Below are 57,671 nucleotides of genomic sequence, written 5' to 3' on the forward strand. Positions count from 1 at the left end.
ATAATTATGAAGACTTAGAGATTAGACAAAAAACTATGGAGATGAACAAAGACATAACTTTGGAAAATGATTATGATGTATCAAAAACTTTAACCAATGAATTGGACTTATCAAATGCCATTGATATTAACTATGAGACAATCGAATTAAAAGAGGATAAAGTTTCAATTTTTGATAAAATTTCAGATCCTAAGCTAAAAGAAATCCAAGAGAAACAAAAAGAAATTGATATGGAGAGAAGAGAAGAAGAGTACTCAAAAATTAATTTAGATAAAAGAAATATTATTGATAAAAAAGACTTTACATTTTTTGATAAAAATGAGGTTTTGGACCGCTATGAATTGGGTAACAATTCTAAAAACGCAGAAATGGCTAAACCGTTTCACGAAATTCGTCCCGTGGGAAATTACGGAATCATATATGATGTCTCTAAACAACCTTCAATGCAAAATTTAATTAATGAATACAAAAAAGATAATGAAATTGTTGATGAGATGAATGATAAAATCGAGTTCCTGAGAGATTTACAAAACGAAAGAAAACATCGTGTCAACTTAATGCATGTTGAAAGAAATAACAGTTTTATAGTTGCGCGATCAAATCGCTTGAGAGAAAAACGCGAAGCTAGACGATTAAAAGAACAAGAAGTGATCAATCTAAAAGCTTTAGAACGTCAAGAAAGACTTCGAAGACTTCAAGAGCGTCAAAAACTTATTCAATTAATGAAGGAACGTCAAATGAAACGTTCAGAAGAGAAGAGAGTTTCATCTATATTACAAATGGAACGCGAACGTCGACTTGTTAAAAACAATAAGTATCGTGAAGAAATTGCTGCAATTGATGCTCAAATTAGATTTGAACAAGAATCAATAAAAAATGCAGAGTTGAAATTGAAAACTTATTTCACTAAAAACTCTGATGCTAAACTATTTGACGACTCAATGAAAATTGCGCGTGAATTCTCAAAATATTCTGTCAATGAAGAAAAAATTGCAGCACTACAAAAATTTGAGGATGAAAAACGTCAAAAGAGAATTGAGAGATTAAGCAAAAAATTTGTTAAAAATAAAAAATAAATAAGAGCAAATTTAAACTTGATAAAAATAAATTTATTTTTAGTCTTTATATTAAATTATTGAGAGGTGTTATTTTGAAATCTAAAAAAATTAATGACCTTGAAGATAAAAAGATTGATAATAAAACCATAGCTAGAATTTCGGGAATTAGAGTCGGGGAAAAAGAATATCAAAATCCCAAGAAATTAAAAGTTCCCGAAGTTCATAGCGCCGTGGCGAAAAGACAAATGGTTGAAAACAATAAGGGTAAAAGCTTTATTGAACAGTTTAATAATTCAGAAGTTTATGCTAAAATTTATAACTCTAGATATGGGGGCCGCGAATATAAGATTGTTGTGCCAATTTTTGATAAAAACAAAACCCTTTTAGGGATTGATATATTAAAAAGAAAGCCTCAAATTCAAAAGTTTTCCAAAGATCAATTGGGAGAAACTCGTACAATAGGGATTCCTTCAAGAGTGATTTCCTCAGAACAAAAAATTTTGGCTAGGCATCGCGAAATGTATAATCGTAATACTAATGAATTTATGGTAAATCCACCAAATAGAGCTAGTGTTGATTTAAATCAAGTAGCTTCAAGACTAAACTTAGATCATCAAGAAATTATGAAGCAAAGAGCGATCGAATTTAGTAAAAGAGTTCAATCAAGCCTTGCTAAGCCAATGGAACCAGAAAATAAAGTTATCATTGAACCAGAGAGCGAAGAAAACCTTCGCGCCAAGGTACATGAAAAAATGCTTAATATTAAAAATAAGATAAATTTCACAGAAATAACAGATGAAGACGATATTTTGAGTCGTCGTAAAAGATGAATCGAAGAAGTCTTAGCAGAAGATGACGAAGATGTAGAGACTGATCTGTCAAAAAGACCAAATATTTAGAAAGTATAGGTGAAGAACCAATGACCAATAAAAAAGAAAATGATTTTAAACTTTTGAGCTTAGGAACTAAACTAAGAATAAAAAGCCTGATTGAAAAAAAATTAACAATTCAGACCGTAACTTTATTTGCTCAAGAATATGAATCATTGGATTTCGAAACAAGAAGGCAAATGAATTTATATATAAAATTTTTAATGGATATGGAACTTCATGAATTCTTAATCGAAGTTGAAAAGCTTAAAAAGGAAAATAAAGGTCGAGAAGTTATAAATCGCCAAATTACTTTTGAAGAAAAACAAAAAAATATCAGACAATTGCAAAGCCTCTTGAATAACAGTGAGTCTCTTATCTCAAACTCATATATGAGAAAAGACAAATATTTGATGGGTGGGAAAAGCAAATATAATTTGACAAACAATCTGGCAAATAAAAATAGCGATGAAACTAAAGAGAAAAAAGTAATTGTTAAAAAAATTAAACCAATTTCAAGCAATGAAAAATATAAAGAAGCCCTAAAAAGGGAAAAGGGTTTGAACCAAAACAACGATTACAAAAAAATCTCACTTTCTTTGACAGAGGAAGAAAGAAATAAAAAAGTTCCTTCAAATGGAACAAAAAAGTCTAAAATTAATTTAACAGATGAAGAAAAAAAAGCTCTGGCTAAATTAAGAGAAGAGAAAAAAATATTAAGAAATAAAAATATTGAATTTAAGCAAAATTCTCCCCAAAAAGATGATTCTTCAAAGTCAAATTTCAAGGACTTTTCTCTGGTAAAATCACGAATCATTTCTGATGAGGAATATCAAAGAGAACAAAAAGAAAAAGAACGACTATGAAATCAAATTTATGGTAAATCTAAAAAAGAAGTGGCAGACTACTCGGATAAGAAAAATTTAGAATCTTTAGAGCATAATAAAATGCCAAATATTTCAGCCAATTACTCGGGAAATGATTTTTTTACAGTTGGAAATAAAAAAATCAGTGTCAAGGAATTGGTAGACCCTAAAAATCCAATGTTTTCATTTTGACAAAAAATCAAAGTCAAATCTAAAGCTAACAGTCTTATAACTTATTTTAATTCAATAGCTTCAATGAAACAACAAATGAAAATACTAATGAGTTATGAAAATGCAGTTTTAAAAAATCAGGCAAACAAAAAACCAAAGTCAAAATAAATTAATCTACAAATACAAGGGGAGTAATTATGCAAAATAAATCAAGAAGTTTACAAAACAAAATTTTTGCTGATAACCTTATTAAACAAATTCAATTTAAAGAATCTTATTTTGCATTTAAATTTAACAAATATAAAAAATGAAAAATATCAACTTCTGGTAAAATTGAAAAAATGTGAATTAATGCCAGAATGAAAAAGTTCATAATTAATGAAGTAAATATCCAAGAAGTCTTTAATGTTGGCTTTTCCAATTCTGATTATGTTAATCTGAGTCGTTTTTTAAGAAATAATATGAAGCAGAAATTTGTCGATTTGACTATTGCTAGAATTGAATATTTTGGCTGCTGTATGGCAAATATTTGATTTGAAAAGTATTATAATAAATTTAAGAAGATCAAAGAAAATTTAATGGAAATTGCCAATCAACCAGAACTATTATTTTACCCTTACTATTTAAAGTTTTTAACAACAGTTAGATATAGTATCATTAAAAATATGACTAATTTGGTAATTCCTAGTGTTATTTCTTTTAGTCTTATGGACTATGAAAAACCAGTTAATTTAAGCAATGAAATACGAAGATCTAAAAACACAATTAAAGTAGCCTTCTCTAATGTGAAAAAGGATTCAGAGGAATATTTTGAAAAAATAAATCACCAAATTACAGAGCTGTATTTCAAATTTAATAACGAGAGCTTTGAAGACGATAATGTTAAAAAAACTCTTTTAGCAGAAATAGACGTTAAAGAAGTTTTTCAAAAGGAATTTAGTAAGTTTCAATTTCAAAAATCTTGCAAATTTTTAAAGATTTCTCCAAGAATGACCATGGAAAGAGCTTTTTTAAAGTATCAAGATCGCCTTACAAGAGCTGAAGTGGATGATATTGTTTTAGGAAATACAAATCGTACTGATGATTTCAAAAAAGCATGACAAATATATATTAAATATCGTAATGAAAACTCTATTTAATTGAATAAGTATACTTTTGCAAGTGTAACTTTGCTATTTATAAGAGTTTTTTAAGCCGACCATATTGGTCGGCTTTTATATTTTTATATATTTCACTTTAAATATTACTTTATACAGCACTATTTAGCTTTAATCAGGGTTGTATCCTTGACTACTAAAACGATATTTGTTTTAAACCGAGCTTTTATTGAAATGGAGTTACTCAAAGAATTAAATTCAATATTTAATTGGAGTTTTTTAATGTTTTTGTTATAATAAATTTTAGTGATAAGAATGGAGAATATTTATGAAATTTGAAGCAAAAAAATTACCCGAATCAGGTCAAGGTAAGTGAATTATATCAATCGAAGGGGACGAGTGAAAAACTTTCTGTGATAAAGGAAGAAACAAAGCTCTACAAGAAGTTCAAATACCTGGATTTAGAAAAGGTAAAGTTCCAAAAGAAATGGCTTTGAAAAATTTAAGCGAAGTTAAAGTTATGAATGAAGCATTCAGAATGGCTATGCCAAAAGCTTATGATTTTGCTAGAGAGCAAAAATCGAAAATTGAACCATGAGGAACACCAACACCAACACCAACCAAAATATCGGAAAACGAATTAGTTTTAGAATTTATTTTTGACTTAAAACCAGAAATTAAAATTGAAAAATATAAAGGTTTAACTGGTCCTAAAAAGAACCCTGTTAAAGCCGAAAAAGATGAAATCCAAGCAGAAATCAAAAAATATCAAGAAAGATTTGTTATGGAAAAAATCAAAGAGGGAGACAATATTGCTATTGAAGATGGCGATAATGTTAAATTCGATTTTGAAGGATTTATTGATGGTGAAGCTTTCCAAGGTGGAAAAGGTGAAGATTACCAATTGGTAATAGGAAGTAAAAACTTTATTCCCGGATTCGAAGAAGCTATGATCGGGCTTAAAATTGGATCAGGAAGCGAAATTTCAGTGACATTTCCTAAAGATTATCAAGCTGAAAATTTGGCTGGAAAAGATGCTAAATTTAAATTGAATATTAAGGAAATTAAATCTCGTGAATTCCCGAAAGCTGATGACGAGTTGGTAAAAGACTTGAATATTAAAAATGTTAATACTTATCAAGAATTAGAAAAATATGTTTCAAATCAAATTGAAAAACAAAAACAACTTAATGAGAGAAATATTTTTGTTAACCAAATTATTGATTTAATTAGAGAAGAGTCAACAATTGAACTACCAAAAAGTGCCATTGATAAAGAAGTTCAAACTATGAGAAAAGAGTTTGAACAAAAAGTTATCGCTAATAAAATGACATTAAAAGAGTACAAGAAAGTTACTGGAATGACTGATGAAGACATTAATAAAGAAATATTTGGAGATGCTAAAAAACGTCTTGAAAGTTATTTAATTACTGATGAAGTTAGAAACAAAGAAAAAATCGAAGCCACTCAAGAAGAGGTTGATGCTAAATATGCAGATCTTGCAAGTCAATTTGGAATCGAAGTTGATTTCTTAAAAAAATCAGTTCTTCAAGAAGGACAAGTAAAATCTGAAATAATTAATGAAAAGATCATTGATTTTATCTACGCAAATAATGGTTAGTGTATAAAAACCCAAATTTTAACTTGGGTTTTTTTCATTTTTTAGCACTTAACTATTGTAAGTGCTAAAAAATATGATATTATTATCTTGTGCCAAGAAAGAAGGTCTAATTATGAGCAAAAACAAAAATTTACCATTACTTGTAACAAGGGGAAGCTATATTTTTCCAACCTTTGAACAAGCACTTGAAATAGGAAGAGATAAATCAACTCTTGCTGTTAAGGCTGCTATTAATGAGAATGGCGGCAAAATTCTGTTAGTTTCTCAAAAAAAACCTGTTGACGATAATCCAAAAATTGATGAAATTTATAATTTTGGAATTATTGCTGACATATCAATTAAAAAAGAATGAAAAGATGGAACTTCAACTGTTAATATTTTATCTGTTGACAGAGTTAAACTAGAAAACATTACATTGAATGATTATTATACAGCCGACTATTCTGTTGTAAAACCCGAAGAAGATGCAGATAATCAAAATAAAACTAAAGTTACTAAATATTTAAAAAAAATGATCGAATCTCAAGAAGATTTGCCATCTGAAATTAGTGATGCTGTTTTTGGTAAAAAAGATGCTAACTTGATAGTTGATACAGTTGCATATCATTTGCCTTTTATGCCAATTGAGAAAAAGCAAAATTTATTAGAGGAACTAAATCCTTTTAATCGTTTAAATATAATTAACGATTTCTTAGAAGAGAAGAAAAAATCAGCAGACATCGAAACTAATATTAGTAAAAAAATCAAAACTAGAATTGATGAACAACAACGTGAATATTACCTTCGTGAGAAATTAAAAGCTATTAAAGAAGAGCTTGGTGATATGGATGAAGAAGGAGACGATATTAAAAAATACCGTACCCGTTTAGAAAATGAACCATTTCCACAATCTGTTAAGGAAAGAGTTTTACAAGAGATTGATAGATATGAGGGTATGCCTGCTAGTTCAAGTGAGGCTAATATTGTTAGAACTTATATCGATTGAATGATGCAAATTCCTTGATGAGAAAAATCTGAGGAAAAACAAGATCTTTTATTTGCAAGAGAAGTTTTAGACAAGTATCACTATGGATTGAAAAAAGTTAAGGATCGTATTATTGAGTACTTAGCTGTTAAACAAAAAACCAATTCTGTTAAAGGACAAATTATTACATTAGTAGGTCCTCCAGGAGTTGGAAAAACTTCATTAGCTAAATCAATTGCAGAATCTATGGGAAGAAATTTTGTTAAAGTTTCACTTGGTGGAGTAAAAGATGAGGCTGAAATTCGTGGGCATCGAAAAACTTATATTGGTTCAATGCCTGGAAGAATTATTCAAGCAATGAAAAAGGCTAAAACAAAAAACCCGGTTTTCCTACTAGATGAAATTGATAAAATGTCAAGTGACTATAAAGGTGATCCATCAAGTGCAATGCTTGAAGTGTTGGATCCAGAACAAAACGATGCTTTCTCAGATCACTACATTGAAGAAAGTTATGATTTAAGTGATGTTGTATTTATTGCAACCGCTAACTATCCTGAAAATATTCCCGAAGCTTTATATGATCGTATGGAAATTATTGAGCTTTCAAGTTATACAGAAATAGAAAAATTGCAAATTGCTAAAAATTATTTAATTTCAAAAGTTCTAGAAAATCATGCTGTAAACAGTTCTGAACTAGAATTTACACCAGAATCAATTAGTGAACTAATTAAACACTACACCAGAGAAGCTGGGGTAAGACAATTAGAAAGATTAATTGCATCTATTACTAGAAAATTTGTAGTTAAGTTATTAAATAAAGAAGTAAAAACTATGAAAGTGACCCCAAAAGTTGTTAATGAATTACTTGGTAAAAGAGTCTTTGACTTTACAAGTAAGGAAAAAACATCACAAATTGGAGTGGTTACAGGACTAGCATATACTCAATTTGGAGGAGACATTCTTCCAATTGAAGTTAACCATTTCCCCGGAAAAGGTGGTCTTGTTTTAACAGGAAAACTTGGAGATGTAATGAAAGAATCAGCTACAATCGCGTTGGATTACATTAAATCAAATCATGATAGTTTTGGAATACCAAAAGAAGTTTTTGAAAATAATGACATCCACATTCATGTTCCTGAAGGAGCTGTTCCAAAAGACGGACCAAGTGCTGGAGTTACTTTGACAACAGCTATTATTAGTGCTTTGACAAATCGACCAGTTTCAAAAGAAATTGGAATGACTGGTGAAATAACTCTTCGTGGTCTGGTTTTCCCAATTGGTGGATTGAGAGAAAAATCGATATCTGCTCACAGAAGTGGATTGAAAAAAATTCTAGTACCTATTAAAAACTTAAAAGATTTAGAAGATATCCCAGAAGAAGTTAAATCAGAGCTAGAAATTATTGGTACTGAAAAATATGAAGATGTATTTGAACAAGTATTTCAAGAGAAACCAAAAAAAATTACACACAATTTACCTCTAACTTCTAAACCAGAAAGTTTAGACAAGGTTAATTCAAAAAGTAATTAATTCTAAAAACCCCAAAAGGGTTTTTTTATATTAAATTAGCAAAATTATTAATCACAATTCAAGTATATTTGAAGTGATTTTGATAAGATAATTTTATATTAGGAGAAAAATTATGCAAAAACCTTTAGCGATGCTTTTAAGACCTCAAACAATTTCTATGATAATTGGTCAGTCACATATAATAAACGATAAAAATGGCATTATTTCAAGAATGGTTGATAAACAATTTCCCACTAGTTTGATCTTCTATGGTCCCCCAGGAGTTGGTAAAACCACAATTGGAATTGCTCTTGCAAACGATTTAAATATGAAATATACAATTTTTAATGCTTCCATAGATAAAAAGGAAAAACTTATGAAAGCAATTGAAAAAATAAATACAGATGAGCAACATATTGTAATAGTTGATGAAATTCATAGAATGAATAAAGATAAGCAAGATTTTTTACTAGAATTTTTAGAAACAGGGAAAGTAATACTTTTTGCAGCCACAACCGAAAATCCGTTTTTTGTTATTAATCCCGCAATCAGAAGTAGATGCAATTTGATAAAATTAGAACTAATTACTCCACTAGAAATGTTTGACGGACTTAAAAAAGTAATTAAGGATTTTGAAATTAATCTAAAAATTAATGATGAAGCCCTTAAATATCTAGCGGAGTTAGCTAATGGGGATTTGAGAACCGCTATTAACTGAATTGAAATATTTATGAATTTATACAATGATCAAGAAGTTGGTATTGAACTTGTCTCACAAATTGTTTCAGAGGCAAAGGCTAAAGGTTCGGGATATGGCGATGAGTTTCATGATTTGAAATCAGCCTTGCAAAAATCAATTAGAGGAAGCGATGTTGATGCTGCGTTGCATTACTGATCGCGATTAATGGTGATTGGGGATTATGAAACTTTAATGAGAAGAATGTTGATAATGGCTTATGAGGATATTGGTATGGCTAACCCAGCAATTCCTACAAGAGTTTTCACGGCAATTCAAAGTTTTCGCCAAGTGGGAATGCCCGAGGGGAGAATAATTTTGGGATTGGCAATAGTTGAAATGGCTCTATCAGAAAAATCAAATTCAGCATTTATTGCATCTGAAAGTGCCTTGGAGGATGTTCAAAAGGGGATTTGCCCACCTGTTCCTGATTTCCTAAGAGATAGTCATTACAAATCTTCAAGTAAATTGGGTCATGGAATTGGATATAAATATCCTCACAATTATCCCAATAACTGAGTTGAACAACCATATTTACCCAAAGAAATTAAGGATGTAAAATATTTTACATCTAAAAACAATTCAAAATATGAAAGAAAAATCCTAGAAACTTATTATAAATTCACAAGTAGAAAAGATTAACGGAGAAGACCGATGAAAGATATATTTAAAATTCGCGAAGAATTAGAAGCAAAAGGGTGGATATGATTTCCCAATTATAAAAATATTGAGGTTAAAATTTGACCAAATATTGAAACTTACTTTGATAATGACGAGACAATTCTTTCTGCCCTGTGAGCTAGTTTTAAAAGATATGATCTTGAAATGGTTGGTATGATTTTCATAACAGACAAACGAATATTTACTTTGGAAATTGAGGATAATAATTCTACAAATAACATACGCTATGTTCCAATTGATATGCTAAAAGTTGACAAGGTAGAGTTTAAGAAATCAGTGGAAAGTGACGGATTAAATTCGATTCACTTACAAAATGATACCTACGGAAATGGAATTGAATTTAATACTCCCAACAAAAAAGTCGCTCAGCATTTTTTAAATACCCTAGCAGGAATTTCAGAAATTGAAATTGTGGAAATCAATGATGAACCCTCAGATTTAAAAAGTAGTGCAAAAATCCAAGAATTAAAAGATAATCTTGGGGTTGAAATGAAAATTAATTTTGAAGAACCAAATGAAATTGTCGAAGATAATATGGCTCAGGTAAACCAGATTTCAGATCAGGATGCTCTTTTAAAAATTAATGAAGTTAAACTAAAAAAACCCAAGGTAAAAAGGGAAACAAAAAAAACTGGTAATAAATATTTTCTATTTATAATTCCCGTAATAATGCTGGTATTAATTCTGGCTTTTGTTTTTGCATTTTAAAAAAACTAACACTTATCAATAAGTATTAGTTTTTTGAACCTTAATTATGTCATTCTTTTTAATATTTCAGAACTTGATTGTTCCTTTAGAGAAACATATCACAAAATAACCCTTTTCGTGATGGCTACTTAGTTTTTGGGGAGGGAAATTTGTATAGGTTGAAATTACCTCACCTGATTTGTCGCAAATAACAACATCAATTGAGAATCTTAATCCAATTGAATTAAAACCCCTAGAGTTCTTAAAGACAAAGCTTTCTTCAGGATTTATTCTTTGCTGGCGATACAATGAGTTAAAACGTGTTGAAATATCATTTATAAATCGAGCTTCTAAATTCATATCTTTGTCATTGAACTTTAGCATAAATGAGTCTTCAATATTATCTTTATTTCCAATTTTTAATGGTTTTTTTGAATTATTGGATGAAAGCAATTTTAATAGATTAAATAATTTCATTTTTTCACCCCGACTGACCTAATTATACAAAAAAAACGATATAATTACCACATAAGAAAAGAGGAGATTTATGAAAACGAAAGTAGCGGTTTTTTTAGCCCAAGGATTTGAAGAAATTGAAGCAGTAAGCACAATTGATGTTTTGAGAAGAGCGGATTTTGAGGTAAATGTTATTTCAATAAGTAAAGATTTAGAAGTTAGAGGAAGCCATGACATTATTGTAAAGGCAGATAACTTATTTGAAGGCGCTGATTTTTCTCAATATGATTGTCTAGTGCTTCCGGGAGGACAACCTGGTACTGATAATTTAATGGAATTTAGTCCTTTGAGAGACTTATTGCTCCAACATGCATCTAAAAATAAAGTAATTGCTGCAATTTGTGCTGCACCACAAATATTGGGGATGCTTGGTTTAGCTGATAACAAAGAGATTACCCATTATCCAGGATGTACTAAATTTTTAGATAAAGCTATTTTAAAACCTCACATGGCTTCGATTGAAGATGGTAAAATTATTACTGGTAGTTCTGCAGGTGCAGCCTTGAAATTTGCTCTGCAAATAATTGATCACTTCACAGATACTCAAAACATGTTGAGAATCCACGATATTTTAGTAATGAATTACTAGAAGTTCTAAGTATAAAAACTTAGAACTTTTGCTATTTTAATAAATAATTGCGAACTAACTACGGGGTTTTAATATTTATTCATTCGTTAAACAAGAAGGGGAGAACGATTGCTCCTTAGCAATTATTTCCATGCTCATTGAGCATTATCAATTTAATAAGATTACGCTTGACTTTTTAAAGTTCAAACACAATTTAGATTCCGGTCCAAAAAGCATAAACGATATTCGCGAAATTTTAGAAAATTATGGAGTCAAAATCAGAACTTTTCAAAGTGAAGTAAAAGACTTAATTCAATCTCTGAGTTCTGGTCCGATTATTGCTTTAGTTGATAACAAGGAAAAGGAAAGACACTTTATTTTAATATATAAAATAAGCAAAGACAAATTGCTGGTTGCAGATCCTAATAACATAAAACTAGAATGAATTTCGCTAAATCAGTTTTCAAAATCTTATCTAGGCATTTTTTCAACTACAAAAAAATCATCAAAGTTTAAAATATCTAAAATAAATTTACTTGATAACTTTAAAATTATAAAGGACAACTTATTTTTCGTACTAACTATTACATTTTTTGGATTAGTTTGTGACACCTTAATAATTCTATCAAATACATTTTTGAAAAACTTTTTAGCAATTGTGGAAACCAACTTGAAAAGCGATATTTTGGTTTTCTTTTTTGGGTTTGGACTAATTTTTCTAATTTTTCTAATTTTATCCTACCTTCAAGCAATTTTAATTAAAGCAATTTACAAGAAAGTCTGCATAAAGCAAAAATTAGAAATTACTAATAATTTTTTAGCTGTTGATTTTGAAAAATTTAAAAACATGAGTCCTTCGAGATGATATCAAATTTTTGTTGATATTCATGCAAAAAACGAAATTGTTGTTATAAAATTTTTTAAGTATTTTAATAATTTTATCATAGCCTCTATTTGCATGGTTCTGTTAGCAAAAATTAATATTTATTTTTTCTCTTTTGTTGTAATTGAAAATTTAATAATTTTATTTATAGGTAGAATATTTTATGGATCCAAAAAAGACTTAAATTATAAAATCAAAAATTCTGAAAATACTTATCAAAATAATTTAAGAGAAATTGTTGATGGCTTTTTGGTTACAAAGACTAGGCATGAAAAAAAAGAAATCATCGATAAATTAATGAATAATTACCAAATTAATTTAAACAATAATAGTAAAATGGCATTTCTTTCAGGAAATATCGATTCTTTGGAATACTTAATTCATAATTTTTTCTATCTGTTAGTCTTTTACTTTGCAACCTTCATGATTAATGATAATACCTTAAAAGCCAATGAGTTGATATATTTTTCAGTTCTAGCTTTGCAAATAAAAAAATTCTTCACATCGATTAATTTTTTTCTTGATGATGTCCTGAAGCTTAAAATCATAAACGAAAATATTTCTTTTATGAATATTACTTCAAAGTCGAATAAAAAAACCAAATTTTTAGAAAATGAAATAACCGAAATAAAAGTCCAAAATTATTCTAAATTTTGAAACAGTAAACCAATTTTAAATGATTATGAAGAGATTTTCTCTGGACATAACTTTATAAAGGGTAAAAACGGTTCTGGTAAAAGCACTTTAATGCTATCGATGGCTGGAGTTATCATGGATTTTTTTGGAGAGATTACATACAATGGTTTTTCTCATAGAAAAATAGATAGTAATAATAAAATTTTATATTTAAGCAATGATGATTACATAATGGAAACAACTATCGAACAGTATTTTAAAAAAAATTGAAAGGTTAATCCCGATCATGCCAAATATTATGAAATAGTATTTCAAATTATCAATGATTTAGGAATTAACCTATATAAAGTTTTAAAAAATAATGCTTCAAATCTGAGTGTTGGTCAAAAGCAAATTATTAACTTTGCCGCTATATTGTTTAGCGATTTTGATGTTTACCTTATCGATGAGTCACTTTCGAATGTTTCGTTTGATATAAAAATTAGGCTGATCGAAATAATGTTAGAAGTTCATAAAAACAAGTTAATAATTTTTTGTGATCACGACTCAAAAATTGAAAGTAGATTTAAATTTGTAAAGGTTGTTGAGTAATGAAGAATTATGTTATAGTAATATCGATGTGACTAATATTGGTAATTTTGATATTAACTCTAAACTTTATAAATATTAAGGTTATTTTTAAGGCTTTAGTTTTAGAAGTTCCATCTCAAAATGATGAAAAATTACTAAATTTTACCACTTCAGAAAGTCTAAATGAAAATGCAAAAAGTGTTTTTTATTTTAATCCAAAAGGTCAAAAAATTATTTTTAAGCAATTCGTAGAAATAGCTGATAATAATATTAAGGTCAAAAATGAGAATAATTATGAATTGCCTACCAAAAACTTAGGCTACATTTACCTAAGAGATGAAACATTATTAAACTATATTTTAAAAACAATTTTTTAAATGTATAATAATATAGGTGATAAAAATGCACGAATTGGTATTTAATAATTTAACAGATTTTGAAATTAAAGGTTTCGAAGACTTATATAAATCAATTTTTAAAGCCGCCGTAAAAGTGCTAAAAATAAGCGATAGTTTGTCTTTAAGCATAAATTTCATTGATGAACAAGAAGCTAAGAGAATGAATATATTTTACAGAAAAAGAGATTATGTACCAGATGTCTTGTCATTTAATGTAGATACTTCCTATAATCCTGAATATAGAAATGTCGATGAAGCTGTTGAACTTGGAGATATTTTCATTTGTCAACAAGAAGCCGAAAGAAAAGCTGTCAGGTATAATCACTTGTTAAAAGAAGAAATGGCTTTTTTGTTTGTGCATGGTTTCTTGCATTTGTTTGGTTTAGACCACGAAAAAAGTGCCGAAGAAGAGAAAAGGATGTTTGATTATCAAGACGAGATTTTAAGGGAAGTTGACTTAGAATACAAAATAACTTTTGATGAATTGGACTATTTAAGAGGGTAATTTAATGAAAAATAAAAAAAATAGCAAAAAAGCTAATGCAGGAACGGTTATGCGAAATAAATTCGCAAATGCCGCAAGGGGAATAAAGGTAGTTTTAAAAGAAGAATCTACCCTGATATTCTATCTTATTTCTATTATTATTGTTGTGGGTTTATCGATTTGATTAAAAATTAATACTGTTGAATGGTCGATTTTAGTATTAACTATTGGTGTAGTTTTAGGTTTTGAATTTGTTAATACCTCAATTGAGAACTTGGTTGATTTATTATCTTTTGAATACAATATTAAGGCCAAAAAAATTAAAGATATTGGAGCAGCAGCAAGTATTATCAATGCCATCATTTCTTTTGCAATCGGTTTTTTAATACTATTACCTCCATTTATAGAACAGATAAATAAATATTTATCTTAGAGGAAAAAAATGACTAGAGAACTTACTTTTACAAAATTAAAAAATTTATTAAAATTTTCATACGTGCCATACTCAAAATTTCCAGTTAGTTGTATTGTAACAATGAAAAATGGAGAAGAAATCGCCGGTGTTAATGTAGAAAATGCATCGTTTCCTGCAGGAATTTGTGCTGAAAGATCTGCTTTACCACAAGTGTTTGCTTTGGGTTTTAAAAAAGAGGATATTGTTTCAATTTCAATAATGACATCTTCAAAGGGTTTTGGCTCTCCATGTGGAATTTGTCGACAATTTATTTCAGAAATGGTTGATGATAGTGTTAAAATTGAAATTTTTAATATTAATAAACATTTAGGAGATTATGTAATTGGTGATTTCCTACCATTCAAATTTTCTTCAGAAGAATTAAAATAGAAAAGGGAGGCCTTGAATGGGATTTACAAGTCAAACAGTCATAACTGATCTACTATCTTTGATAGGTTTTCTAATGCTACTTTTGGGTCCGTTATTTTATTCGATCAATTATAAAAAATTTTACAGTCGTCATCTTTTTTTAAGAGAGGACGGAAAGAAAATTTTTGAAAGATTAAAATATGATTTGAGAATAAATGAGATGAAAGATGTGAATAAAAATAAACTGTTTAAGGATTTAGATTATGCACTTACAATATTTAAAAACTCTATGGAATATAATAAGAGGGATTTAATTCATTATTTCAACGAGAGAAAAGCTATTCAGGTTCTTAGCAAAACTACATCTAAAAAATCTTGGCTGTCTTTCTCTGTTTGGTTAGTTTTTTTTCTAACTTGCTTTGCATCTTCTCAGTTAGATGTTATAAGCTTTATTTTCAACGGTTTAAATAGAGATTCATCAAATAATGGATATAGTTCAATTGTTTTTCTATTTGTTCTTTCCGTTATATTTAATTTGGTTATTTTAATAGTAAAATATTTTTCATTCAAAAAAGTAATTAATAAAAAAATAACTAAAATAAATTTATTGAAAAGCGAAAAAATTAATAATAACTTTAAATATGTGTTTGCTGGAGATGCTTTTTGCTTTTTAGCAGCTTTATTTTTTATATTTTTGAATTCTTTTTTTAACTAATGAGGGGGTGACGGGATGAAAGTTTCTAATAAAAAATACAAAAATTTTTCAATAGTATTTAGTCCTGTTGGTCAGTTATTTACTAAAAAGTTTTTAAAAAATAAAAATGTTAAGATTCAATCAGAGGGTGACTTTGTTAGTAGAGTCCAAATATGCACTACTATTTTTTATTCACTTATTATAACCTCGCTATTAATAATGTTGCTGAGTTATTTTAAGGTATCAATAGCACTTGAATTAAGCAAAGTTGAACAGTTAACCGAAAGGCAAATATTTCTCTTAAAAGACCAGAAAAAATTAATTGATTTTTCAATTCTTTTGATTGGTTTGAATATTATTTTCCTAACGACAATGTTGATTTTTTTTACAAATATTTCTTTGGGAAATTCCATAAGGTACCTAACCTATATTTTTAATATAATTTTCATAGCGCAATTATTGTTTTTCTGTAACTTCGTTTTTGTCTTAGACATTTTTGGTTTATTTTCTAAAACAAGTTCAATTGACATTTGACTAAAGTTTATAACAAAGTGATGACTTTGAATTGTTGTTGTTTCTTTGTGTTTAACAACATTTGGGGTCCACACTAAATTATTTGTATTCATAAACTTGATAAATAGAGAATGAACTAGAATTAAAATGATTAGGAAAAATAGTAATCGTGAAAATTCATTTATTTTTAAATTTTGGGTTCATCCAAATGAAAATAGAGCAAGAAAACTTATGATTGTCGCTGGTGCATTATCAATGTCATTTGCTTCAATAATTCACTTCGCTTCACTTGTTTTTCAAAATATAGACCTTGATTTTATGAAATATTTCTCACTATTTTTTGGTTGCATTATTATTTTAATTGCTTTTATAATTCCATATAATAAATTCTCGGTGTATTACTTTGGAGCTGCGTTTTTAATTTACTCAGGGATAACTATTTATGCATTAGTTATGATACAAAATACTGCATTTTTACCAGGTCAATGAATTATTTATATTTATTTTTTCTGCATAATTGTTTGATCTATAATTCTGTCTTCGAACATAAATATATTCATATCAATTTTGAATAAAATAAATGTATACGCTATAGTTGTTAATCAATTTGATGGGGTTGAACAATTCAAAGAAACTGTGGATACAATATATAAAGAGTCGCATGGCAAATAAAGTTATATTTAGAAGGGTACTTTAAAATGAAAAAAATAAAATCTGGTTTTGTCTCTATAGTTGGGAGACCCAATGTAGGTAAATCTACGCTACTAAACACCTTACTTAATAGGAAAATTTCAATTGTAACTAATAAAGCTCAAACAACCAGAAATAACATAACTGGGATTCTTAATTTACAGTCTGAATATCAGATTGTTTTTGTCGACACTCCTGGTGTTCACGACCACAAACATGAGTTGGGAAAATTTATGAACAAATCCGCAATGTATGCAACTAAGTCAGCAGATGTAATTTTATTTCTCGCCCCAGCAGATGAGTTTATTGGTGATAATGACAACTTCATTTTGAGAGCCTTAACGCAAAGGGAAGCTCCTGTGTTTTTGGTCATAACTAAAAGTGACTTAGTTAACAAAGAAAAATTAGCTCAAAAATTAGAGGAATGAAAAAACTTTGATTTTAAATTTGAGGATGTCATTGTTATTTCATCATCAGAAAATATGAATCTTGATTTACTAAAAAACAAAATAGTAGATCATCTTCCAGAAACTGGAATTGAATATTTCCCAAGTGACATGTTCACAGATCAACCCGAAAGATTTATTGTTAGAGAAACTGTCAGAGAAGAAATTTTAATACAAACCGAGGAGGAAATACCTCATAGTGTTGCAATTTTAGTTGAAAAATTTCATGAAAAAAGTTGAATAATTAAAATAATGGCTACTATCATTGTAGAAAGAGATAGTCAAAAAGGAATTATTATTGGTAAGGGTGGAGCTAAAATAAAGTCTATTGGAACTGCGGCCAGATTGAAACTAAGATCGCTTTTTGGAAAAGACTTTCATCTCGAACTTTTTGTTAAAGTTGAGAAAAAATGAAGAAGCTCACCAAGTTTAATCAAGAAATTAGGTTATGACAAGGATACTTATTAATGGCAGCTATTAGTGTTGAAGGAATAGTTCTCAAAAGCTATGAATTTAATGACTTTGATAAGGTTGTCAGCATTTTTACAAAAGAATTTGGTAGATTACAGATGAAAGCTTTTGGGGTAAATAAAATGACCTCAAAAAATAGATTTAGCATTCAAACTTTTTCGCACAGTAACTTTCAAATATTCAAAACAAATAATCCAGATAAAATGAGTAAGTTAAAGACGGGAGAATTAGTCGACTTAAATATAAATTTATCTAAAAATTATCAGAATTACCTATATGCAAGCGCTTGTGCGGAAATTATTGAATTATCGTTTGATAATTACATAAAGAACGTCCAAGCCTTTGAAATGCTAAGAGAAGTTATATTTAAATTTAGTGAAAATGTTAAAGCAACATGACTATTTGCCTTATTTTTATTCTATTCTCTTGATTGATTTGGAGTGAAATGGAATCTTAAAAAATGTATAAATTGCCATAATAGCAGTATAAAATATATAAATTTTGACTGTGAAAATTTTGGATTTTTATGCCCTAAATGTAATGATCCAGAAAAATATCAGGTGGGAGATTCGTTTATAAATTTACTAGCTAAACTGGATATTAATAATTTTATGAAGATAAAAGAAGAAAATGATTTTCTAATTAGGGACATAATTTTACTGATAAATATATTAATTGAATATTTACTTAATTCCTTAGGGCTATTTTCAGTTTCTCTTGAGATTATAAAAAAACAAAAAGTTTTTCAAAATGCTTTGTTTTTATAATAAACTTATAAAGTGTTGACAAATTAATCTTAAAATTAGAAAATAAGTTAATGTTTATTTAATAAATTAAGAAAAATCAGCAAAAAGGAGATATTTATGAAAAATATGGAAACTTTGATAAACCATATAAAAACTCAAGGTTTTATCTTCCAAGGGTCTGAAATTTATGGTGGATTAGCAAATAGTTGAGATTATGGTCCTCTTGGTTCAGAATTAAAACACAAGCTAAAAGATCTTTGGTGAAGTTATTTTATTAGAAATAATCATCTAAATGTCGGTCTAGACAGCTCGATTTTAATGAATACTCAAGTTTGAAAGAATTCTGGTCATTTAGGCAATTTCAACGATCCGCTTATTGATTGTAAAAAATGTAATTCAAGATTTAGAGCAGATAAATTAATTGAAGACAAGTTTCCTGAAATAAACGCAGGGAACATGAGTAACCCAGAAATTGAAGATTACATTGTTAAGAATAAAATTTTATGCCCCAAATGTGGAGGTCTTGATTACACCAAAATTAGAAATTTTGAACTGATGTTTAAAACTAGTCAAGGAGTTATTAATGATGAAAATAGCATTGTTTATCTTAGACCAGAGACTGCACAAGGGATTTTTATAAACTTCAAAAACGTGCAAAGAACTACAAGAAAAAAACTTCCTTTCGGAATAGGTCAAATCGGTAAGTCTTTTAGAAATGAAATCACCCCAGGAAACTTCATTTTTAGAACTAGAGAGTTTGAACAAATGGAGCTGGAGTTCTTCTTTAATCCAAATGATGGCATTAATTGGTTTGAATATTGGATAAATCAAGTAGAGAAATTCTTAACTGAAGTTCTAGGTATTTCTAAAAATAATTATTTTAAAAGAGCGCACTCCAAAGAAGAGTTAGCTCATTATTCTGATGCAACAACAGACTTTGAATATAATTTTTTATTTGGTCGAGGAGAATTATGAGGAGTAGCTCATCGAGGTAACTTTGATTTAAGCGCCCACCAAAAAGGTAGTGGTGAAGATTTAAGTTATACAGATTCAATTACAAATGAGAAAATAGTTCCCCATGTTATTGAACCAAGTGTTGGTTTGGAAAGACTCATTTTGGCGATATTAACAGAAAGTTATGTTGAAGAAGAAGTTGAAAATGGAACGAGAGTTGTCTTAAAACTGCCAAAAAAAATTGCTCCATATCAAGTAGCTGTATTACCACTACAAAAACAACAAAATGCCGCAGCAAAAGAATTGTTTAATGATTTGATCAAGGAATTTGACGTCACATATGATGAAAGTGGAAATATTGGTAAAAGATATCGTCGTCAAGATGCAATTGGCACTCCCATATGCATCACATATGATTTTGATAGTGAAAACGATGAAAGTGTTACAGTAAGAAATAGAGATACTATGTTGCAAGAAAGAATATTAATTTCTAAATTAAAAGATTATATTAAAAATGATTTAATTTAAGCGGGGAGGGGGTTCTTAATGTCAGGTAAAATTTCCCAAGAATTAATTAATAAAGTTATTGAAGAAGCTAACATTGTTGAATGAATCTCATCTTATATTAAAATTCAAAAAAAGGGACAAAATTATCAGACGATTTGTCCCTTCCATAAAGATAACAATCCCTCGTTAGTTATTAGTCCGGCAAAAAGATTCTATAAGTGTTTTTCTTGTAATGAATCAGGTAATGTAATTAACTTTGTAAAAAATTATGAGAACATAAGTTTTATTGAAGCTTTTAGGAAAGTCGCTTCCAAAACCGGTGTCGACATAAAATTCCTAAAAAGTTATAATTCAAAGCCAAAGTATAATACCCAAGAATTAAGACTTTTTGAAATAAATTCTCAGGCTTGCAAATTTTTCACAGCGGTATTAAATAATAAAGTTGGTATTGAGCCAAAGAAATATTTAAATAGTCGTAAGATTACAGAAAAACAAATCTCCAATTGAGAAATAGGGTTTGCTTTTAAAAATAGTGGTCTTAAAGATCACTTGGTTCAATGTGGCTTTGAAATCGGAGAAATTATTGATTCAGGATTACTCAGGTTTATTGAAAATGATATTAAAGATGTTTTTGTAAATAGGATAACATTTCCCATTAAAAATGAAGATAATTATATTATTGGTTTCTCTGGGAGGATTTTTAATAAAAACGAATCACCAAAGTACCTAAATACTTCTGAGACGAAAATTTTTAAGAAATCGGAATTAGCTTTTAACTTTAATAATGCAAAGTTCGAAATTAAAAGAAGTAATGAAATAATTATACTTGAAGGCTTTATGGATGTAATTAGTTTAGCTGAAGCTGGTATTAAAAATTGTGTCGCCATTATGGGAACTTCTCTAAGCGATTACCAAATAGAGTTATTTAAAAAAGTTACAAAAAATTATGTATTATTTTTAGACGGTGATGAACCAGGAGTGAGGGCTGCTCTCAAAGCAGCAAACAAACTTCTTGATTTAGATTTAGGAGTTAAAATAATTTTTAATGAGAGTCAAATGGATCCAGACGAAATGATTAATAAATACGGTGTAAAAAAAATTAAACAACTTATTGAAAAGGCACAACATCCAATTGATTTTGTTATTAATTATTTTTCAAATAAATTAGACTTAAATAACCAAATAGAGTTAGAAAAATTTATCTCTGAGATAAAAAGTGTGTTCATTCATTTAAAAGGAGATATTTTTAAATCTAAGACAATTAATAAGATAAGCAATATCTTGAATGTTGACGAGAATATTATTTCAAGGAATTTTAATTTTAAAAATAATTACGAAAATAAAAACCCGGATTTTATAACAGAACAAGTATCAAGAGATTGTTATGATCGTAAAACCTTTCCTGATGAAATGAAAACGCTAAAAAGTTATAAATACGCTGAAGAAAGTTTAATTATTTATTTAATAAATAGTAAAGATAAAATGGATTATTTAGAAGATAATGTAAATTTGGTAAATGGATCTAATAATAAAAAACTAATCAATATGATTATTGATATGTATAGAAAAAATAATTTAGAAGTTGGCCAACCTAACCAAATTAGAGAAAAACTTGGTCAAGGAAACGCAAAGCTTTTGGACCATTTTGATAAGATTTTAGATGAAACTAATTATGTATTTCTTAAAAATGTTCTTAAAAATCACAGTTTAGAAGATTCTATTTCGCTGCTTGAAACCAAAAAAATTGAAGACAATAATAAAAGCTATCTAAAAAAAATGCATGCAACAAATGATTATTCATTAAAAGAAAATTACAATAAAATAATTGAAAAGAACTATGTAGAAGTTATCAAACTTAGAAAGAAAAGAGAGAAAAAATAAAATGGGCTTAAACGTAAAAACAATCGAAACATTTGAAGAGTTTAAAAATTACCTATTCAGATACTTAGAAAAAAACGATAATGAAATTTCTCAAGAAGAAATAATCGAGGTTATCACTAAAAAGTTTATCGATATTGAAGAAGAAGAAATTGAAATATTAATGAAAGAACTAACAGATAGAAACGTAATATTCACAGATGAAGAAATTGATGAAGAAGAGTTAGAGGAGGCTTTAAATAGCGCAGAAGAGGAAAGCGAAGACTCAAAAAATTTAGAATCAGAGTTTAAGGAGAGAAGCAAAACTCAAAAGGAATTAAAAAAGACTGCCGGTATGTCAACTACTGTAAAATACAGAGTTGGGGGTATCAGTAATGAAACAAAGATTCAAGATATCATAAAAGCTTATTTTAACCAAATCGGTTCATCAAAAATTCTAACAAAAGATGAAGAGGTTTTTTATGCAAAAATGCTTGAAAGCGATGATGAAGAAGAAGTGAAAGCTGGGCGTGATAAATTAATTACCTCGAACTTAAAACTTGTTATTTCGGTTGCGAGAAAACATTTGAATAGAGGTCTTGATTTTGCTGACTTGATCGAAGAGGGTAATATTGGATTAATGAAAGCTGTGGACAAGTTTGACTATAAAAAAGGTTTCAAGTTTTCTACTTATGCGACATGATGAATTCGCCAAGCAATTACAAGAGCCATTGCTGACCAAGCTCGTACAATTAGGATTCCAGTTCACATGGTTGAAACCATCAACAAGCTAACTCGTATTGAACGTCAACTAACTCAAGAATTTGGTAGGGAACCAACTTCAAAAGAAATAGCAGAAAAATACGGGAACGGCATAACTGCAGCAAAAGTAATTGAAATTAAAAAGTTGTCAATTGAACCAGTTAGTTTAGAAAAACCTTTTGGTGATGAAGACGATACTCATTTTGGTGATTTTGTTGAAGATAAAGATATTTCTTCACCAGATGAATATGCTGAAAAAGAATCATTGAGAGAAGTTATTGATGAAGTCTTTTTAGAAATACTAGCACCACGCGAGGAAAAAGTTGTTAGAATGCGATTTGGAATACTGCCAACAAAGCTAAGAACTTTAATTAGACTCGCGGAAGAATGTGATGATGATAGTGTTGAAGAATTGAAAAATGCTGTAATTAGTTTAGATATTCACTATGATACTCCAATTGAGAAAGTTCAAACTTACCGTAACAAGTGTATTCAAGTCCATCTATCAAAATATGATTCTCCAAAAACTCTTGAAGAAGTTGGTAAAGAATTGAAAGTTACTCGCGAACGTATTCGACAAATCGAAGCTAAAACAATAAGAAAATTTAAACCAACTGCTGCAAATCCTAAGTCTAAAGTCTTGAGAGACTTCTTTAAAGGCTAAAATGAAATTTTTAACCCCAAGACTTATTAAAATTGCAAGTTTAATAAAAGATGATGATGAAATTGTGGCAGACATTGGAACTGATCATGCTTATTTACCAATTTATTTAGCTAAAGGACATAAAGTAAAATTTGTTTACGCAAGTGATATTAACAAAAACCCATTCAAAGTAGCGAAAGAGAATGTAAAAAACTTTGGGGTTTCTGATTCAATTGAAGTAATTAATAGTCCAGGTCTGAGTTGAACTTTAGAAAGGGATAATTTAATTATTGATTGTTGTGTAATTTCGGGAATGGGAAGTACAACAATTTTGGATATTTTAAAGCTTGATAATGATAAAATTAATTCTTACATAATCTCTTCTAACACTTTGGTTGGACCTATTAGACAATGGGTAAAAGAACAAAAATACTTTATTGAACAAGAAGTTCTAGTTGAAGATAATAATATAATTTATGAAATCATAAAAATAAACAAATTTGCTGGTATTAAAATAAAAAAACATAGTCAAATATATTTTGGACCAATTCTATTAAAAAATATTGACAAGCTTTTCGTAGAAAAATGAGTCAAAGAAAAAGAGAAAATAAATAAGATCTTAATAAACTTACCAAGTAGGGATAAAAAAATAAAACCTTTGAAAAAGAATCTAAAATTAATAAACAAATTTATAAATAAGGAAATGAGCGAGTAGATGAAAACCACCAAAATAATTAATTACTTAAATGAAAAATTCAGCCCAGATTTGGCTGCAGATTGAGATGCCTCAGGTTTTCAAATTCAGGAAACTTTTAATAATCCAGAAAATGAAGAAATTGAAAAGTTAATGATATGTTTGGATGTGACAAACGAGGCATTGAAATTTGCCATTCATGAAGGAATAAAATTTATTATTTCACGTCATCCTTTTATATTTAATTCAATCGAACAAGAACTACAAAATCCAGCGAAGAGTGAGATGATTAAAGAAATTATTGAGAATAACATTCAAATTTTTACTATTCATACAAATTATGATGCTTCAGAAAATCAAAGTCTTACTAAATTAATAAAAAATGAGTTTGATATTTTGGAAATAAAAAGAGTTGGAGAATCGAGTGAAGGGTTTGAATTTATTTTCAAAAAAGAACTAGCAATAAAAAATCTTCTTGAAAAATTAAAAATAATTTTTAATGTTGAAGATTTAAGAATAACTAGAGACACTGACATTGATAGAAAAATTTCAAACTTTTTCATTTGTACTGGAGCAGGTAGTCAAACTATGTTTTTTGAAAAAATGCAAAATCAAGTTTTTGTCACTGGTGAAGGAAAATGAAATGAAGTAATTTTTGCCCAGGACAATAGTAATGACTTAATTTTATTGGGTCACTACATGGAAAATTATTTTGTTAAAGATATTGCCGATAAATTAAACAAAGAGTTTAACAAAAGTTTTAAAATCGTCGAGTTTGATGTAAAAAATGGATGAAAAAAATTTTAGAGTGCCTCTAAAAATTTAATTACATCTAATTGAATAATACTTGGTGTACTAGCTCCCGCTGTTACAGCAACGTTATATACATTATTTAAAATTTCTGGCTTGATATCATTTTTTGATTGGATCAATAATGATCTTATGCCTTTTTTTTGACCAATTTCTACTAACTTTTTGGAGTTATTGCTGCTTTTATCCCCAACTACAAAAAGCAAGTCAATTTCTTTTGGATTAAGTTTTTGAATTGCCTCTTGTCTTTCTAACGTAGCATCGCATAAGTCGTTTTTTATTTTAGCCTCAGGGAATTTATTTCTAATTTTATTAAAAATAATTTCTGTATCAATTTTTGATAGAGTAGTTTGATTTGTTACCAATATCTTATTAGAATTAGTTATCATTATTTTATCAATATCATCAGGTTTAGTAACAAGAGTAATATCTTTGCTAATGCTTGTCAAAGCGATCGTTTCAGGATGATTTTCCTTACCAACAAAAATTATATTTCAGCCATCATTTAAATGATCGATAATTAATTCCTCAGTTTTTAATACTCACTCACATTTTGTATCAACAACAATTAAATTCTTATTGATTGCAAAATCGATCACTTTTTTATCTGTTCCATGAGCTGAAAAAATCACAACTGAGTTATTTTCAACCTGATTTATCAATTCCAAACGGCTAATTATAGAATCATCTAGAAAAATAATTCCCAAATCAATAAATTCCTTTATAACAATACTGTTATGAACAATTTTCCCTATCATATAGATTTTTTTGTCTGGATATTTTTTAATTGTTTCTTTTGCTGTTTTAATCGATTTAACAACTCCTAGACAAAAACCTCTGGGAGTCACTCTTATCACTTTCATTAGGTCACGTCCTTATTTATTAAATAATTTTACTTTAAAAAAGTAGGAAAAACATATAATTTTACTTTAAAATAGAATAAGAGGTAGTTATGTTTAGAAAAATAGTCGAAGAAATAAGATTAAATAAGAAAATTTCTCAAATTTTTTGACTTTTTTTGACTTTGATGGTTATGCTTATAATTTTAATTATCACCTGAACAGCTTCAAGTGGTTTTGAAAAAGGGGAAAGTGGTTTTAAATTACTTTCTGGAGGAATTTATTTTTTATTTGTAAATGATGCAAGTCGAGCAAGTCGAGCATTTATTATATCTGGAGCAATTTTAGCATTTTTTCCTATGGTATTAATTTTCCCGATCTTTTATTTCAAGCTAACAAATTATTTAATAAACTTTAAAATTAAAAAGTACTTTCCACATGCATTGAACTTTTCGAGATGAAGCAAGATGATTCACTTAATTATTTTGATACTAATATTTTTTATAATTGGTACTATAATCACTATTTCTAATGGGGGATCATTAAAACCAACAGTAAGTTTCAAAGTAATTCTTTGAACTTTTGATATTTATGACATTCAAAGACATAGAGCGGGGATTGGGATGTTGATGGTTTATGTTGGTGCATTGCTTCCCTCGATTATACTTTTATTTTGATGTCTTTCCCTTTCTTTATCAGTTTGCTTTGAGAAACTTGGTAAGTACAGAGAATCTAAAAAAATTGAAAAAAATAAAAAAAACGAAAAAAATGATATCATTTAACTATATATGTAATGGAAAGTTGTCAGAGTGGCCGAATGAGGCGGTCTCGAAAACCGTTGTTTGTAAAAGAACCCAGGGTTCGAATCCCTGACTTTCCGCCATTAAATAAATACAAAAAGGGGGGGTGTGATGAGAAAGTTAGTCTTGAGTTTTATGAGTTCTACATTTATTTTTGCTACAACCACGGCTACTATATCTTGTTATTTTAACCCCTCAGATAAAATGACTGATGCTGAGAAAATAGCATCAATAAAAAACATGTCTCAAAAAGATTTGTCGATAGCCGATTTTGACTTTCCAACTTATTTTTCAGCTGAATTACAAAGACAAATAGATGATAATTTCTCTGAATTTTTTTCCGATAATAAAATTGATGAAAAGACTCAGTTAGCTATGTCAACTAATGGTTCCACAGGAATTATTGCAAATGAAGCATTTGTACAATTAGGAAAAAAGAATAAAAAATTTTCCTGAATGTTCCAAAAAACTCGTCAGCAAGGTGAGCGTTTTGGATTCAATAACTTTAGTGTTGATAACTTATATAGTTCTTTTGGAAAAATGTTTGTTGATGAAAAGGATTGAGTTGTTAATGTTACATTTCTTAACGAGGAATTAAAGCCTTGACTTTTAACTTCTGAAATTTTTGTTCTCGAAGATGAGGATAAATTAGATAAATTTTCAAATTCTAAAAACGAACATCAATTGGTCGATATTTTGGATCCGCTTGAAGAACCAGAAGTTCCTGAAGAACCAGAAGATCTAGTTTATTACAATGTTGACTTGTCTAAACTTGAAAGTTATCCAAAATATTTGCGTTTCAATATTCTTGGTAAAGTTATTTATGATAATAATAATGAAGTTATTGTTGAAGAGTCAAATTCAGAAGCTCTAGTTTACAACGAAAAAGGAGTTTTACTTAAAAAAGGTGAGACTTTTTTCAAGGAAGGATATGGACCGGTTTTTCAGGGAATGATAACTTCAAGTATTGCTCTAAGATTAGAAGATTATTCTTTTGAAGATGAAAATTACTACGAAATTTCACCTATGTCCTTGGATTACACTATTTCAGTTTTTGACTTTTGAAATAATGTCTCAGATTTTAACGAATCACTTTAGGGTGATTTTTTCTATTACCTATATTTCTTTAACCCGCTCAAATGTGCTATAATTTATCAAGTTAAAGAGGTGTGAAAATGAGTTTTGATAAGTTTGGTTTTAAAAAATTTATAAATGATGCTTTGGTTGAAATAAATTTCAAAGAACCAACTTCAATTCAAAATTTAGTAATTCCTAAAATTAAGAAACATGCAAATATTGTTGCGCAAGCACATACTGGTACGGGTAAAACTCATGCCTTTTTATTGCCTATTTTGAATAACATAGATACCAGTTTAGAAATCACTCAAGCAGTAATTTTAACCCCAACAAGAGAGTTGGCCCGCCAGATTTATCAAAATACTGTTGAAATAACCAATTTTAACAAGAAGATTTCAAAATCAATGTTGATAGGTGGTCAAGATATTCAAAAGCAAAAAGAGCAATTAACGAAACACCAACCAATGATTGTAATTGGAACTCCTTCAAGGTTAAAGGAATTATATGAAATAGGCGCTTTAAAAATAACTACAACAACATTTGTTGTAATTGATGAATTCGATATGATTTTTGATTTAGGTTTCATTGATGAGATTGATTTTTTACTTTCAAAAATGAAAGAGAGTGTAAATATTTCGTTATTTTCAGCCACATTGCCAAATGATTTAAAACCATTCCTGATGAAATACTTGAACAATGCATTACTAATTGATGATTCTAAAAATAAGCCCTCGAACAAAAATGTTGAGCATATATTAATATGAACTAAAAATCGTGAAAATCAAGTCATATTCAATAATTTAATTAACTCAATTAACCCTTACATCGTTATTATATTTGTGAATCGTAAAGATCAAGTTAGTATGGTAAATGAATGATTTAATAAATTGGGGATTACAAATGTTGGGGAATTGCACGCAGGTTTAGATCCGCGAACACGAGCCAGCATGCAAAAAAGAGTTCAAAATAATGAATTCAAATATATTATTGCAACCGATATGGCTGCAAGAGGTTTAGATATAAATGGTGTAAGTCATATTATTTCAATTGATTTACCAAATGATTTATCATACTACATTCACAGAAGCGGGAGAACAGGAAGAAGTAATCTTACGGGAAAATCTTTTGTGCTTCACAATTCTGATAATCAAAATTCAATTGAGCAATTGCAAAAATCCGGTATTGAGTTTAAGAATTATAAGTTTATACAAAACACACTTGAAGAAATTAATCCTAAAAATAAGAAACCTAAATTCTATAACCCAAATTCAGCTGGAGAGATTGCTTCTAAAAAAGTAGTTGCAAAATACAAAAACGAAAAAGTTAAACCAAACTACAAGAAAAAACGTAAAGCAGAATTACTAGAGATTAAAAGAAAAATCCGCCGTGACCATATTAAGGAAAACATTTCAAAAATTAAAAAAGAAAAATATCAAAAGCGCCGCGAAGATATTTTTGATAATTAAGATAACAGAAAAATGAGGTAAATTTGATGAATATCAGTGAACGAATTAAAAAATTAATAGAGCAGATTTCTTTTGAAGTTTACGAAAAAGAAGAAATTTTTAAATTGGCTATTTTGGCAATGCTTGGAGGGGAATCTATTTTCCTTTTAGGTAAGCCTGGGATTGCCAAATCTTTAATTTCACGAAGAGTAAAATTTGCATTAAAAGATGGAAAAAACTTTGAATATTTAATGTCAAAATTTTCAACTCCAGAAGAAATTTATGGACCAATAAACATTAAAGAATTACAAGAAGGTCGTTATGTAAGAGTAATAGACGACTATCTACCGACAGCTAATGTTGGATTTTTAGACGAAATTTGAAAAGCTGGACCAAGTATTCAAAATACACTTTTAACTATCATTAACGAGAAAATTTTTAGAAACGGTGGTCGCGATGTTAAAGTTCCTTTGAATCTATTAATATCAGCTTCCAATGAGCTACCAACTCCAGGAGAGGGGCTAGAGGCTTTATACGATCGTTTTATAATTAGATACATAGCTGAGGGTTTAAAATCAAAAGATAATTTTGAGCAATTGCTTGCCGGAGAATCTTCTCTTGATGTTGTGGTTGATCCTGAACTACAACTAACAAGTGATGAGTTGAACAATTGAAAAAAGCAAATTCGTCAAGTAAAGCTATCTCGTGAAACGTTAGATTTTATTCACTACTTTAGAAATAAACTTATTCAAGCAACTTCAGGTAAATCATATATTTCTGATCGACGTTGAAAAAAAATCTCAGGTTTAATCAAAACAAGCGCCTTTTTTAATGGTCGTGAAGAAACTGATCTACCAGATTTATTTTGTATCCCTTATTGTATTTGAGATAATGAAAATGAAGAAAAGGAATACCGAAATATTTTTAACGCAGCTTTTTTAGAAAATTTTGGTCAAGATTTTAGAGGACAAAAAAATCAACTTTTAAATCAAGTAGATGCCTTAGCATTGCAAATAAATCAAGTTGAATCTCAATACTTAAGATTAACCACATATGACTCACCATATAAAAGTAAAACGCAAGGTACGTACTATCGTATTTTAAATCCAGAGGCTCAAGATATGGCTAAGTACTTATTTATTTCAGCTCGTGATTGAAATAAACTAGCAGCAATACCGGGAACAATGATGGAATTGCCAATTTTCTTTGGTTCAAGCGAAACCAAGTATGAAGGCAGCAGAATTTCTAAAGTTCAATATCATAAAGCAAATCAAATTATGTTAATTGATGAAAAGAAAAAATTATTCTTAGAAAATGACAATGCTGGTGAGTACAATAAAGAGACTATCAAATTGAATCAAAAAATGTCAGAATTAGAAAACAATGTTAAAAGCATTAGTCTTAACATGTACAAAACTTACAAAAAATATACAAAAATGGATTGCATATTTTTTGATGAAAGCTATAATAAACAAATTGCTTTAGCATTTGACATTGAGCCAACTGAGGCAATTGAAGAAGAAGTAACACAATAATTAACAAGTGAGGTGCAAAATGAAACAAGATGTTTTAATTAATAATGATTTATTTTTAAGTGAATTGAATAAATTAAAACTTGAAGATCTTGATAATCAATTTTTTAGAGAATTTAAATCTAGAAATAAGCATGTTGCCGAACAGTTCGATCAAAAAATTAGCGGATTTTACGACGAGATTAATAAAAATGTCGCAAGTGTAATTAAATTACCAGAAAAAATCAAAGAGGAGATTGCCTACTTTCATTATATGGGTTTAAAACTTACCTCGCTTAATATAGGAGAGAAATTAAGCATTATTAATAAAAAATTACAAACTTTAGAATCAATAATGACAAATAGCGCCAACCTTATTAATAATAAATTAATTAAAAGTGAAATTTCTACAGAAGTCGCTTATAATGAATTTGTTACTAAGTGAACATTTATGTTAACTAAAAGAATTGTGGATTATCGTTTGAAATCTGTGCAAGAATTGCGTTTTAATTATTTGGTTAATATTTATGATTTAATTAATAACTATACAAATTTTAGTAAAGCTCAAAAAATGCTGAAAGAAACATTTCACGATTTAACACCAGTTGGAGAAAGTGAAGTTCTGGGAAATTTAGACACTATTAACAAATTTTCTGACTATCTATACAAAGACCGCTCAATTTTAAAAATTGCTGAAATTCTTGGTCGTTTAAATGGAGAAGATGATAAATTTGAAATTAATATTACTCAAAAAATTTCTTATTATGAAACTGAGGTTAAACTCCCATATAATCCCGAAGAAATTGTCGGGATAACCGAGTCCAAAGATTTAGAACATGTTCTACCAGCAGAATTAGGCTACTTATTTAATCCGTTACTACAAACCATTTTTTATAAGAAATTCTCAGAAAACAAGCTCCAAACCTTTTTATTCCATAGTAAGGAAAAAATCACAGAGGAAGAATATGTTGATGTTGAATACGAATCCCCAATCCCTTTGAAACAAGGTCGTTTTATCATTTGTGTGGACACAAGTCTATCTATGGAGGGTTCGGGGGAATTCATTGCTAAGGCCCTTGTTTTGGCTATTTGTAAGGTTGCTCTAAAAGAAAAACGCGATGTTTTAATTATTAATTTCTCTGATCATGAAATTGAAGAAATTGAGATTGATCCGCACAACTTTCCGATTCAAAAGATTCTAAAATTCTTGGCAAAGTCCTTTTATGGAGAAACCAACGCCGTGCCCGCTTTTATGATGGCCATTAAAAAAATGCACAAAGAGAAGTGAAAACGCGGTGACTTGCTAGTTATTTCTGACTTTATGTTAAAAGACATGCCAGATGAAATTCGTCAAAAAGTAAGGGACCTAAAAGATTCGTATAATCGTTTTCATTCCATATTTATTGGAAATACTCCAAATAAAAGCTTGCTAGATATTTTTGATAATAATATGTATTATGATCCAGACGACCCAAAAGCTAGTGAGCAGATTGTTAAGTCCTTAAATGAGACTCTTAGAGGTTTGGATAAAGTAAGTGACGAAAAAATCATGGAAATGGAAAAAATTAATGAGGTTAATAACGAACTTAGGGAAAAGGCTAAATCCAAAAAAGTAGTTAAAGGTAGAAAGGGTAAAGATAATGGAAATTAAAGAAAGATCAAATAGGATATTGATAGTGTTAAATCCAGAGGAAAATATTAAAGATATTATTACCGACGTGATTTTACAGTATGGAATAATTGAGGCCTCAATTATCGGTTTTGGTTACTTGAAACAAATTGAATATGGGATACTTGAGAATGAAGAACCAATATTTTACCAAAAACATTATCAAAAAGAAGCTGCTATTATTTCTAGTTTTAACGGCTCGGTAACAGATCGAAACTTGCATATTCATTTATTTGGGATTACTAAAAAAAGCAAGAGCTTTGGCGGTCATTTCATCAATGGAATTGTTGGGGATATGTTTTCAATAACAATCGACGTTTTTAAAACCGAATAACACTTATTTATTATAATTACTCAACTTAAATGTGTTTTTATTAAATGTTTATTAAAAAAAATTACTTTTTTGTTGAATTACATTTTTAATTAAAATATAATCTAATTAGCATTTTATGCATTACTTTTAAGTGGTGCATAAGGAGCGATAAGAAAAAATGAGGTGCAATAAGATAATGATAGGAATTATCTCAACAGCATACTTCACATTGAAAGATCGTAAAGACATCAAAACTATTAAAAAGTACTGATGAAGAAATATGGTTATTCAAATCCTGAAGTATAGAGGAAAAACATTTATCATAGCTACAATTGGTTATGGTAAAGCAAACGCCGCAATGGCAATTACTTACCTAATGGAAGAATACAAACAATTAGAAACTATTCTTAACGTAGACTTAGCTTTATCAACAAATGATAAATTTGATACAACAGATACTGTTATGTCAACTAAGTTTATTTACAGAGATGCAGATTTAACTGTTTTCAAAGATATTAAATATGGACAAATCGTTCACGAACCCGAAGCTTTCCAGTTTGACACTGAATTAGTACAAACTGTTAAAAACTTCAAATTAGGAGTTTCAGATGGAATTATCGGTACTGCTGATATGTTAATCTACAACTCAAAACAATTCAAAGAAATGGTTGACAAATACGGTCAAACAATCGATGTAATTGATACAGAAGCTGGAGCATTGGCTCAAGTTGCTAAAAAATCAACTGTTAACTTCTTAGCGATGAAAATTATGTACAACAACGCTCTAAGTCCTTGAGACAACGATCCACTACATAAATTCAAAATCTATGAAACAACTAACACTTTGAAATTCTTGTTAATTAGATTACTTAACTTGTTATCATCAAAACTTGTTTTAGACTTTAGCAAAAACTCACTAGATGAATTAGACATTATTAATGACTTATTCGAAATTGAACACGATGCTTGAGTAAAACGTTTCAGCCCAGCTGCAACTCAATTACTTTCAGGTGCAGGACCATCATTAATGGCTCTTGATGCAAAAGGTTTAAAACCAGAAGCAATCGACTTAGTTGAAGTTCTTAAACAAAAAGTTGAAGAAGAAGGACCAAGTAAAATTATTTTAGGGGAAGACGAGTGAAAACACGCTCCTAAAAAATGATTGAAAAAAATCATGTTCTTAGAAAACATGCATGTAAACGAAGATGAATTATTATGAAACCGTTCAGCAAAATACGATGTTAAAGCAGAAAAAATCTTCACAATTGAAGAAACTGCTAAAGCAATCGCAAAAACTATTACTGACCGTTCTCAAGACAAATCATCATATGCATACGATGGAACTACTGCACAAAACAAATACCTTATGGTAACTTGTGACCCATTAGTTTCTTTCTACATTACAAATAATCAAACTCATGAATTTGTTGAAGAAAGAAAATTTGGTAGTGAATTAGTTGTTAACGAATTTATGAAATATTTAAATAATGATTTGAAAGATGTTGAATCACCATTTACTAAAATCGCAATTTTATTTAAAATTCCAGCAATCGGAAACAGAAAAATTCCAGTATTCATTGAAACTGCTAAAAAAGCTAACCAACCAATTAAATTCTTAGGTTACTCAGAATCAAACCAACAAAAATACACAGTTGTAGATATTTCAAGAAATGACTACGACCCAATTAAAGTTGGATCATTCAAAGTAACAATTAGATTAAAAACTGAATTAGCTAAATAACAAAAAAGAAACTTCGGTTTCTTTTTTTATTTTTTTAAAGTAAAATCATATTAATTAGAGGTAGTTATGAGTCAAAAAGTAAATTCAGGATATCAAAAATTTTTACAAGAAAAAAAAGATCAACAAAAGCAGTTGTTAGAAAAACAAACCCAAATCAGAAGCAAGCAAACTTCAAAGCCGGTTAAGCTAACCAACCAATTAACACCTCAACTAGTTGATTTGATTAATAAGGCTAAAAGCAAAAATACCCAAAATAATACCAAGATTCAAGCTAAACTTCCAGATTCTTTCTTAAAGATTTCTATAGTTAAGACAACACCAAAAACTACTAAAAAATCCCAAGCCAATGACGTAGCACAACTCAGAGAAAAAATAGCCAACCGCACTTCAAAGAATTATGTCTTTGGTAACATCATTTCCAATTACCGCAAAAAATAACTAAAAAATATTTTTTTTATGACATTATTTAAATTTTTTAGTTTATTATTAATTTATTGAGTTATATTAAAGAAGGAAGAGCAATGTCAGATAAACTAAAAGATAAAGAGAACAAAGCATCTATAAAAGAGGAGGTTATTCCCTCGACTCTTACTATAGAAAAAACTGAAATTGTTATAAATCCTGACGGGCAAGTAAGTGAGGAAGCTGGTTTTGAAAAAATCAATCAATCAGCTAACTACTCTAAAATTGAGAAAAACCTAATTTCGCGTCGTGAACAATCAATCCTAATTGCTAATTATTTCAAAATGAGGTTTTGAAAGGATTTAGGAATGGTTGCTTTTTCAGCTTTTTTTGTAACTATTGCCTTTGATTACTTTATAACCTCAACAGGTCCAACAGGGTTATTTCCTGCTGGTTTAGGCTCTCTAGCTCGTTTCTTTGGATTATTATCATCTAATGAAATTGCTCAACAAGCAGCCTTGTATTTTGTTTATTACTTCTTATTAAACATACCTTTAATGATTTTTGGGATAATGCGTTTAGGTTGAAAATTTACTTTCACAACTTTTTTGTATATTGTTTTACAAATTGCTTTTGACCAAATTATTAGAGCAATCCCGCTAATTAATCCCCAGGAGTTTCATTTATTAATTGATGTTAATATTTTAGATCAAAACCCAGCTAGTTGAAATAATTCAATCTGATTATTCCTATTTGCTATAATTGGGGGAGCTATGATTGGAACTGCTTATTCATTCATATATAAAATTGGTTCTTCTACTGGGGGAGTAGACTTTATTACTGTTTGAATTTCACGAAAAAAATCTAAACCTTTGGGAAGTTTAAACCGAAACATTAACTTATTAATTTTGGCAGTTATTATTGTTTTAAATGCCATCGTTTTGAATCCATCGCTTTTTTCCAATGATTTACTAATTTCAGCGCTCAAAACTCTTAATTTTGACTCAGCTTTTTTACCCAAAAATTATGTAATTGTTGATGGTCAAAAGGTTGATTTATTTAGCGCCATGTTTAATGACATTATTTGGTCTAAATATAATGGGGGCAGCATTCCAGACTTATCATTAAAGACAAGTGGAGAAATTGCTAAACTATGAAAAGACAATAATAAATTATTTGATCCAGAATTTTACTACGCTTTTAATCCTTTAGTTCAAACAGGAGCGTTTGAATTTAAAAATGGTTTATTCCTATTTGACTATAGCAAAATTAATATGACTGATTCACAAAAAGCAGTTGCTTGAAATTATTTGAATATAAATTCTGTTGTTAACGGATATAGTAATCTACCAAAACATTTAGAAATTTGGTTGAGAGTTAAATTTATTTTTGGACCAACGTTATTTGCTTCCATTGTACTGGTTATAACTTCGGGAATACTAACTAACGCAATGTATCCAAAATACAAAATTAGAACTTATATGATAACAACAAAATTAATGCACCAAATAAGTGCTGTTTTAACCGAAAATGGTTATGAAAACGATATTATGGCTTGAGATGCTACAAACCGAATTAATGGTAATTATTTACATCGTAGTGTGATTATGGTTTCCATGTCAGTAATGGACTGGGATATCATTGAAAAACTAATTTTTACAACTGATCCATTTGCCAAAGTTAATGTGCTAAAAACCAAAGAGGTAAAAGGTTTATTCAAATTTGAAGTTCGTAAAAATGATGAAAGAGAATATGTGCATCAATCAGTGGTTGCCGATGAAAACGAAATCGAAAAAATCCGTCAAGTTGCATTTGTTAAGTCTAATCGTATTAATGAGCGCGAGGCTCGACGCAAGGCTAAAATAAAAATTAAAAAAAGTTCTAAAAAAGTAGAAAATTAACTAAATAATCAATATAATAATAAGAGTTATTTATGAGGTGTAAATTTTGATTAATCCAACAAACAAGAACGTTTTAGAAAAATATGTCCTTGCAATGTTAGAAATCAAGACTATTGAATTACGCCACAAAATTTACAACATTTCTATTATGGATGTTTTAGACTATTTAAGTAATTTTGTTTTAAAAGGTAAAAAAATAAAGTCAATAAGCGAAGCTTCTTACTTTATTTTTAATATCAAAATAAACTACTTAATGGAGTATTTGAACATAAAAGAATATACACGTCAAGGAGACTCATTGGAAAATGACTTGAAAAGTATTTTAGAGGGATAGTGATTTCGTGAAAAACAAGAAGTTTAAATCAAATTCAATTAACAAGAATTTTTTCAGAGTTTTAATAGTTCTATTTATAACTATCTCAATGGTTTTAACTGTGATTTTTTCAGCGTCATCAGTAAACGATAATATTAAGTTTGGAAAAGACATCAAGGGAAGTTTTGTTGCAACGGTTGGGGTTTTTGATAATTCTGAAACTTCAGGTGATACAATCAATGGTTTGCCAAACGGAAATGCTAAAGAAGCGGCAGAAATCTTAAATAATAAAATTGATCCAATGGGTAACCAACAAGTTAATGTTATTGCAACAGATAAAAACTATTTAAGAGTTTCAGCTCCGAAATCTTCTTTTGATAATAATGAAAATCGTTTCCGTACCACAATCCAAAGAAGTGGTGGTATTTTCATATTCGACTCAAATTGAAATGATTTACTTTTTGATAATGAAAAAAAACGAACAAAAATGAGTGATGTCTTCTCGGAAGCATCAGCCACAACAATTGGGCAGGGAACTCGTAACGCACCATTTATTAGATTTGATTTAAGTGAATCTGGTGGTAAATTTAGCGAAATCGTTGATGCTTTAAACCCAGAAAGTGGAGAAGCTTCCCCGCTAACTATCATGACTGATGTTGACAGTTTTTTAGACGACTTTAGATCTTATTACGAACTTGATGGTTCAAGTGATGAAAGTCTAGACACTTGATTCAATAAAATTTTAAAACCACTAAGAGAGACATATCGTAATTCAGAAAACGAAATATTGAAAAAAGTTTTATTTGATTTATTTTTTGGAGAATATACTTATGTTGATAATAATGAAACTTCGATTCGTCGTGAAAGTTTAATCACCCAAGGAAGTGCTTTTAGAACTGTTGATGATTTCAAAAAGATTAAAGGTTCATGAAGATACTTGTCAGATACAAATAAATATATCTATGATCCCAACTCAACTGAAAAAGATTTTGAAGGTACTGGTGCTAAATATAGCGCTCCAATTCAAGGTTGAATTTCAGAAACTCAAAGGGGAGAAATTGGGTATATACAGGAAACTTTTAAAGTTATTTCAGATAATTTCTTCAATGCTGCATTATCAGTTGATAGTGAAAAATTCAGCGAGTACTTCCTTTACTCAGGAAAAGTTTCAAAATCAGAACCTTCAACTAAAACAGGAGGGTTCATTGGTGATAAAGGAAAAGCCTTCTTTGCAGAGACTTCAACTTTCTCACAAGCAAAACAAGCAGAAGCAACTTTTAGAGCCGCTTCAAAAGGTTTCTCATTTTTTGTTTTTTCAGTAAGTGAAAATCAAGGAACAATTAGTTGAATTTTATTCCTGGTCTCTTCGGCAGCACTAGCATTAATAGCGCTTTTAATAGCAATATTCTTATTAATTTTCTACCGTCTTCTAGGATTATTTTTAATAATAATTATTTCAACAACTGTAGCCATAATGTTATTCTCAAGTAACGCTTTCAACTTAACGTTTGGAGTTGAAACGCTTGGAGCCATATTTATCGTAGTGGGTCTAATATTGGATATGAATTTAACTCTATTTGAAGCCATGAAGAAAAGTATGTTTTTGAAAAAGCGAAGCTTTAAATCTTCATTTATCATTTCGCACCGAGATACAATCGGGGGAGTTGTTGATGCAGCTGTTGTCTTAATTATTCCAAACATTATTCTATTTTGAAATTCTTCAAATGTTGTTAAAAGTTTTGCGACCTTAGTAACACTGGGTGGTTTTGCAACAATTATTTTATCGATTTTTGTTATGAGGGTAATTGTCTACTTATTATCAAAAACAGAAGCAATTGACAATAATCCAAATTTATTTGCAATTAACACAACAATGTCGAAAAAAAGTAGTTTTATGATTGAAATGAAATACAACTCATTAAACGCTAAAATTAAAGCAGCAAACAATAATAATGTAATTCAAGGAAAAATTGATAAATTAAATCAAAAAATTAATTTTTATCAAGAAAATTCTAATCCCAAGTTAGTTGCTAAATATCAAAAACAACTTGATAATTTACTTAAAAAACAAGATAAAATCTTGATCAAAAATCAAAAAATTATTTCTAAGTCAGAAAAAAAACTGATTGATTTAAAAGTTGTACGTGAAAAAGCTATTGAAAAACGTATTGCTAAAGAAGAAAAATATGAAAAAGCTTTAGTTAAAAAATTCAAAAAGAAAATTGAAAAATATGAAGCACAAAAAAATAAATATTTAGCTTTAGAAAATAATACTAAAGTATTTAAAATTCAATCAGCAATCGATGAAACAAATTATTTAATTGATAACAACTTTAGTATTGATGATGATTTAGTAAAAGATGCAAGCCAAGATGGAACTACTTTGGAATTAAACGAAATTGAAGTTCCCAAAACTGCCGCTGAAAAAATTCGTGTTAAAAGACGTGAAAGAGGGATTTTTAAATTTAGTAAAATATTTTTAATATTCATAGCAGTTTTAGCTTCATTAGCGACTATTTTAGGTCTCGCTGTTGGTCCAAATTATGATTCAAGCTTTGGTAAAGGAACAGAATTTTATATTTGAGGTGATTATGTTGAATCATCATATTCAAAAGTTGAAGAGTTAAGTAAAGGTACTTGATGAATTGATGATGAACCAGTTCCTGATGAACTACAAGAGCATGCTAAAGGATTGTTGGTAAGTCCTTCGACTCCAAAAGAAATGATGATGTATGAGAAAACCAAGGCTTCAGCAGATATCTTAGAATTTGTAATTTCATCTGATAGATACTTTAGAATTTTAACTAGTTCCAAAATGTCGGCTCCTTCAATTAGAAGTAATTTTGGAGTTAACTATACTAAATTTGATCAAACTGGAAATATATCAGATCAAGCACCTTGAATAATGTTAACTTTTAAAACTAGCAATAAAAAAGTTTTAAAAGCCATAAATAATATTTTAACTCAGTTCACTGAAAAACCGGCTGGTAGTTCAAACGATCCTGAACGTGGAGTTCAAAGGTTGATTTTATCACCATTCTCAACTGTAAAACTAATCCAAGAATTGGCAATTTCATTGCTAATAATTATTGCGGCTTTAATTATTTATATTATTATTAGATTTAAATGAACTTACTATGTGGCTATTACATTAGCACTAACATTAGGTTTAGCAACATTTGGTTCAGCAATGATTGTCCTACAAATTCCGCTTGGATTTAGTATTATTATCTCAGCTTCAATCTTAATCAGCTTTATTCTAACCAATGCGATCATGATATTAAATCATGGTAAGGTTCTAATTCAAAGTAAAAATGAAAAATCATTGACAACTTACTTCAATAAAGAAATTGATATCGCAGTTAATAACCGTGAAAATGCGGCTGTCTACCGTGCTCAAGTAAGAAACTTAAAATTTGAATTAAAACAAAAATTGCATAGTAAAGAAATCACTAAAGAAGATAAGAAAAAATTAAAAGCTGATTTTAAACTAGCTAAACATGAAGAATTTATTAAGTTAAAAGAAATTAAAAAAGAAAACTCAGTCAAGTTAAATCGTGCCGCCAAAGATAACAACTACTTAAAAGAAGTGGTTGTTGATGTTATGAATTTTGCGATTAAAAGATTACTACTAATGGGAATCTTCTATGTTGCTATTGCAATCGCAATGATTCTAACAATGCCAAATATTTATACTTTTGGACTATCAATGTTTATCGGAATTATTATTTCAATGTTTGTAACAATGTTTATTATTATTCCTATTTGAGTATTCTTGGAACAATGAAGATTAAGAAATCGTTTGGCCTTCAAGCGTTATGTAAATGGTCTGAAAGTAAATCAAGAAGAACAAATCATAGAGGGTATTAACGATTAGAGGTATAAAAATGGATTTAAAAAAATTTATAGTTGATGTTAAAGATTTTCCAAAGGCAGGGGTAACTTTTAAAGATATCACCCCGCTGCTAAATGATTTTCAAGCTTTTAGATTTGCGATTGATGAAATGGTTAAAGTAATTTTACAAAATGAAATTGATGTAATTGTGGCTCCTGAAGCTCGGGGTTTCATATTTGCCGCACCATTAGCATATGCTGCTAAAAAAAGATTAGTTTTAATTAGAAAACCTGGAAAATTACCAAGACCGACTCATCAAACGGACTATTCTTTAGAGTATGGTTCGGGAGAATTACAAATTCATATCGATGATTTAAAACCTGGTGATAAAGTAGCGATTGTTGATGATGTTTTGGCAACAGGTGGTACAACTCAAGGAATAATTAAATTAATCGAATCACAAAAAGCGGATGTTAAAAAAATTATTTTCTTAGCAGATTTAAAATTCTTACACAAGGATGATTTATTCGCTGAATACAATTTAACAAGTCTGCTAGACTACTAGAAACTATTAAAAAAAATCACCAAAAGGTGATTTTTTTTTACTTATTTAAACCCCGCGATGGTTAGATAATTTGTTATAATTAATAATAGAAATTGAGGTGATTTTATGGGAAGAGAACGATTGAGTGCTAGTTTCAATTTTGTTGAGGTCAGTGACTATGATACTGTTGAATTGGAAATGAAAAAATATATTTTCAAACCAGAACTAATTACCGAAGTACGAACTGCTTATGAATTTGCCGAAAAAGCCCATAAAACCCAAAAGCGAAAAAATGGGGACCCTTACATTGTTCATCCTATTTCCACAGCATATTTTCTTGCTCAATGAAGAATGGGGCCAAAAACTATTATTGCTGGGTTATTACACGATATTATTGAAGATACCCCAATTACTTATGAAGAAATTGAAGAAAAATTTGGTACAGAAGTAGCGGATTTAGTAGAAGCTGTTACTAAGGTAACTTATTTTTCTAAGGAAAAACGTCAACAAATTAAGGCCAAATACTTAAAAAAACTATACTTGTCAATGGTTAAAGATGTTCGAGTTATTATTATAAAAATTGCAGATCGCTTGCATAATATGTCAACAATTACCAATTTACCTCCTGAAAAACAGCAAATAATCGCTAGTGAAACTTTGGAGATTTATTCTTCAATTGCTCACCGTATTGGGATGAAAATTGCCAAAACGCTTTTAGAGGATTTAAGTTTTAAAATAATTAATCCCGAAGAGTATCAAAGGATTTCAGAATTACTGGAAAAAGATTTAAGTGAACGTTCAGAAACAATTGATGCCATAATGGATTATCTAGCAGTTGTTTTAGAAGAAGAAAAAGGTTTAGTTGATATAGAAATTTTTGGTCGTACCAAAACAATCTATTCAATTTATCGTAAAATGACCTTATTTGGTAAAAACTTTGACGATATCAATGACTTACTGGCTGTTAGAATTATAACTAACACTGTGGACGAATGTTATCAAATCTTAGGGATTGTTCATCAAATATTTACTCCGCTCTCAGGAAGATTTAAAGATTATATAGCAACTCCGAAAAATAATCTATACCGCAGTTTACATACAACTGTTTCAGATAAAAATGGGGTTATTTTTGAAATTCAAATTCGAACAAAAGAAATGGATGTTGTTGCTGAATCAGGAGCAGCTGCTCATTGAAGATACAAAGAAGACGAAATAATTGATGTTCAACAAAAACAAAAAGAACTAGATGAAAAAATTGATATTTTTACTCGAATTATTGATCTTGAAAAATTATCAAGTAGTGGAATTGAGTTTGAAGAACAAAAAGGCGAGTACGAGAAAGATAAGTTTATTGAAAAAAGTATTCAATCTGATTTTTTTGCATCATCAGTTTATGTTCTAACCCCAAATGGTCAAGTTATTACCTTACCGTTTGGTTCAACAGTTTTAGATTTTGCCTACAGAATCCATTCAGAAGTGGGAGAACATACAACTGGTGCTAAGATTAATGGGGTCTTTTCTCCAATTAATACAATTTTGAATTCGGGAGAAGTAATCGAAATAAAAACCAGCTCAAAACAATTTCCTAATGACAATTGATTAAAACATGCCAAAACCAATGCAGCTAGAAATAAAATCAGAAAATACTTAGCTCAGAAAAATGAAACTGAAGCTAAAACTAAGAAGCAAAATAGTATGAAGTTGATTTCTAACACAAGAGTAGAAATTAATAAATATATTGAGCAAAATAACTTAAAATGAAAAGTTAATAATGAATCTCAAATTAATGATAAATTGAAAGTCCTAGATTACACAAGTATTGATGTTTTCTTACTAGCGGTTGCTAATAAAGATTTCACTATTAAAGAAGCTGTTGAACTTGTTTTTGTGGATGCTGAAATTAACCAAAATGACCAATTCTTAAATCAATTCAGAAGTAAGAAGTATATTGATAAACGTCTTAAAAACGATATTATTGTTGCCGGAATTGAAAATATTCAAACAACAATTTCAAATTGTTGTCTACCAATTCCATTTGAGGACGTAATTGGATATGTTTCTAAAAGTGAGGGAATTAAAATTCATGATAGTGATTGCCAAAATATTCAAGGCGAAAAAATGAGAAATCGTTTAATCAAGGTTAGTTGAAATAAAGATGTTGTTTCAAGTAAGGAATATTTTGTTCAACTACAAATCAAAGGTGATGATCGCCCGAACCTTTTATTTGATATCACCAAGACGTTTTCGCATTTGAAATCTTCGGTTTACGATGCTAATGTCCAAGTATCACAAAGTGAATTCCAAGTTAAAGGTAAATTCTTAATTAAAGTAAAAGATCACAACCACCTAAATCAAATTATTACCAACCTGCGATCAATGCCAAATATTAATTTTGTGGAGCGTATAACTTCGGCACCAGACTAATATGTCTTTTAAAAACCCTAAAAATATGTTATAATCATTAAAGATTTTAGAGGTAAATAACATGAAAAAAGAAATGATTAATTTAAAAGTTGACGATTTCATTAAAGCTGACTTAAACACCAATATAGCATCAAATCGTAAAGATTCAGAATATGATTTTAATTTTACTCGTTGAAAGACTTTGATTTTTTCAAGTATTAAATTAAAGTTTGTCCTAAAGTACATTCAATCAATGATGAGATGAGTAAACAAGGTTGTTGATACAAAAGATTTTTCAATCGTGATTGACACAACTTCAGTGGACCGATTCAATTTCTCGATTTTTGAAAATGATAAACATATTTTCAATTCAACGCTATTTACAAATTTCTATTTAATACCAGAAGAACAATGAGCCGAGAAAATTTATGAAGTTCATATTTCAAAATACTTAATTGATGAGGATAGTCAAAAGGTTACTGAAATAACTAACTTCTTTAAAGGGGAAGCTGGTTTTGAAAGATTAGCTAATACTATTTATCTAATTACAAAAGAACCATATCGTTTTGAGTCTTTGTTTCCTATTCAATGACAAATTGAATTTAAAGACGGAAAGACATCAAGTTCTCAAATTCGTATGCAGATTTCAAGTTTAACTGAAAAGCACCAGCGTCCATTTGATCCGTTCTTAACTATTGAACAAGCTTTAAAAATTGAACAGGGAATGAATCCAGATACAATTCTTAAATCGGTAAAAGAGTCTTCAAAAGACCAAGAAATTATTAACCCAATTTGAGAAGAAGGAATTGCTCAAGAACAAAAATATCGTGATTTAAACGCTGCAATGAAGATGATTCGCGGAGTTAGCGACAAGAAAAAACGCTAAAAGACAGGTTTATTACTTGTTTTTTTTATTAAAATTTTGATTTGATAAATTTATTTGTTATATTAATTAGAGTAGAGGTGCATTATGCTTAAAAAACCACGTGGAACAGAAGATATATTTGGCCAAAAAGCGCAGGATTTTTTTGCTTTGGAAATGATAATTAGAAACATCATGGAACTATATAACATTAATGAAGTTAGAACTCCGATTTTTGAGAGTTATGACTTATTTTCGCGATCAGCTGGAGAAGGTAGCGACATTGTTAACAAGGAAATGTTTGTCTTTCAAGATCGTAAGGGTCGTAGTCTTGCCTTAAGACCTGAAAATACTGCCGGAGTGGCTAGAAGTGTTATTGAAAACAAACTATATCTAGAAGAAAATTTACCCTTAAAACAATTTTATTTTGGACCAATGTTTCGTTATGAAAGACCTCAGGCTGGAAGACAACGCCAATTTAATCAATTTGGAGTCGAATTCTTCGGAGCTAAATCAACCTCGCTTGACTGTGAACTAATAATTTCAGCTGTTGAAATTCTAAATAGTTTAGGATTAAAAGATTATGTAATTAAGGCTAATTATTTAATTTCAGGAGAAAATAAAGATAAGTACATCAAGGTTTTAAAAGATACTTTTATAAATATGGACTTATGTGATGATTGTAAAATTAGAATTGAAAGAAACACTCTAAGAGTTTTGGATTGTAAAGTAGATCAAGCAAAATTTAATAAAATACCAAATATGGACGAATATTTAAGTGAAACTGAACGAGATTATTTTAATGAGTACCAAAGCATTTTGAAAAGAATGGATTTAACAATTCAAATGGATAATAAATTAGTTAGAGGATTAGATTACTATACTGGTATAGTTTTTGAGATAATTTCAAAAGATGACCGTCAGGGATCACAATCAACTCTTTTAGCAGGAGGTCGTTATGACTTCCTTGTTGAAGAACTTGGGGGACCACAACTATCTGGGGCTGGGTATGCTTTAGGAATTGAAAGAATTTTGATTGCATTACAAAATGCTAATATCTCAATTTCTGAGTTACCTCAATTGGATGCTTATTGTATTCCACTTTCTAAGAACGCAGAAATTTTTACAAATTCGCTATTATTTATGCTAAGAAAAGCGGGGTTAAAAGCTGACACAAGTTTTGTTACTCGTAGTCTGAAGTCTAACTTTAAAAAAGCAGAATCGTTAAAAACTAAAAATATAATTATTATCGGAGACAAAGAACTAAAAGAAAACCATGTAATAATCAAAAATCAAATTACATTGAAAGAAGAAAAAGTCAAATTTGAAAAAATTTTGGATTTTTTAATTGAGGAAAATTAGAATGAAAAGAACGCATAATTGTGGAGAATTAACTAAGAAAAATCTTGGACAAAAAGTCGTGCTTCAAGGTTGAGTTAAAAAAAATCGTAAGCTTGGAGCCTTAATTTTTATAGATTTAAGAGATCGCTACGGCATTACTCAATTAATAATTGAGGAATCTGCATTTAATATGGCATCAAGTCTGAAAACCGAATCTGTTATACAAGTTTCAGGTGAAGTTATCGCAAGAAAAAGTGTAAATCCAGAATTATTAACTGGGGATATTGAAATCAAAGTCACAGAATTAGAATTAATAAATTCATCTGAGGTAACTCCATTTGAAATCAAAAATAATTTGGAGTCAAGCGAAGACACAAGAATGACCTACCGTTATCTAGATTTAAGAAGAGAAGAATTACAAAAGAACTTTATTCTTAGAAGCAAGATAAATAAAATAATAAGAAATTATTATCATGATAATAATTTTATAGAGGTGGAAACTCCTATTTTTGGAAAATCAACCCCAGAAGGAGCTAGAGACTTTTTAGTGCCTAGTAGAATTAATCATCACAAGTTTTACGCACTGCCTCAATCTCCTCAACTTTACAAACAACTATTGATGATTTCTGGCTTTGACCGTTATTTTCAAATTGCTAAATGTTTTAGGGACGAAGATTTAAGAATAGATCGTCAGCCTGAATTTACACAATTGGATATGGAAATGAGCTTTGCTAACCCAATAGATATTCAAGAAAATATCGAGGGCTTACTAGCAAAAATTTTATGAGATACTAAAAAAATAAAACTAAAAACACCACTACCAAGAATCACTTATAGAGAAGCTATTGAAAAATATGGAATTGACAAACCGGACCTAAGATTTGGTCTTGAAATTCAAAACTTTACCAATATTTTTTCTAAGACATCAATTCCTTTACTTCAAAATCTAACTAAAAATGAAGTTATAAGAGGTGTTAAAGTTGACTGTTTAATTGGAAAAAAAGAACTTGAGCAGCTAACCCAAACAGCTCACCAAAATAAACTTAATAATTTACCATTTTTAAAATTCACTAATGGAGAATGAAGTGGTAGTTTAGCTAAAAATTTAAGCGATGAAGAGAAAAAATCTTTAATAAGTGATTTTAAAATTAAAGGTGATTGTACTTTGCTAATTGCTAGAGGTGAATATGAACTTGTTAGTCAAGCATTTGGAGCGATTAGAAACCATGTTGCCAAAATTTATGAGTTGTTTGATAAAGACGCAATAAACTTACTTTGAGTAATTGACTTCCCGTTATTTGAATTTTCAGAAGAAGAAAATCGTTTTGTAGCAGCACACCATCCATTTACCCAACCAAAAGAAGAGTCTTTAAAAGATTTTGATATAAATAAAAAAGATGCACTTGCAGCAGCTTATGATATTGTTATGAATGGATTTGAAATTGGTGGGGGAAGTCAAAGAATCACCAATGAGGATATTCAAAAACGTATGTTCAAGGCAATTGAAATGTCACCAGAATCTGTTGAACAAAATTTTGGTTGATTTATAAATGCTTATAAATTTGGAGCTCCATATCATTCTGGTTGTGCTTTAGGAATAGATAGAATTTTAATGATTTTAGCTCAAACTACTTCAATCAGAGATGTTATAGCTTTCCCTAAAAATTCAAATGGAATCGATCCTATGACAAATGCCCCAGACATGGTTAGTCAAACTCAACTTGATGATTTAAAGTTGAAGTTAAGTAAGTAGTTATAATGAATAGAACAAAAGCTAAAGCTAAATACAAATGAAATGTTGATAAACTTTATACCAAAAAGAGGGACTTTATAGAGGATCTTGAATTACTATCGATTAACATGAGAGCACAAACTCTATTTAAAGGAAGTCTTAAAAATTATGAAGACTTTTGTGACTTTGATGAACTATCAGAACAAGGTAATTTATTAAGTAGTAAAATAGAACATTTTTTTAAAATTTTAGAAGTTGAACCACATCATAAAAACGCTTTGGAATTTCAAGCCATTTATGACAAAGAGATGGAAAGATTTGAGGGTCAATTCTCTTGAATTGAAGATGAAATTAAAGACATCGGAAAAGAACAAATTTTTGAGTGACTAGATTCTAAAGAAATTTGAAAACCATATAAACGCACATATGAAAAATTTTTTAAAAATCTAAAATACCTGCTGCCTGCAAGCGATAGAGAGTTGCTTGATAAAGTTAGCAAAAGTAGTGGCTTAATTTACGAAATGTATGATTCTTTAAAAAATAAAGATAACAAAACTTTAACTTTGAATCATAAGGGCAATGAATACGTTTTGACTCAGAAAAATTATATTGATTATTTGGAAAAAAGTGACCCATTTTTAGATCAGGAATTAAGAGCTTTAATGGTTAGAAAATACCATGAAAAAGATTTAAAAAATAAATTCGCTTTTGCCAAAATATATGAATCAATTGTTAAAGAAGAAACTGAAACTCTGAAATTGATCGGAATGAAAAATTTTGAAGAAAATTTTTTTGGTGAAGAAAACATTTCTGTTGCCGCTTTCAAGTCTTTAATAGATTTCGCATCAAAGAACAATGAAATGTATCATGAATACTTCTCTCTAATTAAAAATCATTGAGGTTTTAATGATAAATTCTACAGTAGTGATTCAAGCTTGATACTTTATCCCGAATTTTTAAAAAAAATTGATCTCAATAAAAGTATTTTAACAATAAAGGAATCCTTAAATCCATTGGGAGAAGAGTACTTGAGAAATTTAGATGAGGCACTTGGGGATAATAAAATTGATTATTTTGAAAGTCCTACTAAATCTTCGGGTGCATTTACAACATTTTCTTATGAACATGGATCTCTAATATCAATGAATTGAAGTGATAACTTTTCTAGTATGTTAACTTTAACCCATGAATTAGGACATGCTGTTCACAACAAGTTTGCCAAGGAAAACCAACCAAAACCATTAAATTATTTTAATAATATTATTGCTGAAGTAGCAAGTACTTTAAATGAACAAATTGTAATTAACCATTGATTAAAAAATACAAGTTCAAAACAAGTAAAAGCCAATGTTTTGAAGGAGAGAATAGAATTTATTTTTAATAATTTTTTTCACGGTATCCAAGAATCATATTTTGAGTATGAATGCTTTAAGGCGATCGATAAAAATGAAAGCCTAACACTGGAGAGTATTATTAACATCAACAAGAAAACAGATAAAGAAATTTTTGGTAAAAGTCCTTTTGATAAGTATGATGATAAACTAAAAAATATTTCTTGAATGTTAAGTTCTCACATATTTGAGCAGCCTTTTTACCTTTATAAATATGCCTTAAGTTTAGTAATGAGTTTTAAACTATTTCAAGAATTTAAAAATAATAACTTTGAATTGATAACTAACTTCTTAAAAGAGGGAGGGAATTTAGAACCTCTTGATTTATTTAAAAAGTATGGTGTTGACATAACAAGTCAAAAAAGTTACGAGCCATTGATTGATCATTTAAAAGAATTAATAGAAGAGCTGAAAGAATGTCTCGAACATTAGTATATATTGGAAATGAAATTAGTTAAATGTTTTTTTAAATTTCATGCAAAATTTTCACTGAAAAATAATGAGTAGTTGCAATTAATCATATTGCTTTCGCTCATTTTTTTCTTTTTAAAAAGAAGCTTAAGATAACTTAAAATTTCCATAGTAATTTTGCTTGAATCAAAAATCTTGCCTTCAATAATTATTGCTTTTTTGTAAACTATTTCTATGTATTCGTCATCTTGAATATTGGCCATAATCTCTGTTTTACAAGCCTGAAAAACCTTATAATTTTTATCATTTAGCATTTCAATAACTAAATCACGCTTTTTGGCAACTTCGCTTTTTTCAATTTTTATGTAAAAATCAGCAATAATCTTAACTGCATGACAAAGAGCTAATAATTCTGTAGTTTGAGCGATCATTTTAGAAAACTTTCTTAAAACTTTGGGGTTACTCTTAATTTTGTTGATTTTAATGTTATAAAAATTAGAGAAATTAACTCCATTATAAAATAATTGGTCTGTAATATTTTCCTCAGGATTTATCGGCTTTAAATAACCTTTACCTTCAGCAGAAAATTTGAACAGTCATTTATTAAGTTTTTTGCTAATTCTTGTTACATCTTTCTCTCAGTATGGAGCTAAATGAACCAATTTCTGCTTTTCATTTTGAGATAAAATCTCTGGTTTGACAAAATTAATCATAAAATAGCTCCTTATTAAATTAATTTTAAACTATTATTTTGAAAAAATCGCTTTTTAAGAGATAATAATAAAATAAAGAAGAGGAAAAAAAATGCACGATTTTAAAGAAAATGAAGCTAAGGGTATCTTGAAGTGATTCGAACCAATGATTAGTACAATATCGGTCAATTTGGACTATTTGCAAGAAACTTTTGATAGAAAAGAAATCTCAGATCAAGGCGTTATTAAACTTATTAAACTAATTGATAGTTTTGAATTTTTAGATGAATTTGAGGATTTTGCCAAAGAATTTAATAAATTTAAGGCTACAATGAGCAAAATAATAAATAAGCTTTTCATCCAGGAAGTTGATACTAATTTATATGAAATTTATTCATATCTCTATACGATTGATAATATTATTAATGTTGCAAACAATTGATTTGAAATATCTTCGCAAAAAAGTCTGAATAATGAAAAACCTCTAAATCATGAAGAGATCAGAGATTTAATTTACAAGGATTCACTAGAAGATTTAAATGAATTTGGTAAAATAGTAGCCGAATACCAGTTATTAGGAAAAGACGAACAAAAGTTATTTAACGTTATTTCGATTGATGATGAATGAACTGATTTAGAAGAGGGAGTTACAATCTTTATTGAACTTTATGAAATCTCTCATCCACTTTCTTTCCTATTAAAAACATCTCGAGAAATGCAAAATATTGAAACAACTAGTTACTATATTTTAATCAGAATTCAAGCACTTATTTCATTCTTTAACTATTGAATGGAAAATGTTGAAACTCTAGAGGAAGAGGAAATCGAATCCGAAGAAGAATTTAATGATCAAGAAATGGATGAATTAACACTTGAACCAAATCCAGATTTCAAAGAAAAAATGAACTTTGGAGATGATTCAAAATTAGAAGTCCAATTGGAAGAAATGCCCGACTATCAAGTTGAAGAAATCCAAGTTGATGATAAGCAAATAAAGGTCGTTGATAATGTTGCTGAATTGGTAAGCGACTTAGATAATATCAGAAAGAAAAGGTTTGACAAGTAGTTTTCAGAATTATTTGACATATTTTTTCTTGCTAAAATTTTGATTTTTGTCAAAATAGTGATATTATTATTACTAATAATAAGGAGTCCGTATGAAAAATAAAAGTTTATTTTCTCAAAAACTAACAACATTTTACGTTTCAGTAGGACTTTTTTATGTCTTCATTAACAGTATAGAAATGCTAAAATTTACTCCATTTTTCAACTTTGGAGATAACCTGACAATGTCAATCAGAATTGTTTACGCTTTCTTAACTATGATAATTGGAGTTTATTTGATTGTCCACTTATCAAAAATTATTAAAAATTTCAAAAATTTCAAGAAATTTAAGTTATCTTTTAACTCAGTTGATCGAGTAGTTTTTACAACTACTTCATTTTGAATTTTTAGTATTTTTATTCAAATTTACTTCTTTGCAAAAAACATAATTCCGTATGGAAACACAGAAATAGCTGTTATTGCCGACAACGTTAGCTTAACTATGAAAAGTTTTTATATTGCCACTTTCACAATATCAGTATTGCTATATTGTGCAATTATTGGTTTAGCGATAGCTTATCGATTAATTACAGGGAAAACCGTTTTTGAAGAAACTAACTCAGATTCATTTAACTTCTTCTTGTATGAAGTTATTATCTTTAATTCGCAGTTAATTAACTTGAAATTGTTTAGAAGAATATTCAACCATAAAAACCTTGTTAATAAAAACTTGGTAGAAAAATTAGAAATCAACACTAAAATAAAAAGATATTTACTATTAGTGGAGAGAAAAAAGAGCACAACCCCACCAGATGAAATTGTTATAACTAGATAAAAGAAAGAGGGTAATAACAATGTCTAATAATAAGCTGCTTTTTAAAAATAATTTAAAAAATATTTTGAAAAACAAAATTCAGTTTATTGGTTTAGTATTTTTAGTATTCCTAACATCTCTTATTTTTACAATTACTGATATTACAAAAACAAGAATTCAAACTGTATATGGTGAATTCATTTCTGAAAAAATGAGTAATCAACATGACTTTATAATAGATTACTCAGAAACAACATACAACTCTAGAAAACCTTCTGATGCCAGTGAAGATCCGTTTTTTAAGCAATTAACAAATCTTGAACAAAGACAAGAATTTATGCTAAATTACTTAAAGGATTTGGTTAAGGAAGATAAAAGTGAATTAACTTTTGATTTTAATCGAGTGGAAACTAGAACTTTCGCCTTAAATAATAAAAAGACCTTGAAAGCTGTTTCATTAAACGCTAAACAAACAATTGATAAATTTATTGTTCAGTCAGGAATGCCTTTAGAATTTTGATCTAGCTACCATGGATCACTAAATGATTACTCAAAAAGATGAGTTTATGTTAGTCCCGGTTTTGCCAGAGCTAATAAAATTGGTGTTAACGATATTATTAGATTAGAATCAGATTCTTATGGAAGTTCGGTTAAAGTAGCCAACGATGTTGATTTATCGATTTACCAAAATCGAGATATTAATGAATGAATTGAAAATTCTAAGTATGCGAACGAAAATTGATTTAGAGTTGTGGGGATTGGCTCATCAGCTGATTTTATAACCCCAATTATAGATCAAACAAAACCGATTCCCAATTCTCGCGATGAGGGTTTGGTATACGTAAATCCAGAACTTTTTGGTAATGTCCAAGAAGAAGTAAGTGTTAAAATAAGTAATGATTTGGAAAAAACATACTCGGTTAATCGCCAAAATCAAGAACAAATTTTACAACCAAAAAGTAGTCGCGATATTGAGACTTACTTTGTTGGAAAATTTAAAAATAGTGATGATGCTGAAAACAAGTCAGCTACCCTAAACAGTTATGTAAATACTGAAAAGGGCGCTCAAGAAATTGGCATCTTTGGTTTTAATCAAAGAACCGGTAATACTTCAAATAAACTATTAACGCACAAATTTGATATTGATTACAAGTACTCAATGAGAACAACTTTTTTAAACACCACATTAGAAGTGTTTAACTTGGTTTCATTGATACTAATGATTGTGATTTTAATAATATCATTCTTTGTCCTAATAACTATTATTAAAAAACAAATTGAAAACACAACTCGTCAAAACGGGATCTTAAGAGCTTTAGGTTGTCGCAGATATACAATTATATCCAGTTATCTAGCATATCCACTAATGATCGCTTTAGCCGGGGGAATCTTAGGATTTGTAATTGGAATGAGTTTTCAAGAAGTGGCGGTAAATTTATTTAGAGTTTACTTTAATATTCCCTACCAAAACTTCATTATCACTTTAACTTCATTATTCACTTGTGTCTTCTTGATATTCATTTTACTGACATTTGTTACTTTGATAACTTGTACTTTGATGATGAATAAGACACCGTTGGAAATGATTTACAGTGATGGAAAATCAAGTACAAATAAATTTAAACTTGCTTTAAAGAAAACGTTTACTTTTAGAAAAAATTTCAATAGTCGTTTTCGTGGAGCACTACTTTCCAATTCAATTGACAAAATGGTTGGGGTAGCAGCTACGATGTTTGTAAGTACCACAGTAATTGGTATTGCAACAATTACACCACTAATTTTGAAAGACAACATAAAGTACACTTACTATAACACAAACTATACAACTGAAGTGGAATATTACCAACCAGTTTACAATATTCCCACAAGTTTTTATAAAACATATGACCCCACAGTTAAGGCGTGAGATTCAAGTGATGACTCTAATGAATATTTAAAACTTGAAAACGGCGGAACAAACATGACTGATGATATTGATGTATTAATTAATCAATATCTAACTGGAAAAATAAATCCAGAAACTTATTCACCAACATTCAATCCTCGTGATTTAACAAACTTACTTTACAAAAACACCAGTAAGGAATTTTTGAAAAGTAATAAGATTAAATTAGCAGCTGATGATGGAGTGCTTTCAAAAATTATTGTCGAAAGTACTTGATCGGATTATGCAAAATTTGGTTTATCAGAATTTAAAGATAAAAAAACAATTTTAAATATGACCAAAGACTATCAAGCAGCTAAGGAAAATGTTGAAAATTTAGAAAAAATGCGAAAATTTTATCTAAAATATCGCGACACAGTTGGACTTGATGTTCGTCGTACTGAATTCTTTGATGAAAAAGGTCAGTTTAATAAAGAAAATCCAGACTTAATCTCAGATGATGAGTTTGGTGAGATTGGAAGATTCTATCCAAGACTAAATCAAAAAGGTCAATTAAGCGATGAGTTTGGTTATGATATTCCTTTCAATGAACAATTAGAAACTGCATCGTTGTTTTCAAGAGTACAATTTCTAAGTTATTCAATTTGAAATTGAACCAAGTCATACTTTATTGATAATATAAACCAGGCTTTCATCCAAGGAATTTATTCTCAATCTCCATATGAAGTGCGAAAAAACATTCGCTCATCATTTGAAGAACAAAATAAAGACTATAACATCTTGTTTGGAGTAGTACCATTTACGCCTCAAACAGATGATCTTGGAACTTACTTTAAGGCAATGAGCTCAGATGTTGGATTTAACGTTTATGGAATCAAAGAAAAATCAATTAACCAAAAATTAATCGATCGCTCTTCGGGAAAAAATTTAATTGAAGAATTACATAAAACCGAAAAAGGAATTGTTTTAAATGCAACACTAGCCAAACAATTAAATGTTAGAACTGGTCAAACTATTGACTTACAACAGCTTCAAACTGCTTTATACAATGATAATGGTGTAATTAGTACCCAATCATGAGATTCAAGTGATATTGACGCTAAGGTAAAAATTAACAATCAAGAATACACTAATGGTAAATATTTATATAGTGGTTCACAATCAGGAACTGATGATTTGATTAAATGAAAAAATTCTGAAATTGGTGATAAATACATTTTAAACTCAACAGTTAACCTAACCCCAGCACCAGGAACAGCTCCAATTAATCCATCAGAAATGAATAAAAACATTGTAAAAGGTAATACCGCCTTGAAGAGTGAATATCAAAAAATTGAGGGTTATGTTGTTACTGGTATAACTAACCAATATGGTGACGGTAAAGCCTGAATTAAGGAAACTGAAGCCAAAGAAATTTCTCGATATGACGAAAGTGAAGCGCAACTATTTCAATTATTTATTAAAGAGTGAGCTAATCCTTTTGTTAAAGAAAATACAGAAATCAAGAATCAAAGTCTCTTAAAAGCTCTTAAAGGACTTTCTACTAGTGACTTTGTAACAAGTTCAGGCAAAGATGTGGGAAATAAATTTGAAAACTTCAAAACCTCAGATTACGATCATCGTGACGAAATCTTGAAAATGTTTAATCATGAATATCCAATGTTCAACTACAAACTTTCGGGTTCAAAAAAAATCGATGATATTGATAGCGGTCTAACTCAAACCCAAACATTTGGTGACTATTCAGTTCCAGCAATGCAAGGGGGAACATATGGTAATGACTTTTATCCAACTTATGGAAGGGAAGCTGCTGCTAACTTATTACCCAAAGAACAAGTAATAGCTACTTTAGAAAGCATTTTAGGACTAGCAAACTCAATCTTAATCTTTATTGCGATTATTTCAGTCATTTTAAGCTTTGTAATCATTATGCTAACAAGTAATGTTATAATCGCTGAAAATATGAGAATTATAGCCACAATGAAGGTTCTGGGTTATAGCAACCGTAGTATTACAAATTTAGTTTTAAGTATGTATATTCCAGTTGTTGTTATAACATCGATCTTAGGATTTATCACTTCTATGGGTATTTTAATTGCAGGAGTTGGATTCTTGGGAGTTGGTGGTACTATTGTTCCATTTATGTTGAAATGGTATTGACCAACATTTGTAATCAGTATTGTTTTTGCACTATACACAATCTCATACTTAATGAGTTGATATTCAATGAATCGTATCAATCCACTAAAAGCCATTCAAATAGATTAGGGGAGAAACTTTATGAAAAAAATTTTAACAGCTTTAGCTTCAATAACTTTATTGACCAGTTCAACAACAACTTTAGTTGCTTGTTCTAGTTCACGTAATTGAGATGACATAAAAGTCGATCCACCACTATTTGATGTTTCAGTTACTGGATTTGAAGGCACTGGTCTAAGAGATATAAAAATAGTTGTTAACCAAGATTATTTGGTCTTGGAAAATGATATTCTCACAGCTCTAAAGGACACTCCATGAGAAGAAGAGGGCACTACTCAATGGAGTTACACTAAAAATGGGATTGATTTAAAACCATCAGAATTAGAAGATTTTGATTGAACAAGAAATGCCACTTATCAAGTTATTGTGAAGTCATTAATCGATGACAAACCCGGTTTGGCAATTTATACTTTTGATGTAATGAACTCAATGCACATTGCAGATAATCTAAGAACAACCAATATTGGTGAAATTGATGATGATCGTGAAAAAACAATCCTTATGGCATTGATTTTCCAAAACATGAATTTAATCCCTTATATTAACGAAATTGCTGACCAGTACATTGAAACTGGAGGTAGTGGAAATATTAAAATTATTAAAGATGAAAAAACCCAACAATCAATTGGGGCTATTATTGAATCTGGGCAACCAGGTACTAATGGTGTGGGAACGTTTACAGGAAATGTAGAAATTAGTTTTCAACTATATCCTAAAAATCCACCCCAAACCCCAGATGATATTGAAACATTAACAAAATACCCAGATATTGGATCTGTTCAAGATAAAAGAAAGTATTCAATTATGATGGCCTATATAATCGCCAATTTCAACTCAAAATTAGGAAAACTAAGTGAGTTAGTTAACGATTTGGAAGTGGTTGACATAACAGATACATCAGCTGTTATGAAATCAATTCCAGGATCACTATATTTTACAGGTAGTGTAAAAGTTACCTACAAAATTGGTGATTAAAAATAACAATTAAAAAAATAAAGAAGAAACAAAGGAAAGAAGAAACAAATTATGAAAAAATTATTAAGTATTTTAGCATCAACTTCAATCATAGCAACTACTGGATTGAATGTTGTTGCTTGTGATACTGGCTCAAAACCAAAGCCAGATGATAGAATTATAGAAGGAAACATCGGACCAACTGAAGGTGATGATGAATCAATTATCAAAAATCTGAATGTTGTAGCAGATAGACACTGAACTAAAGAACAAATGGTAGCTGCGGGATCGACTGGAAAAATTTTGGATAGTAAAAATGTTACAGCCGAAGATGTAATTGAAGGTATTAACTGAATGAATAACACAGCAATTACACCAGAAGATGTTGATGTAAAAATGGATGTAGACAAGAATATGGCGATTGTTACTGCAAAAGAGGGTTCAAAATTTTATGGAACAAATAATTTTCTTTTCAATAAACAAGTTAATTTTGAAGAATTTATCAAAACAGCTGATTTAGGTGACATTTACTTACCTGAGTCTCTACCATTTCCACCAACAAATCCAA

The 57,671-nt window shown here is 29.2% G+C and carries 48 protein-coding genes and 1 tRNA gene (2 of these 49 running past the window's edge); 46 read left to right on the top strand and 3 right to left on the bottom strand.

Annotated elements, in window-relative coordinates:
- From AACK87_RS01885 to AACK87_RS01920, 8 genes are all read left to right on the top strand, one after another.
- On the top strand, window positions 1–1,076 hold the 3' portion of the coding sequence (locus AACK87_RS01885) for a hypothetical protein (RefSeq protein ID WP_338972921.1). The gene continues 694 nt to the left of window position 1, outside the view; the window shows 1,076 of its 1,770 coding nt (coding positions 695–1,770); the start codon falls outside the window, past its left edge; it ends in the stop codon at window positions 1,074–1,076.
- A 74-nt stretch (window positions 1,077–1,150) separates the two neighbouring features.
- A complete protein-coding gene (locus AACK87_RS01890) occupies window positions 1,151–1,957 on the top strand; it encodes a hypothetical protein (RefSeq protein WP_338972923.1) in 807 nt (268 codons plus the stop codon).
- Between the two features lie 20 nt (window positions 1,958–1,977).
- Window positions 1,978–3,132, top strand: coding sequence for a hypothetical protein (locus AACK87_RS01895; protein ID WP_338972925.1), 1,155 nt, complete (start codon window positions 1,978–1,980; stop codon window positions 3,130–3,132).
- Window positions 3,133–3,161: 29 nt separating this feature from the next.
- The gene (locus AACK87_RS01900; protein ID WP_338972926.1) at window positions 3,162–4,103 is read left to right on the top strand and encodes a hypothetical protein; all 942 of its coding nucleotides are present in this window, start codon (window positions 3,162–3,164) and stop codon (window positions 4,101–4,103) included.
- A gap of 286 nt (window positions 4,104–4,389) precedes the next feature.
- A complete protein-coding gene (gene tig / locus AACK87_RS01905) occupies window positions 4,390–5,682 on the top strand; it encodes a trigger factor (RefSeq protein WP_338972928.1) in 1,293 nt (430 codons plus the stop codon).
- A gap of 112 nt (window positions 5,683–5,794) precedes the next feature.
- The gene (gene lon / locus AACK87_RS01910) at window positions 5,795–8,176 is read left to right on the top strand and encodes an endopeptidase La (protein WP_338972930.1); all 2,382 of its coding nucleotides are present in this window, start codon (window positions 5,795–5,797) and stop codon (window positions 8,174–8,176) included.
- Window positions 8,177–8,288: 112 nt separating this feature from the next.
- A complete protein-coding gene (locus tag AACK87_RS01915; RefSeq protein ID WP_338972932.1) occupies window positions 8,289–9,533 on the top strand; it encodes a replication-associated recombination protein A in 1,245 nt (414 codons plus the stop codon).
- Between the two features lie 12 nt (window positions 9,534–9,545).
- Entirely contained in the window at window positions 9,546–10,280 is a 735-nt protein-coding gene (locus tag AACK87_RS01920; protein WP_338972934.1) for a PH domain-containing protein, read from the top strand.
- Window positions 10,281–10,292: 12 nt separating this feature from the next.
- On the opposite strand, the gene AACK87_RS01925 is transcribed toward AACK87_RS01920, so the two are convergent.
- Window positions 10,293–10,736 carry a hypothetical protein gene (locus tag AACK87_RS01925; RefSeq protein WP_338972935.1) on the bottom strand — a complete coding sequence of 148 codons (444 nt, stop codon included), beginning with the start codon at window positions 10,734–10,736 and terminating at the stop codon, window positions 10,293–10,295.
- Window positions 10,737–10,806: 70 nt separating this feature from the next.
- Between AACK87_RS01925 and AACK87_RS01930 the strand changes: the two genes are divergently transcribed.
- The 15 genes from AACK87_RS01930 (at window position 10,807) to AACK87_RS02000 (ending at window position 24,921) form a co-directional block, all read left to right on the top strand.
- Window positions 10,807–11,364 (top strand): DJ-1 family glyoxalase III, encoded by a 558-nt coding sequence (locus tag AACK87_RS01930; protein WP_338972937.1) that lies wholly within the window; start codon window positions 10,807–10,809, stop codon window positions 11,362–11,364.
- A 73-nt stretch (window positions 11,365–11,437) separates the two neighbouring features.
- Complete coding sequence (locus tag AACK87_RS01935) at window positions 11,438–13,453, top strand: cysteine peptidase family C39 domain-containing protein (RefSeq protein ID WP_338973139.1); 2,016 nt, start codon at window positions 11,438–11,440, stop codon at window positions 13,451–13,453.
- Window positions 13,453–13,809 carry a hypothetical protein gene (locus AACK87_RS01940; RefSeq protein ID WP_338972939.1) on the top strand — a complete coding sequence of 119 codons (357 nt, stop codon included), beginning with the start codon at window positions 13,453–13,455 and terminating at the stop codon, window positions 13,807–13,809. Before AACK87_RS01935 ends, AACK87_RS01940 begins: the two co-directional genes overlap by 1 nt.
- Before the next feature lie 25 nt (window positions 13,810–13,834).
- Window positions 13,835–14,335, top strand: a complete 501-nt coding sequence (ybeY, locus tag AACK87_RS01945) for an rRNA maturation RNase YbeY (RefSeq protein WP_338972940.1) — start codon at window positions 13,835–13,837, stop codon at window positions 14,333–14,335.
- A gap of 4 nt (window positions 14,336–14,339) precedes the next feature.
- Entirely contained in the window at window positions 14,340–14,747 is a 408-nt protein-coding gene (locus AACK87_RS01950; protein ID WP_338972942.1) for a diacylglycerol kinase family protein, read from the top strand.
- 9 nt (window positions 14,748–14,756) lie between these two features.
- Window positions 14,757–15,158, top strand: coding sequence for a cytidine deaminase (gene cdd / locus AACK87_RS01955; protein WP_338972944.1), 402 nt, complete (start codon window positions 14,757–14,759; stop codon window positions 15,156–15,158).
- A 16-nt stretch (window positions 15,159–15,174) separates the two neighbouring features.
- Window positions 15,175–15,852 carry a hypothetical protein gene (locus tag AACK87_RS01960; RefSeq protein WP_338972946.1) on the top strand — a complete coding sequence of 226 codons (678 nt, stop codon included), beginning with the start codon at window positions 15,175–15,177 and terminating at the stop codon, window positions 15,850–15,852.
- 15 nt (window positions 15,853–15,867) lie between these two features.
- On the top strand, window positions 15,868–17,016 hold the full coding sequence (locus AACK87_RS01965) for a hypothetical protein (RefSeq protein WP_338972948.1): 1,149 nt from the start codon (window positions 15,868–15,870) through the stop codon (window positions 17,014–17,016).
- Window positions 17,017–17,042: 26 nt separating this feature from the next.
- Window positions 17,043–17,948 carry a GTPase Era gene (era, locus tag AACK87_RS01970; protein ID WP_338972950.1) on the top strand — a complete coding sequence of 302 codons (906 nt, stop codon included), beginning with the start codon at window positions 17,043–17,045 and terminating at the stop codon, window positions 17,946–17,948.
- Window positions 17,948–18,718: a DNA repair protein RecO gene (recO, locus tag AACK87_RS01975; protein ID WP_338972952.1), complete on the top strand. Its 771-nt coding sequence runs from the start codon at window positions 17,948–17,950 to the stop codon at window positions 18,716–18,718. The genes era and recO overlap by 1 nt, the downstream gene beginning before the upstream one ends.
- Before the next feature lie 96 nt (window positions 18,719–18,814).
- Window positions 18,815–20,179 (top strand): glycine--tRNA ligase, encoded by a 1,365-nt coding sequence (locus tag AACK87_RS01980; protein WP_338972954.1) that lies wholly within the window; start codon window positions 18,815–18,817, stop codon window positions 20,177–20,179.
- An 18-nt stretch (window positions 20,180–20,197) separates the two neighbouring features.
- The gene (gene dnaG, locus AACK87_RS01985; protein WP_338972956.1) at window positions 20,198–22,039 is read left to right on the top strand and encodes a DNA primase; all 1,842 of its coding nucleotides are present in this window, start codon (window positions 20,198–20,200) and stop codon (window positions 22,037–22,039) included.
- Between the two features lies 1 nt (window position 22,040).
- Entirely contained in the window at window positions 22,041–23,441 is a 1,401-nt protein-coding gene (locus AACK87_RS01990; RefSeq protein WP_338972958.1) for a sigma-70 family RNA polymerase sigma factor, read from the top strand.
- A 1-nt stretch (window position 23,442) separates the two neighbouring features.
- Window positions 23,443–24,135, top strand: a complete 693-nt coding sequence (locus AACK87_RS01995; RefSeq protein WP_338972960.1) for a class I SAM-dependent methyltransferase — start codon at window positions 23,443–23,445, stop codon at window positions 24,133–24,135.
- Window positions 24,136–24,921, top strand: a complete 786-nt coding sequence (locus AACK87_RS02000; RefSeq protein ID WP_338972962.1) for a Nif3-like dinuclear metal center hexameric protein — start codon at window positions 24,136–24,138, stop codon at window positions 24,919–24,921.
- Here the strand turns inward: AACK87_RS02000 and ispH are convergent.
- Window positions 24,918–25,787 (bottom strand): 4-hydroxy-3-methylbut-2-enyl diphosphate reductase, encoded by an 870-nt coding sequence (gene ispH / locus AACK87_RS02005; RefSeq protein WP_338972964.1) that lies wholly within the window; start codon window positions 25,785–25,787, stop codon window positions 24,918–24,920. The genes AACK87_RS02000 and ispH overlap by 4 nt on opposite strands.
- An 89-nt stretch (window positions 25,788–25,876) precedes the next feature.
- Between ispH and AACK87_RS02010 the strand changes: the two genes are divergently transcribed.
- The 18 genes from AACK87_RS02010 (at window position 25,877) to AACK87_RS02095 (ending at window position 49,475) form a co-directional block, all read left to right on the top strand.
- Window positions 25,877–26,545, top strand: a complete 669-nt coding sequence (locus AACK87_RS02010) for a hypothetical protein (RefSeq protein ID WP_338972966.1) — start codon at window positions 25,877–25,879, stop codon at window positions 26,543–26,545.
- Window positions 26,546–26,558: 13 nt separating this feature from the next.
- Window positions 26,559–26,646, top strand: a tRNA-Ser gene (locus tag AACK87_RS02015).
- Between the two features lie 28 nt (window positions 26,647–26,674).
- Window positions 26,675–27,661 carry a hypothetical protein gene (locus AACK87_RS02020; protein WP_338972968.1) on the top strand — a complete coding sequence of 329 codons (987 nt, stop codon included), beginning with the start codon at window positions 26,675–26,677 and terminating at the stop codon, window positions 27,659–27,661.
- Between the two features lie 77 nt (window positions 27,662–27,738).
- Window positions 27,739–29,106, top strand: a complete 1,368-nt coding sequence (locus AACK87_RS02025; RefSeq protein WP_338972970.1) for a DEAD/DEAH box helicase — start codon at window positions 27,739–27,741, stop codon at window positions 29,104–29,106.
- 26 nt (window positions 29,107–29,132) lie between these two features.
- Window positions 29,133–30,620: an AAA family ATPase gene (locus tag AACK87_RS02030; RefSeq protein ID WP_338972972.1), complete on the top strand. Its 1,488-nt coding sequence runs from the start codon at window positions 29,133–29,135 to the stop codon at window positions 30,618–30,620.
- A 19-nt stretch (window positions 30,621–30,639) separates the two neighbouring features.
- The gene (locus tag AACK87_RS02035) at window positions 30,640–32,247 is read left to right on the top strand and encodes a VWA domain-containing protein (RefSeq protein WP_338972974.1); all 1,608 of its coding nucleotides are present in this window, start codon (window positions 30,640–30,642) and stop codon (window positions 32,245–32,247) included.
- On the top strand, window positions 32,237–32,599 hold the full coding sequence (locus tag AACK87_RS02040) for a PCC domain-containing protein (RefSeq protein ID WP_338972976.1): 363 nt from the start codon (window positions 32,237–32,239) through the stop codon (window positions 32,597–32,599). The genes AACK87_RS02035 and AACK87_RS02040 overlap by 11 nt, the downstream gene beginning before the upstream one ends.
- A gap of 175 nt (window positions 32,600–32,774) precedes the next feature.
- Complete coding sequence (fib, locus tag AACK87_RS02045; protein ID WP_338972978.1) at window positions 32,775–34,319, top strand: cytoskeletal motor fibril protein Fib; 1,545 nt, start codon at window positions 32,775–32,777, stop codon at window positions 34,317–34,319.
- 66 nt (window positions 34,320–34,385) lie between these two features.
- Window positions 34,386–34,757, top strand: coding sequence for a hypothetical protein (locus tag AACK87_RS02050; RefSeq protein ID WP_338972980.1), 372 nt, complete (start codon window positions 34,386–34,388; stop codon window positions 34,755–34,757).
- An 83-nt stretch (window positions 34,758–34,840) separates the two neighbouring features.
- Window positions 34,841–36,622, top strand: coding sequence for a YitT family ABC transporter (locus AACK87_RS02055; protein WP_338972982.1), 1,782 nt, complete (start codon window positions 34,841–34,843; stop codon window positions 36,620–36,622).
- A 46-nt stretch (window positions 36,623–36,668) separates the two neighbouring features.
- Window positions 36,669–36,956 (top strand): post-transcriptional regulator, encoded by a 288-nt coding sequence (locus tag AACK87_RS02060; RefSeq protein ID WP_338972984.1) that lies wholly within the window; start codon window positions 36,669–36,671, stop codon window positions 36,954–36,956.
- Between the two features lie 7 nt (window positions 36,957–36,963).
- The gene (locus tag AACK87_RS02065) at window positions 36,964–40,812 is read left to right on the top strand and encodes a protein translocase SecDF, variant type (protein ID WP_338972986.1); all 3,849 of its coding nucleotides are present in this window, start codon (window positions 36,964–36,966) and stop codon (window positions 40,810–40,812) included.
- Window positions 40,813–40,822: 10 nt separating this feature from the next.
- Window positions 40,823–41,335: an adenine phosphoribosyltransferase gene (locus AACK87_RS02070; RefSeq protein ID WP_338972988.1), complete on the top strand. Its 513-nt coding sequence runs from the start codon at window positions 40,823–40,825 to the stop codon at window positions 41,333–41,335.
- 105 nt (window positions 41,336–41,440) lie between these two features.
- Window positions 41,441–43,738, top strand: coding sequence for a RelA/SpoT family protein (locus AACK87_RS02075; RefSeq protein WP_338972990.1), 2,298 nt, complete (start codon window positions 41,441–41,443; stop codon window positions 43,736–43,738).
- Window positions 43,739–43,799: 61 nt separating this feature from the next.
- Window positions 43,800–44,603: a hypothetical protein gene (locus tag AACK87_RS02080; RefSeq protein ID WP_338972992.1), complete on the top strand. Its 804-nt coding sequence runs from the start codon at window positions 43,800–43,802 to the stop codon at window positions 44,601–44,603.
- A gap of 84 nt (window positions 44,604–44,687) precedes the next feature.
- Window positions 44,688–45,941, top strand: a complete 1,254-nt coding sequence (hisS, locus tag AACK87_RS02085; RefSeq protein WP_338972994.1) for a histidine--tRNA ligase — start codon at window positions 44,688–44,690, stop codon at window positions 45,939–45,941.
- A 1-nt stretch (window position 45,942) separates the two neighbouring features.
- Window positions 45,943–47,673 (top strand): aspartate--tRNA ligase, encoded by a 1,731-nt coding sequence (gene aspS, locus AACK87_RS02090; protein WP_338972996.1) that lies wholly within the window; start codon window positions 45,943–45,945, stop codon window positions 47,671–47,673.
- A gap of 5 nt (window positions 47,674–47,678) precedes the next feature.
- Complete coding sequence (locus tag AACK87_RS02095; protein WP_338972998.1) at window positions 47,679–49,475, top strand: M3 family metallopeptidase; 1,797 nt, start codon at window positions 47,679–47,681, stop codon at window positions 49,473–49,475.
- Here AACK87_RS02095 and AACK87_RS02100 read toward each other — a convergent pair.
- The gene (locus tag AACK87_RS02100; protein ID WP_338973000.1) at window positions 49,472–50,167 is read right to left on the bottom strand and encodes a hypothetical protein; all 696 of its coding nucleotides are present in this window, start codon (window positions 50,165–50,167) and stop codon (window positions 49,472–49,474) included. The two genes, AACK87_RS02095 and AACK87_RS02100, sit on opposite strands and share 4 nt — an antisense overlap.
- Before the next feature lie 91 nt (window positions 50,168–50,258).
- Between AACK87_RS02100 and AACK87_RS02105 the strand changes: the two genes are divergently transcribed.
- The 5 genes from AACK87_RS02105 to AACK87_RS02125 all read left to right on the top strand — a co-directional run.
- Window positions 50,259–51,212 (top strand): hypothetical protein, encoded by a 954-nt coding sequence (locus AACK87_RS02105; protein WP_338973002.1) that lies wholly within the window; start codon window positions 50,259–50,261, stop codon window positions 51,210–51,212.
- A 91-nt stretch (window positions 51,213–51,303) separates the two neighbouring features.
- Window positions 51,304–52,026, top strand: coding sequence for a hypothetical protein (locus AACK87_RS02110; protein WP_338973004.1), 723 nt, complete (start codon window positions 51,304–51,306; stop codon window positions 52,024–52,026).
- Between the two features lie 19 nt (window positions 52,027–52,045).
- On the top strand, window positions 52,046–56,158 hold the full coding sequence (locus tag AACK87_RS02115) for an ABC transporter permease (protein ID WP_338973006.1): 4,113 nt from the start codon (window positions 52,046–52,048) through the stop codon (window positions 56,156–56,158).
- 12 nt (window positions 56,159–56,170) lie between these two features.
- Entirely contained in the window at window positions 56,171–57,124 is a 954-nt protein-coding gene (locus AACK87_RS02120; RefSeq protein ID WP_338973008.1) for a hypothetical protein, read from the top strand.
- Window positions 57,125–57,175: 51 nt separating this feature from the next.
- Window positions 57,176–57,671 carry the 5' end (the start) of a lipoprotein gene (locus AACK87_RS02125; protein WP_338973009.1) on the top strand. It continues 557 nt past the right edge of the window, so 496 of the gene's 1,053 nt are visible here — the first part of the coding sequence; it begins with the start codon at window positions 57,176–57,178; its stop codon lies off the right edge, out of view.

This window comes from Spiroplasma endosymbiont of Panorpa germanica (genome assembly GCF_964019765.1).
Lineage (GTDB): Bacteria > Bacillota_I > Bacilli_A > Mycoplasmatales > Mycoplasmataceae > Spiroplasma_B.